Consider the following 45,266-nt stretch of genomic DNA (forward strand, 5'->3'; position numbering starts at 1 on the left):
TTTTAGATATTCAAAAACAAGGAACAACCATTTTATTGATTGAGCAAAATGCACATAAAGCTTTATCAATTGCTGATAGAGGTTATGTTTTAGAAACTGGTAGAATTGTCCTTTCAGGAACTGGTCAAGATTTATTAACATCTGATGAAGTGAAAAAAGCTTATCTAGGTGGTTAAAAAATAAAAACCTTATAGGTATTATAAGGTTTTTATTATATTCAATTTGTTCTACTCAATGTTTGAATTGTTTTTCATTTCATTGCCATCTGTTTCTAAAATTTCAGCTTGTGGGGGGTTTAACTCGCTATAACTTGGAGCATTGTAGAGGTCTTGAGTTGAAGAGTTATTGTTTTGACTGTAAAGACTTGTTGACTTTTCTCCAAGTTCTTCTTCAATTTGAGTTAGAATCTCAAAGGAATTATTGTAAGAAATGACTGAAGGATCAACAGGTGTTAGGCCACTATCATGGTAAAAACGAAGAAGATCACCTGTTTGGATACTATCACTAATATCTAGTTGTGTTTTAGCTATATATTTAATCTCATCGATGACAAGATTTGTGTTTTCATCAGGATTAGTAATCTCCTCACCAGTGACTGTATTATATAGTCTGCCACCATAACTAGTATACTGAGGCGTAATGAAATACCCAGAAGTTCTTAATGCAACAACCTGACGATTTTCTTTAGAGAGTAAATCTTGTCCAAGTTGGATATATTGCTTTGTGTCAATTCCTAGAAGGTGTAGTAGAGTTGGGAGATTATCGATTTCACCACCATAGGTATCACTGATAAATCCTTTATCTGTTCCAGGTATATGAATCATATAAGGAACTCTTTGGAGCATGGCATTGTCATATTCAGACCAAGTTTCAGAATCTTTACCTAGTAATTCTGCGAGGCTTGGATTTCTTGAGTTAGAAATACCATAATGGTCCCCATACAATAAGATGACAGAATTATCATAAAGGCCACTTGCTTTTAAATAATCAAAGAAGCTTTTAACAGCTGAATCTAGATAATTAGCAGTTGCAAAATACCCATTAATGGTTTCGTCGTCTGTTTGAGCAAGAGGGAAACCAACTTCATTTCCTGAAAGATTTTGGTAGGGGTAGTGGTTCGAAACGGTAATAAATTTGGTGTAGAAAGGTTGTTGCATCCGCTCTAAGTATTTGATGGAGTCAGAAAACATGATTTTATCATTCAATCCGTACTGGAAGGAGTTATCATCAGTAGCTTCAGACATATAAGATTGATCAAAGAAGTAATCGTAATCTAAAGCCTTATAAACATTATTTCTATTCCAAAAAGTAGCTATATTACCATGAAAAACAGCACTACTATAGTTGCCATTTTCAGCTAAAATATGAGGGGCAGCTTGTTGGGTATTATCACCGCCGTATTGAACAAAGAATGAACCTTGATTAAGACCAAATAATGATGTTTCCATCAGAGTTTCAGAATCAGAAGTTTTTCCAGCTTTAACTTGATGGAAAAAATTAGAAAAAGAAAAGGTCTGATTTGAATGGTAAAGTGAGTTGATAAAAGGTGTTACTTCGTACTCTTTGTTGTCCACTGTTAATTTGTAGTCGACTAAAAATTGTTGGAAGCTCTCTAAGTGAATAATGATAACATTACGACCCTTGGCAAGCCCAAAATAATTAGGATTTGGATTAGCGAAGTGTTGATTCACATAAGATTTGACTGTCTCAATTTCTTCTGGTTTAGCTTCAGCACGAACTTTTTGTGTCTGGTAAGTTTGATTGGCATCGTATCCTAAAAAGGCAGTGATTCCAAGAGCTCTAACTACATAAGTATTTGAAAAACCTCTTGATAATAGTTCTGGTCTATCAATTTCTGCTAGAAAAAGATTTATTGAAAAAAACAAAGTAGACAGAGCAGTTACTGCAAAGCTGGCTCTTTTATTAAAGGGGCGATTATCAATAGAGATATGTCTTTTGATCAATAAAAAAGAAATAATAAAGACATCAAAAAGATAAATTAAATCCCATGGGCGTAGGAGGTTAATGGCAGAGTCACCAAGACCTGCTGATACTTTACTAGTTGCTAACATAGTATTAATCGTAATAAAATCAGAGAATTCTCTAAAGTAAATAGCATTAGCAATTAAAAGCAAGTTAAGTAGGCTATATATAATAATGGCAACACTATAAAATAGTTTTGAATTTTTAATGTAAAGAGCCAATCCAATTAATAACAAACTAATTGGAATTGGGTTGATTAGGGTTAGAAAAAATTGATAAGGATTTTCTAAACCAAGATTAAAGTCCATAGTGTTCGCCCACATTGTTTTTAACCAGTAAAAACTAAGTAAACTAAGGATAAATCCCAATCTTGTGCTCATGATATTTAAGATAAATTTCTTTATATTTTTCACAAAATTATTTCCTCATTCTATCTATTCTTAAAAGAGTTTCATATTTAATTATAACATAAATGAGAATAGTTGAAAAAAGAAAACATCTCTTTTAAAATTGTTCTCATTTCATTGTTATTAAAAATTGTTATAGAATAGTTTGGAAAATGTTCCTACTACTATTTTAAAGGGATTCAGGGAGTAATTCACAAACTTTTTGTAGGAAAAATATTAAATTTCTGTTATAATATAGAGTATGATTAAACTTGTAGTAACCCCTTTTATTGAGAAAAAAATTAAAGAGGGTATCCAATTGTTGGATGCTAATGATTTTGAAGACTTATCAATTGATAATCAATTGGTTGAAATCTTTTCAAAAACACAACAATTTTTAGGAGTTGCTTATCTTTCTAAGCAAAATAAAGGGATTGGTTGGTTTCTTTCCCATCAGAAACTCACTCTTGATGAAAACTATTTTAAAGCACTTCTTGAAAAAGCAAAAAAAGAACGTGATTACTATTTTCAATCTGATTTGACAACTGCTTTTCGTGTCTTTAATCAAGATGGGGATGATTTTGGTGGTTTAACGATTGATTTATATGGTGATTATGCTGTCTTTTCGTGGTACAATCAATTTGTATACCAGTTAAAAGAAGTCATCATTTCAGCTTTTAAAGTGATTTTTCCTGAAATTAAGGGTGCTTATGAAAAAATTCGCTTTGCTGGAATTGATTATCAATCAGCTCATCTTTATGGTCAAGAAGCACCGGAAACGTTTACTATTTTAGAAAACGGGGTTAACTATCAAGTCTTTTTAAATAAGGGATTGATGACTGGTATTTTCTTAGACCAACATGAAGTAAGAGAAGCACTGGTTAGTCATTTCTCTAGTGGTAAAAAAATATTAAACCTCTTTTCTTATACTGCGGCTTTCTCGGTCGCTGCGAGTATGGGTGGTGCTCTTGAAACAACATCAGTTGATTTGGCTAATAGATCTAAGGAAATGTCTGCAGCTCATTTTAAAGCTAATCATTTTGAGTTAACGAACCATCGATTTATTGTGATGGATGTGTTTGACTTTTTCAAGTATGCCAAACGACATCATCTTAGCTATGATGTGATTATTATCGATCCACCTAGTTTTGCTAAAAACAAAAAAAAGATTTTTTCTGTCACTAAAGATTACCATCAATTGATTAACCAATCACTTGATATACTTGAAGATAATGGCCTAATTATCGCTTCAACCAATGCTGCTAATCTTAGTTTGACACAATTTAAAAAAGAATTAGAAAAAGGTTTTGGGAACCAAAGACATACCTATGAGTCTCTTTACCAACTTCCATCTGATTTTAAAATAAACAAAAATGATGAAAGAAGTAATTATTTAAAAGTATTTACAATAAAGGTGAACAAATGAAAACAGTAGTAACAATTACCCCAAAAGGGTTTGAAGAAGTCCAGCAAATGGACATTGAAAAATTCTCTGGAGCAGATGTTATTGAATGGCGAGCAGATTTTTTATCAAAAGACAATATTCTTAATGTTGCTCCCGCCATCTTTGAAAAATTTTCAGGTTTTGAAATTCTTTTTACCTTGCGTACACAAAAAGAAGGTGGCATGATAGCTTTATCTTCAGAAGAGTACGTTGCTATTTTAAAAGAAATCCAAGCCCTTTATTCGCCAGACTATATTGACTTTGAATATTTCTCCTATAAAAATGTTTTTGACGAGATGTTGGATTTTTCAAACCTTGTCTTATCCTATCATAACTACGAAGAAACACCTGAAAACATTATGGAATTATTCTCTGAATTAACAACTTTAGGACCACGAATGGTTAAAATTGCTGTAACTCCTAAGAGTGAGCAAGATGTTTTGGATCTCATGAATCTAACAAGAGGTTTTAAAACTTTGAATCCTGAACAAGATTATGTCACTATTTCCATGGGTAAATTAGGACAATTGACACGTTTGGGTGGCTATTTAACAGGTAGCTCATGGACATTTACTTTTATGGATGATCAAATAGCATCTGGTCAGATTTCACTTATTCATTACAAAAAAATTATGGAGATGTTAGATGCTGATTGATGGGAAAACTCGTCTAGCTGCAGTTATAGGAAATCCGATTAAACATTCACTGTCACCCTTTATCCATAACCTGAGTTTTCAAAAAACAGGTATTAATGGTATTTATCTTGCTTTTGAATTAACTTTTTCTGATATTGAATTAACATTAGAAACCATTAAACGATTAAATATGTTCGGTATTAATGTTTCTATGCCTTATAAACAAGCAGTTCTTCCTTTTTTAGATTGTCTCTCCAAAGAAGCCCAATTAATGGGGGCTGTGAATACAATTTGTCATAAAGAGGGACAACTGATTGGTTATAATACAGATGGCCTTGGCTTTTTAAAGAGTCTAGAAAATCATAATAATTTTAAAATAGCAGAAAAAACAATGGTTATAATTGGTAGCGGTAGCGCAGCTACCGCTATTATTGTGCAAGCAGCTATTGAGGATGTAAAAAAAATTATTATTTTTACCAAGGAGTCTTATCTTAAGGAAACAAAACAAAAGATGACCTTACTGGCTAAAAAGACCAGAACAGTTATTTTAACCTATGCCTTATCACAAAAAAAAATATTTGAAGCAGTTATTTTAAGTGCTGATTTATTGGTCAATACTACTCGTATAGGAATGGATGGTAAAAGCTTAGCTCTTCCTAGTCATGATGTGAGATTACCTAAAAATCTCTTAGTGGCTGATATTATTTATTATCCACTTGAGACGCCTCTAATCGCTTATGCTAAAAAACAAGGTTTGAAAACTTTGAATGGATTAGGTATGCTTTTATATCAAGCATCAATTTCTTTTGAATTGTGGACAAATGAGAAAATGCCGGTTCAAGAAATTTTACCATTGTTAGAAGAGTATTCTCAGCAGTCCTTAGGAGTCTAATGATGAAAATACATGTTAATCTTACTAGTCATCCCTACGATATTCTTATAGAAAAAGATGGCCTTTATCGTGTTGGAGAATGGGTATCATCTCTTTGGCAACCACAAAAAATCGTTATTATTTCAGATAATCTTGTGGCTACTTTATATGCAAAACATGTGAAATTGCAGTTGGAGAATCAAGGCTTTCAAGTGGCTGTTTTTGAATTTTTAGCTGGTGAACAATCAAAAAATTTAATAACAGTAGAAAAGATATATGACTTTTTGTCTTCATTTGGAATAAGTAAAACAGATGGTATTATCGCTCTTGGTGGTGGTGTTGTTGGTGATTTAGCAGGGTTTGTTGCTTCAACTTATATGAGAGGTCTTCATTTTTTACAAATTCCAACCAGTCTTATTGCTCAAGTAGATGCTTCTATTGGTGGTAAAACGGGTGTTAACACTAAAACCGCTAAAAATTTATTGGGAACCTTTCATCAACCAGATGGAGTTTTAATTGACCCAGAAGTTTTAAAAACTCTAGGTGAACGTGAATTGATTGAAGGAATGGGTGAGGTGATTAAATGTGCTTTGATTGCTGATACTAACCTTTGGCAATTATTAGAGGAGATGGCAGGAACAAGAGAGTGTATTTTGAAAAATGCTGAACGTCTTATCTATCAATCCTGTCAAGTTAAAAAAGAATTTGTTCTAGCAGATGAATATGACATTGGTTTAAGGCATTTTCTTAATTTTGGTCACACGATTGGTCATGCTATAGAGCAAACGGCTGGTTATGGTGAGATTTATCACGGTGAAGCTGTTGCGATGGGCATGATACAAGTCGCTAAAATAGCTGAAGAAAAAGGATTAATGGCTAAAGGTATTTCTAATGAAATAAAAACCATGTGTCAGAAATTTGGTCTACCTGTTGCCCCTTTAAAATGGGATAAAGAAAAGTTGTATCAAGCTATCACACATGACAAAAAAGTAAATGGTAAACAATTAAAACTGGTTCTTGTTTCAGAAAAAGGGCAAGCAAAGATGGAGTCAATTGCTTTAGAAGATGTTAGAGATTATTTGGAGAAAAAATGAGATATTTTACTGCGGGTGAATCTCACGGCCCACATTTAACAGCCATTATTGAAGGTATCCCAGCAGGTCTTTTTTTGAATGCTGATGATATTAATAAGGAATTACAAAGACGCCAAAAAGGTTATGGTAGAGGTGATAGAATGTTGATTGAATCTGATCGCATCGAGATAACATCAGGTGTTCGACATGGATTGACTTTAGGAAGTCCAATCACTTTAACTATGCCAAATAAAGATTTTAATCATTGGTCTCAGGTTATGGCTGTTCATGAGATTGAGGAGCATAAAAAGTACCTACGTCAGTTAACCAAACCTCGTCCTGGCCATGCAGACTTGGTTGGTGGAATGAAGTATGGTTTTTCTGATTTGAGAAATACGCTGGAGCGATCTAGTGCGCGTGAAACAGCTATGAGAGTAGCTATTGGTGCAGTGGCAAAAAGACTTTTGGAAGAATTATCAATCACAGTCTTTCATCATATCACTATTTTTGGTGGTATGACTATTGATCTTTCAGATGAGTTGACCTATCAAGAGATAAAGATAAAAGCTGGACAATCAGACCTTTCGATTGCTAATGAAGCTTTTGAAATGGCTATTAAAGAACAAATTGACAATATCAAAAAACAAGGAGACACACTAGGTGGTGTTATTGAAACGATTGCTCTAGGAGTTCCAGCTGGACTGGGTTCTTATGTGCAGTGGGATCGAAAACTAGACGGTAAACTAGCCCAGGCCGTTTTATCGATTAATGCCTTTAAAGGTGTCGAATTTGGACTGGGTTTTGAATCTGCTCATCTAACGGGTAGCCAGGTTATGGATGAGATTGTCTGGGAGAAAGAGACAGGTTATAGTCGAAAAACTAACCGTTTAGGAGGCTTTGAAGGTGGCATGACAAATGGCCAACCCCTGATTATTAAGGGAGTGATGAAGCCTATTCCAACGCTTTATAAACCCTTGATGACCATTGATATCAAAACTCATAAACCGTATAAGGCAAGTGTAGAACGAAGTGATATAACGGCTCTTCCTGCAGCAGGTGTTGTCATGGAAAATGTTGTTGCTACTGTTCTTGCTTCTGAGATTTTAGAAACATTTGCTTCTGATAATATGACAGCCCTTAAACAATCTTTTAACAGCTATAAGGAAAGATTAAAATTATTTTAACTTATTTTACTAATTAGAAAGTTGTTTAATATTTTTATACTATATGATAAAAGCTAAAAAATAAGGAATATGTTATAATGATAAGGATAATTAATCACTTGATTAATAAGACTTATCATAAAGGAGAAAACTATGTCAGTAAATATCTATGACCTTGCTAATTCACTTGAAAGAGGCATTCGTGGTTTAGAGGAATATAAAGCAGTTGTTGCTGCTAAAAAAGAAGTAGATGCTAATGAGGATGCTAAAGCTTTATGGCAAGAATTTTTAGAAGCACAACAAAAAATCCAATCCATGATGACAACTGGACAAATGCCTGGTCAAGAAGAACAAAAAACTTTACAGGAACTAGGAGAAAAAATTGAAAAAAATGAACTCCTTAAGCATTTCTTTGATAATCAGCAACGTTTATCCGTTTATATTCAAGATATTGAAAAAATTATCTTTAAACCATTACAAGAATTAGCAGAATAAAATCTATTAAAACATCTTAATGTTGAGTTTTCTCTCACATTTTAGGTGTTTTTGTTTATTGTCTAAATGATAAGTCATATAAAATAGTAACAAGGATTAACTATGAAATTAAGAACACATGTATCATCATTAAAGGGAAGTCTTCGTCTTCCTGGTGATAAATCTATCAGTCATAGAGCCATAATGTTTGGTAGCATTAGTCAAGGGACAACGCTTATTAATGGTCTCTTAGAAAGTGAAGATGTTTTGGCAACCATCAAAGCCTTTCAAGCTATGGGAGTGAGGATTTATCAAGAGGGACAACTTATTAAGATTATTGGTAGTGGTTTTGAAGGGCTGAAACAGCCGGATACTTCTTTAGATATGGGTAATTCAGGAACATCCATGCGACTTATTGCTGGGATTTTAGCTGGTTTTCCTTCTAAAGTTCATTTGGTTGGAGATGCAAGTTTATCGAGACGTCCAATGGATAGAATTGTAATCCCCTTAAAGAAAATGGGGGTTTCTATTTCTGGCTATGAGAAGAAACAGTTTCCTCCTTTGACTCTTAAAGGCTCAAAAAATCTCTCTCCAATAAGCTATCATTTGCCAGTAGCTTCTGCTCAAGTCAAATCTGCTTTGATTTTTGCTGCTCTTCAAGCCCAAGGTGAGAGTATGATTGTAGAAAAAGAAATAACGAGAAATCATACGGAAGAAATGTTACATCAGTTTGGTGGCAGAATTAGTTGTGAGGGGAAGACTATTCGTGTCTATGGTAAAGAGAAGTTAAAAGGACAAGAAGTAACAATACCAGGTGATATTTCAAGTGCAGCTTTTTGGTTGGTTGCGGGTTTGATTGTTCCAAATAGTCAAATCAGATTAGACAATGTTGGGATTAACCCTACAAGAACAGGTATTTTAGATGTTATTGAAGAAATGGGTGGAAAACTCCTTATCTCACATCGTGATGAGAAAAACCAATCTGCCAGCATAACAGTTTCTTCTTCATCGTTAGTAGGTACCACTATTTCTGGCACTATCATTCCACGTTTGATTGATGAATTACCTATCATTGCTTTGTTAGCAACTCAAGCTCATGGTCAAACGATTATTAAAGATGCTAAAGAACTAAAAGTCAAAGAGAGTAATCGCATAGCCCTTATTGTTTCTTCGTTGAAATCTATGGGAGCTGATATTTATGCCACTGATGACGGTATGGTAATTAATGGTCCGACAGCTTTACATGGCGCTATACTTGATAGCCATAAAGACCACCGAATTGCTATGATGATTGTGGTTGCCGCTTTGATTGTTTCATCAGGTCAGGTTCATTTAACTGGGGAAGAGGCTATTAAAACCAGCTATCCTAATTTTTTCAATGATTTGGAGGACTTAATTGATGGCTAAGTTTTTAATTGGTTTTATGGGTTCTGGCAAGACAACTCTAGCTAAAGCTTGGTCAAAAGATGCGATTGATATGGATGATTATTTGGAACAAAAATATAGACGTCCTATTTATGATTACTTTGATCAAGGAGAAGAAGATTTACTTAGACAAAGAGAATCAGAAATCTTACAAGAATTGTTAGCAACTGATCAGATCATTGCTACTGGTGGTGGGATTGTTGAAAAAGCCATTAATAGAGAACTGTTCAAACAGGCAGAAGCTGTTATTTTTCTACGATTAGATTTTGAAGCTCTTTATGAACGTTTAAAACAAGATAGCATGGCCAATCGTCCGTTGTTTTTGTCGCTGAAAAAAGAAGACCTCTTTCATCTTTTTCTAAAAAGACAAAGCTTATATGAAGAGGTAGCAACTTTGATTATTGAGGTGGGAAGTAGAACTCCTAGTGAACTAATCAAGATTTTATTGCTCAGTGAATGACACTAAAAAAGAAAAAACAGCCAATAACCTTGTAGTAATAGCTTGTTTTACTGTGAATAGTTGACAGTTCCTTAAAATCAGTATAAAATTTTAAATGATTGTGGGACAATTGAAAAAAATTCATCGTGTCACAGAAAAAAAAGTACAGATAGGAAAAAGCAATGGCAAGAAAAAGAGATATAGGCTTGACTCACCATGAAGAACTGCGCTATCAGTACCTCTTAAAAAATATTCATTATTTAAATCAGAGAGAAGAAGAGGAATTTAATTATTTACATAGTAAATTCCAAACTTATAGGGCACAAAGTGGGAGTTCTAATTACTTTACACAAGATCGTCAAGCACCACAACCAACACTAAGAAGACAAAATACATATAGACCTTCTGATTATGATAGGAGTTCTCAATATACTAGACAAAGATATAACGAGCAGGATGATTATAACCAATATGATGATTATGATAATTATAATCATTATGACAATTATGAGGATATTGAAGAAGATAACTACGTGATTGATGGGTTACCCAAGTATCGTGCAAGTGAAAAGAGACGCTCAAGAAAACAAAAACGACTTGTGCGACGTGATATGGTAGAACCTGATGCACCTTTTGTTAAGAAAAAACCAAGGAAACGTCGTTTTCGTTTTAAGACCTTTCTTAAGCTCTTTTTAGCCCTCATTGTTTTAACCTTTATTGGTATGCTTATCATGTTTTTCAAAGGAATGCATGATGTTTCATCTGATAGTGCCAACTTCAGCCCAGCAATTGAAGAAGTTTTCAATGGAGAAGACACGAGTGATGGTACTAATATCTTAGTATTAGGTAGTGATAGACGTGTTAGTCAAGGATCTGATGAAGCAAGAACTGACACAATTATGGTGGTTAATATTGGCAATGAATCAGGTCAGGTTAAGATGGTCAGCTTCATGCGTGATATTTTAGTCAATATTGAAGGCGTAAGCTATGATGACTATAGTTATGATAGCAAGCTCAATTCAGCTTTTGCGATTGGTGAACAAAATGATAATCAGGGGGCTGAGTTTATGCGTCAAACCCTTAAACGTAATTTTGATATTGACATCAAATATTATGTTATGATTGATTTTGAAACATTTGCAGAAGCGATTGATACCCTTTTTCCAAACGGGGTTGCTATTGATGCTCAATTTTCTACTATTGATGGCGAAGTAGTTGAGTCAGTTGATGTGCCCGATGATTTAAGGATGGAAAATGGTATTGTACCTGATCAAACTATTCGTATTGGAAGACAGCGAATGGATGGTAGAACACTTCTCAACTATGCTCGTTTTCGCAAAGATGATGAAGGGGACTATGGTAGAACAAAGCGTCAGCAACAAGTGATGGCTGCTGTAATAAATCAAATCAAAGATCCGATGAAACTATTTACAGGTTCTGCAGCGATTGGAAAAATTTATGCGCTTACCTCAACTAATGTTTCTTATCCATTTTTGATTAGTAATGGTTTATCTGTAGTGAGCAGTGGCAAGGAAGGTATTCATCAAGAGACTATTCCTGAGATGGGTGATTGGATTGACGACTATGATATGTACGGTGGCCTAGGTCTTACTATTGATTTTGACAAGTACCAAAACCGTCTTTCTGAATTAGGTATACGATAATATGATATAATAGAGTGGCTTGCCACTCTTTTTTGTGGAATGAAAGAAATGTATAAAAGAAAGTAGTCTTTATGATGTTGAAAAAAAATGATTTAGTAGAAGTGGAAATAGTTGACCTAAGTCATCAAGGTGAAGGCATTGCTAAACATAATGGTCTTGTTTTCTTTATTGAAAATGCTTTACCTGGTGAAAAAATCACCATGCGGGTCTTAAAAGTGAGCAAAAAGATGGGATTTGGTAAAGTTGAAAGTTACCAAACTTACTCACCTTACCGAGAAAAAAATGTTCATGTTGATTATTTAAGAACTGGAATTGCTGATTTAGCGCATCTGTCTTATGAAAAGCAATTAAAATTTAAGCAAAAACAGGTGGCAGATAATCTTTACAAGATAGCTAAACTTACTGATATTCCTGTTTTAGAAACCATAGGTATGACCAACCCGAAACACTATCGCAATAAGGCACAGATTCCTGTCCGTCGTATTGATGGTCAAATCGAGACAGGTTTTTTTAGGAAACATTCTCACGATCTAGTACCGATTTCTGATTATTTCATCCAAGAGCCAGAAATTGACAAGCTTATCAATTATTTGCGAAACTTGTTTAGACGTTTTGAATTGACTCCATATGATGAAACGAGTCAAACAGGATTGATTCGTCATATCCTTATTCGTCGCGGACACTATACGGGTGAAATGATGTTAGTTCTTATTACCACACGTCCGAAGATTTTTAGGATTGAGCAAGTCATTGAAGCAGTTGTATCAGAATTTCCTCAAGTCAAATCCATTCTTCAAAATATTAATGACCAAAAAGGCAATGCTATTCTTGGCAAAACTTATAAAACACTTTATGGTAAGGACACTATAACAGATACCATGTTAGGCTATGAGTTTTCAATATCAGCACCAGCCTTTTATCAGGTAAACACACAAATGGCTGAAAAACTCTATCAGATAGCCATTGATTTTTCCGAATTAACAGCTGATGATGTGGTGATTGACGCCTACTCAGGTATTGGGACAATTGGTTTGTCTGTGGCTAACCAAGTCAAACACGTTTATGGCGTTGAAGTGATCAAAGAAGCAGTCAAAGATGCGCAACACAACGCCAGCCAAAATAGCATTACAAACGCTACCTATGTCTGTGATAGTGCAGAAAATGCCATGGCTAAATGGGTGGAAGAAGGTATCAAACCAGATGTGATTATGGTCGATCCACCAAGAAAAGGCTTGGCAGAGAGCTTTATCGAAGCCAGTACCAAAACAAAGGCCCGTAAAATCACCTATATCTCATGTAACCCGAGTACCATGGCGCGTGATGTCAAACGCTATCAAGAGCTAGGCTACCACCTTGAAAAAGTACAACCCGTGGACTTGTTCCCACAAACGCACCACGTGGAGTGTGTTGGAGTATTGGTGAGAGAAGAATAAAGCCCACCGTTTCAGAGTTTAGAAAAGGCTTGATTTCTAGGCTCTTTTAGTATGGTGCGGAAGTATTAAAGTAAAAGTAAAATTTGAGTTAGTACAAATGCTGATAGATCTTTATGAAATATATTCCCATAGACGGTTAGGGGGCAAAAAGGTAATTTTAATAGGGAGTATGTGGAAATGAAATTGCACTCCAACGTCAATCTATTTATTGTAAGTTAGATCCTATGAAATTTCATCGTTCATTTTCCCGTGAGTGGTTATAAATTTTTTTCAAAATAACATAGTAAGAAAAATAGTTGGTATATTTGTGTGATATAATTTATGTTGTAAGAAATTGTGGCAGATTTGTAACAAGCTTACAACTTTAATTATTTTAGACTTATAGATAATATTAGCGTATTGTAAAATACAAGTGGAGGTTAGTTTGAAAAAGAAAGATCAATTTGATTGGGTAGATTTTTATAAGGAATTCTCGTCAAAACTATTAGATTATAAAGACAGAAGAGATGAACTCGTAGAAAAGGTGAAAGCGATCTATACTATGACAGGTATGAATATGCCTACTTTGGAAAGGGATAATAATCTCATTGACATTGACCCTTTTACTGTGTTTGGCCTCTTCAACAAGAAACTGAAGGATGAAAATCGCATCAAGATTTTAGCAGCAGTTGCTGAACAATTTGATGTTAAAGCAGCAGTACCTACATCGTTTGACAGTCTGCCAGTGCTTAATCCTCAGAATGCCACTTTCTATTATTTTATTGATGAACGTGGACAGAGTGACATTGATGATTTATGGCAGCTATTTGCATCCGCTTTGGCTTATGCTCAGGAGCCCACTGTTGACTGTAGAGAGAAAGTTGCACACTATTTTGACTTGGCTATCAATAAAAAAGGTAATGGAAATAGCAAGATTACAATGGCTTTGTACTGGATTTCACCGAATTCGTTTCTGAACTTGGATAGTCGAAATGAATGGTATATTTATGAATCTGGAAAGGTTCCAGCTGATATTGTCAGTGGGTTACCAGAGATTGAAGCTAAGATTTCTTCATCTAAATATTTCCAAATAGCAGAGTCTTTGCGCAGTTATTTGCAAAGCTCCAGGTGTGAATTGAAAGACTTCAAGGAATTGTCCTTCGATGCATGGAAGTATTCAGAACAGATTAATCAGGAGAAGGCTATAGAGAAGAAAGCTACCACAAAGGTAAGTGATACGCTTGCGGATGATGTTGCTACTGTCCACTATTGGATTTATGCACCTGGTGAAGGATCATGTATGTGGGATGAATTCTATAATGTCGGTATTATGGCAATTGGTTGGGGTGAGATTGGTGACCTTCGAGAGTTTAATTCAAAGGATGCAATGAAGGTGAAAATGAAGGAAACCTTCGACGAAAAACTTTCCTATAAAAACGCTGCCCATGCTACATGGCAGTTTGCGAATGAGATGAAAGTTGGAGATATTATCTTTGTAAAGAAAGGTATGCATCAACTGGTAGGCCGAGGTGTTGTTACATCGAATTATGAATTTGATGAAGAGCGTTCTGACGAATACAGAAATACCCGTCAGGTTAATTGGACTCATAAAGGAGAGTGGCCCCATCCGGGTCAGGCAGCCATGAAAACACTCACAGATATTACTGCTTATACAGATTATGTTGAAAAGCTTAATGCTTTATTTGAAGATGAGTCTGAAGAGGATGTTGAAGAGGTTGAAAAATCTTATCCAGTATATACAAAGGAAGATTTCTTGTCCGAGGTCTTTATGCCAGAAGAAGAGTACGACAAATTAGCTAGTATTCTTCGTATCAAGAAAAATATTAATCTTCAGGGTGCTCCCGGTGTCGGTAAGACTTTTGCAGCTAAAAGGCTCGCATTTTCTATGATGGGAGTAAAGGATGTAGAAAGAGTCATGATGGTTCAGTTCCATCAGAGTTATTCGTATGAAGACTTCATCATGGGCTTTAGACCTTCGACGGATGAATTTGAACTGAAACGAGGTGCTTTCTATAACTTCTGTAAGAAGGCAGAAATTGATGGAGACAATGATTACTTCTTTATTATCGATGAAATCAACAGAGGTAACCTAAGTAAAATATTTGGTGAGCTGTTTATGCTTATTGAGAATGACAAGAGAGGCGTTTCGTTACAGCTTTTATATTCTGATGAGAAATTCTCTGTTCCTAAGAATATTTATATTATTGGCACGATGAATACTGCTGATCGTAGCTTGGCTATGTTGGATTATGCACTTAGAAGAAGATTCGCTTTCTTTGAAATAAAGCCAGGTTTTACAACGGACGGATTCAGAGAATATAGAATGAGCTTAGAAAATGAAAAATTTGATAAGTTGATTGACTGTGTGGAGAGCTTGAATCATGTGATATCTAACGATGAATCATTAGGCGATGGCTTCTATATAGGTCATAGCTATTTCTGCAATCTGTCACCGGACACGATTGATGACCGAGTATTGTCTGGAATTGTTGAGTATGAATTGATTCCGCTTTTGAAGGAATACTGGTTTGATGAGCCAACAAAGGTGAAAGATTGGAGTAGTAATTTAAGGAGTGCTATTAAGTGATACCCATTCAAAATGTCTACTATATGCTGTCGTATGCCTTCAAAGTTCTGAATGAACAGGGGTACAAAAGAATAGCTACTGAAGAATTTAATAATACCGCAGAGCTGATGGCAGCAATATTGGCAAAAGGTATCGTTACCCAGCTGAAGCGTGGACTTGGGAAAGAGTATATATCTCAGACGGAGGAATTATCATCACTCCGAGGCAAAATTGATATTGCCGAATCCATAAAGATACAGAGTATGATTAGAAAAAAGTTGATTTGTACATATGATGATTTTTCTGTAAATAGTACTATGAATCGAATCATCAAATCAACCGTGGAGTTTCTTCTGAAGGCGGATATTGCAAAAAACAGAAAAAAGGAACTTCGTAAGCTAATGGTATTCTTTGTGGATGTAACACCAATTGATTTATACTCTGTGAACTGGAATATGCAATATAACAGGAACAATCAGTCATACCAGATGCTGATTTCTATATGTTATTTGGTAGTAAAAGGGTTGCTCCAGACAAACACTGATGGAACAACAAAGCTAATGGATTTTCTTGATGAGCAGAGAATGTTCCGGCTGTATGAGAAATTTATCCTCGAATATTATAAAAAGCACTATCCGGAGCTATCCGTGAGTGCTTCTCAGATACCGTGGTCATTAGATGACGGAATTGGAGATATGCTTCCAATTATGCAGAGTGATATTCACTTACAAAGAGGAAATACGGTATTGATTATTGATGCAAAGTATTATACGAGTATGACACAAGTCCAGTTCGATAAGCATACTCTTCACTCGAATAACTTATACCAGATATTCACCTATGTAAAAAACCGTGAGTATCAGTTTGGTGACATTGATAATACGGTTTCAGGAATGTTGCTATATGCGAAGACGGACGCTGAGATTCAGCCAGATAATGTGTATCAAATGCATGGAAATCAGATTAGTGTACAAACCTTAGATTTAAATTTATCATTTAAGGATATTGCTGAGGAATTAGATAAAATTGTAATATCTCATTTTGAAGATATTAATAAGGTATGTTGATAAATTATAAAGTGAGAACATTTAAAAAATGTCCTCACTTTTTTATTTTTAGGAGAAATATGAAGAAAGGAAAAACCTTGAAAACTGAACTGCACCCCAAAAGTTAGATACAAAATCAAAGCATTTATTTCATATGATAAGGGAAATTTTTGAACTTCTAAAAGTGAAATTGACAGAAGTTTTATTTCGGTAGTTTTTGATAGTATGATAGCGAGTTTCAAGAGTATGTAGTAAATAACGAATATTTTTGTAATATACGAGTCATCAGCATATTTTTTGTGTAGTTGCTTGGTTTTTATTATATCAAGGTTTCTTATTTTTCTGATTTTCTCTCATCAAGTGTAATAGTGCATTTTATACAAAACTATTAATCAAACCAACGATTTTCTTCTGATATTTATGATAGAATAGTAGATAATATTATTTTTTTGGAGGCCATATGAAAGCACCTTTTAACCGTGAGAAAAGACAGAAATTTTCCTTTCGTAAATTATCGATTGGATTTTTGTCTGTTGCAATAGCCAGCCTATTTGTGGGATTTTCTGATGGACCAGCACAAATTGTTTCAGCTAATCAGTCAACATCTAGTACAAAAGCTCTCAAAACAATATCCTACCACTATGTTATTGATTCCGAATTGACAAAGAAAGAGTATGATCAAATCATAAAAGGATTTCCTTCACAAATTGAAGAGAATGATACCGCCTATTATTTTGTCTATAAGCCTCAAGAAAAAATAGTATCAGATTCTCAAAATAAAACTCTACCTAAAACTGGTCAACAAACATCAGATATTATATTAATGGCATCTGGTCTCATACTTATAACTATTGTTATTACAAAAAGGAAGCATAAAAAAGAGGTTATAGTTAGTCTTTTGTTATTGACAGCTAGTGGAATAACAATGAGTTCACAAGAGGTTTTAGCGCTAAAAAATGATGTTTTATCTCAATTTAACCAAACATTCCAGATTGAATCCACTCAACCTTTACCAAAGCCAGTCACTATAAATGGCTATGATTATATTGGTTATTTTAAAATCCCTAAAGATAATATCAAAGATGTTGAGACAGACAGTTCGACATCATCTAATATCGTAAAAGTTCCTGAAACAGCACCTAGACAAGCAGAACCAGAAGAGGCAAGAGTTGAGAGTCGACTAGAAACCACAACATCTATTATTCCATTTACTGAAGAAACGCAAGACAGTGATGAACTTTTTGTTGGCGAATCAAAAGTCATTCAGGAGGGAGTCACAGGACTTCGCACCATCACTACCAAAATTGATACCATTGATGGTAGTGTGATCAGTAGCGAAGAAATCTCAAACGAAGTCAGTAAAGCTCCAGTCAATCGAATTGTTGTCATAGGCACAAAGGTTGAAGAGAGTAAGGTTCCTGAAACAGCACCTAGACAAGCAGATCCAGAAGAGGCAAGAGTTGAGAGTCGACTAGAAACCACAACATCTATTATTCCATTTACTGAAGAAACGCAAGACAGTGATGAACTTTTTGTTGGTGAATCAAAAGTCATTCAGGAGGGAGTCACAGGACTNCGCACCATCACTACNAAAATTGATACNATTGATGGNAGTGTGATNAGTAGCGAAGAAATCTCAAACGAAGTCAGTAAAGCTCCAGTCAATCAAATTGTTGCTATAGGCACAAAGGTTAAAGAGAGCAAGGTTCCTGAAACAGCACCTAGACAAGCAGANCNAGAAGAGGCAAGAGTTGAGAGTCGACTAGAAACCACAACATCTATTATTCCATTTACTGAAGAAACGCAAGACAGTGATGAACTTTTTGTTGGTGAATCAAAAGTCATTCAGGAGGGAGTCACAGGACTACGCACCATCACTACTAAAATTGATACTATTGATGGCAGTGTGATTAGTAGCGAAGAAATCTCAAACGAAGTCAGTAAAGCTCCAGTCAATCAAATTGTTGCTATAGGTACAAAGGTTAAAGAGAGTAAGGTTCCTGAAACAGCACCTAGACAAGCAGACAATGTAGCTGAAGTTATTTATAAAATTGAGACAGAAATTGAGGACATTGATTTTAATCATGTAGTGGTTAATGATGCTGATAAATACGAAGATGAAGAGGCTGAGATACGTCCTGGAGTCAAAGGTAAACGTGAAATCGTTAGGCGTATCCATCTTATTGATGGTCAAACTATTAAAACAGAAGAAATATCGTCTACACAAACGTTAGCTCCTGTTGATCAAATTACCACCATTGGTATAAAAGTAGATAAACGACAACTTCAAGCTGAATATGATGATAAAGACATTGTAAAACAGGATTTGTTATATCGATTAGCAGAAAATTTTAAAAAGAATGCATATGATCAAGCGCTTTCCAATGCTTATGCTGTATTAAATGATAAAGAAGCCAATAAAACAAATGTTAAAAAAGCACTAGATGATTTAAAATCTGCACGTCAAGCTTTAGATGGTCAATTAAAAAGTGTCCCAACGTTGGCTATTAAAGCAATCACTAAAAATGAAGAACGTAAAGAAGCTACGGTAACATTTACTTTGAATGATCAAGATCAAGCCGCTCTTTCGTCTAAGCTTTATCTTTATCAAGATTCTAATCTTCTTAGAGAAATAGAAATTGCTAATATAAATGATTCTGTAACCTTATCAAATCTTGATTATTATACTGACTATACTCTTAAAACTGAACTTCAGTATAATATTGGTAATGGCAATATCACTAAGCTTTCAGACAATACTGAAATATTCCGACTTGACTATAAGAAAATTGAATTCAAAGATGTAGATGAGATAGAAATTTATGAAAAAGAAGAGCAAACCTTTAAACGCTTAATGTCATTTGCTGAAAAACCAACGCAGTTAGATAATTTCTTCATCAAGATTAAATCAGATCGATTCAAAGAGAAATTATTGCCTATTTCAGATATTTCAGAAGATCCAAGTCATCTAAACGCTTATAAAGTATCAGTGATGTTTGATGAATTAGTCCAAGATAAACAGATGGCAGAAGATACACAATATCAATCAGGTTTCCACTTTTTTGTTGCTAAATCTCAAAGGGATGATGCTGTCTATACAAATTTTAAGGATTTGATAGCAGCCATCAAGAATAATCCATCTGGTTCTTACACAATAGGTGCGAATTTAACCGCTAGTGGTATTAACGTTTCACAAAATGATATCTCATATGTTGATGAATTTAGTGGTACTTTAACAGCAGAATATAATGGCAATAAGTATGCCGTCTATGATTTAAGAAAACCATTATTTAACACCCTTAAAAAAGCTACTATAACGCATCTTGATCTCAAAAATGTCTCCATTGAGGCAGAAACATCAGAGCTTGGGACCTTAGCCAATACTGTTAGCAACAGTCACTTAGAAGATATTGCTGCGATGGGTCATATCACAGGCTCTAATGTTGTAGGTGGTATCATAGGTGCTGGGATTGAAAATAGTACTATTCAAAATGTTAGCTTCGAAGGAACGATTAATAGTTCTGCCAACAGGCAAACTGGATACATGGTTGGAGGGATTGCTGGTCGATTAAATAAAGCCAGTCTAAGCTCTGCTTCAACTAATGTGACATTGAATTTACCAAACACTGGTCAAACACATCGTGGTGGTGGACTAGTTGGTTTGATGGACAATAATGCCCATTTATCAAACGCCATTGCTAGAGGAAAAATTAACTATTCTGGAAATAATCAAGTTGGTGGAATTGTTGGTTCAACATGGTTTAACGGTCAAGTTAATGATGTTATTAGTGATATTGACATTCAAAATGGTAATCTTATCCACGGAGATACTGCTCATAAAAATGCTAATATCCGTCAAGCATATGCTGTCACAACAGACAACAAAGGACGAGTTGACAAATGGACAACACAGATTTCACCTGATGATATTACTAATAAACTGACTAATTATCATATTACGGCAACGATTACTGATAGTAAAAATCTATTAGAACGTCATGAAGATTTAGATTATACAGTTCTTAAAAATGCTGTTTCTGAACGTTCTACTGCTTATTATAATGTGGAAAAACTCGTTCCATTTTATAATAAAGAATGGATTATCTATCAAGGGAATAAAATATCTATTAGCGATAAACTGTATCAGACTAAGCTTCTTGATGTTGTTCCAATGAAAGACTCTGAAGCTATCATTGATATTGCTAATCAAAAGAATGCTATCAATAAACTAATGTTACATTATGTAGATGGGACTATCGACTATCTGCCATTAAACGTTATTGGTCAGTTTAAAAATACAGATATCTTTGAATATCAAATAGCTGGTACAGATCTTATCTATACACCTGAGGAATTTATTTCAGATTATACCGATGTTATCAACCAAGTGCTACCTGAACTAAATACTGTTGTTTTTTCTGAGGAAAGTTTGAAAACTACTCTTAAAATGACAGATAATGATAAGTTATACGAATTGTTCCTTGAAGAAAGTTTTGCGGACGTTAAAAGCAATCTAGCTAATCAAATCAGAAAAGTATTAACCATGAACCAGTCTATCAACACAAAAGGTAAGAGTGTGAAAGACTATCTGATTAGTACTATTAAAGAAAATAAAGAGGCTATTTTATTAGGTCTAGCTTATATGAATCGTTGGTACGACATTAATTATGATGACCTAAATACAAAAGATTTAACAGCATTCAAGCATGACTTCTTTGGTTCTCAAGATAGTAATAGTTTAGATGTCATCATAAATATTGGTAAATCTGGTTTTGAACAATTAAAAGGTAAAAATACCGTTCAGACCTATAGTAAACTATTGGCATATCCTAAACATCAAAATACGCTCTTTAACTTATTGGAAACCTACCGTCAACTCTTTTTACCAAACAAATCAAATAGTCGTTGGTTCAAAGATAATAGCAAAGCATACATTGTTGAAACATTGTCTGATATTCCTGAGGTTAGGTCTAAACAAGAAACTGCTACACGTGATGATCAATTTGCTATTGGATTGTATGATAAACTAACACAAAATAGTTGGTTATTTAAAAATATGATTCTTCCTTTATTAACTATGAAAGAAGAAAGTCTTTATATTATTTCAACCCTTTCAACTATTTCCTTTGGTGGTTATGAAAGATATCTCTATAATAATGAAACGCCAAATGGTGAAGATTATAAGACGTACATGCACCAATTAGTTGATACAACAGCTAAATGGCATCGTGATCATTTTGACTTTTGGTATAAAATATTAAGTCCAGAATCACGTGAAAAATTAGCAAAAAGTATTCTCAATTATGATGGATTTAACTATCGAAATAATGCTACCCAATCAAGTTGGAGAACTTTAGAATCCAAGGACGCCTCTATTAGAGATTTCTTTGGTCCAGTTGGTAAATGGTATGCAAATAATGGTGCTGGGGCCTATGCCACTGGCCATGATGTTAGTTTTGTCTATTATCGTATTTTAGATAGAGTTGGTGGCTCTACCATGACTCATGAAATGGTTCATAATTTTGATGGTAATATTTATTTTGAAGGAAATGGTAGACGAACAGGACTTGGGGCAGAACTATTTGCCTTAGGCTTACTACAGTCTCCTGATAATATTGATGAGGCAACGATAACGATTAATCACCTCTTTAATGATTATCCTGACTCTGATACGAGAATGCATACTATTTCACCTAAAACTAGGTTTAATAATGCTGATGATTTACAACAATATATCAGAGGGATGTTTGATGTTGTCTATAGCTTAGAATATTTAGAAGCACAAAGTGTTTTAAAAGCAACTCCAGAAGTTAAAAAAGAATGGTATCGCACGATTGAAAATTATTATGTTACTGATGAAAAAACAGGTAAAAAAACACATGCTGGAAATAGTGTACGAGCATTAACTGATGAAGAGGTTGCAAAAATAACTGATTTTAATAGTCTTATTGATAATAATATTCTTAATAGACGTGATTATAGAGAAGGAAGACGTGGTCGTAATGGTTATTATACGACTAGCTTACACTCTCCTATTTATGCTGCTTTAGATAATAAAAATGGTGCACCAGGAGATGTCATGTTCAAGCGTATCGCTTTTGAATTACTGGCAGAAAAAGGTTACCATAACGGTTTCATTCCTTATGCATCCAATCAATTAGGAGATGTTGCTATTGCAGATAACTCATTAACGTGGTCTAGCTGGTTTAATAAAAATGTACCATTGATTACAGACCAACATGTCCTAGAACATATCTTTAATGGAAAATATGAAAGCTGGGCAGCCTTTAAAAAAGCAATGTATCAAGAAAGAATTGATAAGTTGCCAACTCTTAAACCAATCACTATACAATATGAATTAGGAAATCCTCAAAGTACTACAACTATTACTATCAGTAGTCTTAGTCAATTACAAGAACTTATGGATGCTGCTGCTCAGAAAGATTTTGACAACTTACCACGCTCTACTAATCATACTGCTGCAAGCTGGGTTAACTTGTTGAAAAAGAAAATCTATAATGCTTATCTACGTGAAACTGATGAGTTTAGACAATCAATTTTTAATTGATAAAAATTTTCTATCATTTCAGTTCAACTCTATTTTAAGGCACATTGTCAACTGTAGTAGGTGACTAGTCATCTAATTCGAGAGAGAATCATTTGATTCTCTCTTTTTATGTGCAAAGCAATGATCATTTTTGTTTTAAAATTGCCAAATCCAAAGCCTGTTCTTTGATAGCTTTGATGAGTTTATTAGTCATTTTTAGTTTTGCGTTTAAATAAGGAGATTTAATTGCATCTGAGATTTATTTTTTAAATATTCTTAGGATAGTTGAGAAAAATATGATTAACTAAGAGGGAGTTGCTTTTTTGTATCGATGAGAAAATAATGAGATCTTATTTTATAAAGATCTCATTATTTTCCAAAATTCATAGTATAATAGAAACAACAATAAGAGTTAATACATTTAATCAAAATTGTTATTGTAAATGGTAAAAAAATAAAAATGTTTTATATAAAAATGATATAAAGTTGACACAACGATTAGAATCAGATGAACAATTGACATTAATAGATATTGATTGGATTTCTTAAGTAAAGGTGAACAATAAGAGAGATACAATCAAGTTTAACATTAATACTGGAGAGTTTTACGGGCAGTACAGGAAAGGTTTATTAGTTATGCTTAAGCAATTCATTTTAAAAAAGCATCTATTTTTATATAGTCTATTCATCGCTGTGACTTGGTTAGAGGCTGTTATTATTCCCGGCCTTATTTCTATGATTGTCTCAAGTTTTGAAGAAAAGACTCTTGATGTTCTTTGGCAAGCGCTATTTTTAGGTGTTATTGGTAACCTCATTATTTTAGTTGGTTTGGCAGGGAAACGGTATTACTATGCTAGGCTAGTGGCAGATTTTACATTAGCCATGAAACGTCGGCTATTCAAACATTTCCTTTACGATAAAAGTATTGGACAAGGTGATATTTTGTCTAGTCTTGAAAATGATGTTAAGCAATTGGAAGTCTCATACCTTGAACCTGCTGTCATCATCATGTCATCGCTTGGTTTTACCAGTGTTTCAATTATATATGCCTTAGTCACCAATTTTTGGTTGGGCTTGATTTTTGTCTTTTTTTACTCTATTCCAACTCTTTGTAGTGGTATTGGTAGTAAAAAACTAGATCACTTTCTAAAGAAAAATCGACAGTTAATCAAGATTATCTGTCTCAAGTAACCAATATTATTGATGGTGAAAGAGTTATTAAAAATTATGGCGCCAGAGATTTCTTTTTCAAACGTTTTTTAAAGTATTTGAAGGTAAGGATTAATCAGGATATTCATTACGAGCAGCAACGAACAGTTAATAATGTGATTATCAATAGCATTGATGCTTTTTGTTCAGTTGTTCCCATCATTATTGGAGGGGTGATGATTTATTATGACTATTTATCTGGCGCTAGCTTTGTAGGGATTTATCTCGTTTCTCACAATATTAGCTATCAGTTTAATGAATTGTCTTATTTCATCAACACCTACAAATCAACAAAGAAACTAAGAGAACAGTATGCTTTCTTACTTCAAGACAATAAGTCTGAAAATATTGAGCTGACTTCTAAATCTTTGTTTCCTATCGTATTTAATCATGTTAGTTTAAAACTTGGTGATAAAAACATCTTTCAAAACTTATCTTTTACTATTCAACAAGGTGAAAAAGTTGCTATCATCGGTCCAAGTGGAAGTGGAAAGACAACACTTTTAAACATGATTTATGGAATGATTGTGCCAGATTCTGGGGAAATTAGCTTTTCTGGTCAGTTTTTAGAAAAAAGGCAGTATCCTATGTTGATGAGCTATGTTTTACAAGATTCCTTTGTTTTTGATGGGTTGAGTCTTGAAGAAAATATTGCTCTAGGAAAGTCTATCAATAGTCATAAAATCCATCAGATTTTAACCTCGATTAATCTTTTGTCATTGAAAAATCATCAGCTAATTTATGCTAATGAGCTCTCTGGAGGAGAGAAGCAGCGCTTAGAAATCGCACGTAGTTTGTATCATGATAGCCAACTGATTTTGGCAGATGAGATTAAATCAAATCTTGATAAAGCAAATGCTAGTCAAATTTCAGATATTTTGATGACATTACCTCAGACTCTGGTGGAGGTAATCCATCATTATGATGATGAGACACTAGCAAGATATGATAAGATTATTGATTTATCACAGTAGAGAAAATCTAATTTCTAATGGATAAAAATAATATTGAATTGTTTATAAAATTGTCATTCACGAGGTGGATGGCTTTTTGTGATATTTATTTCAAGGAACTCTTGTTATGATAGTGCTATCTTAATGAAAAAGGAGATGGCAACAACGATGTTAAATAAAATGAAAGTCAGGCTTTTGATTAGTTTGGGAAGTTTTGCTATTATCAGCTTTATTGTGATGATTGGGTATACTATCGGTTATCAGTCGGTATCAACTCAAACAAATAAGCAAATCAAGGCTGAAGCTCATAAATTGTTTACTAAGGAGAAACAAAAAGAAAAGGAAACGGTCTTATCGGATGAACTTGTTAATGAATTTTTAATCCAGTATTATACAAAGAAAAAACTAGGGGAGAATAATATCTGTATTGCCCCTTATATGACAGATTCAGCTTATAAAGAAGAAGTTACTCGTCAAGAAGACTCTATCAATCAGGTTTATAAGGATTATATCTTGGATTATCGTTTTGATAAGGCTAATATTTATATTAATACTAAAACCAATGAAGCAATTGTGGAAGTGTCTTACCGAGTTACTTATGTATCGGATATTAGTGAAAAAGCTCAGAAAACCAATCAAACAGAAACAAAGTCTTTGAAAATATCATACACAAAATTTTCAGATAAACTCCTTGTCAACCAATTAACCATTTGGAATGGAAAACTAGACGACCTCAAAGAATCCTCTACGGATGGTAACTCAAGCATCCCAGAATTACAAGGAAGTATAACAAGGGAGTCAAACTAGCAGGAGAAAATCTTCTGCTTTTTTGATAGGGAGATGAGATGACAAAAATTGAATCTGTTAAACAAAAAGCTATCTTAGATGTGGCAGCAAGTCTAGGTTATTCCTTTAGACAATTATCAGGGCAAGTGTACGAACACCCAGAACATGATTCCTTTCGTATTTTTGCTGATACCAATACTTTTAAGTGGTTTTCACGTAATATACAAGGGGATGTGATTGACTTCGTTCAATTGGTTGCGAACGTTTCTTTTAAAGAAGCATTGTCTTTTCTTGAAACGGGTGACTTTAAACAAGCCAAGGTTACTGAGAATACTTACCGCCCATTTCATTATTATTTATCTGAAGAGCCCTTTGTTCAAGCTAGAACCTACTTAAATCAAGTTAGAGGATTAAGTGATGAGACAATCAATGCTTTTGGTAGGCAAGGATTGCTAGCCCAAGCAAATTACAAGACAAAATCATTCAAGGAATCTGTGCTTGTCTTTAAGAGTTTTAATCATAAAGGACAATTAGAAGGAGCAAGTCTTCAGGGAATTAAAAAAAATAAAAGCAGATATGAACGAGAGTATTTAAAGAAAATCATGAAAGGTTCTCATGGTTATGTTGGCATGAGTTTTGATATTGGCAAGCCCAACCGACTTATCTTTTGTGAGTCTGTTATTGATATGATGAGTTACTACCAATTACATCAGAACAATCTATCAGATGTTCGTTTAGTTTCTATGGAAGGCTTAAAACTTTCTGTGATTGCCTATCAAACGTTACGTTTAGCTGCAGAAGAAAGAAACAAGATAAATTTTATGGATACTGTAAAATTAAATAAGTTGACACAATATCTTCAGATCATACAAGATACAACAACCTTTTTTAAGACTCATCCAAACATTGTGACTTTAGCTGTTGATAATGACGAAGCTGGGCGGGAGTTTTGCAAGAAACTATTAGAGAAAGGCCTACCTGTTAAACAAGATTTGCCAGTTTTACAGGAAAAGGAAACAAAATCTGATTGGAATGATGTGGTTAAAAATTATCAGAATCCTTCCCTAACTAAAATTATCCACTCAGCACAAACACAACTCATTAGAAATAAATCATTTTCTCATTCAAAGGCGGTCTTAGAGTTGTGATAACAAAATCAAGACGGTTCACATAAGATAGAAAATGATAAGGAGGACTACTTTATGAGTGTGATTGATCGCCTGACTGATAAGGTTGCTAGGCAAGAAGAAAAAGTTTTTAAGGAGACTGAAAAGTTAGAGGTCTATCGTGAACAACTGCAAAGTGCTATGTATAGTACTTTTATCAAACGTCAAAAACTGAGTCGATTAAGTTTTGATGAAGCCTTAAATCAAGCCTTTGGTCAGAACACTATTGTTTCAAACCAAACTATTAATAGAAACGAGGAAACTAACACATGACAAAAGATTGGACTTTTGACCAACCACTAGACGAAAAAACAGCAACATCTTTAACAGAAGAACGTGCTAAAATCGCTGCGCTATTTAATAAGGAAAAGCAAGAAGAAAATGAAGAAGTAGACTATGTGACAGACTTTAAAAAATCACAAATACAATCCAAGGAAAAAGTAGAATCAGAATCAGAAACACAAAATCAATCAGTTCCTAACAAAACTTCTACTTCAACAATTACTAATGATTATAAACAACACTTAGCTGATGTAATGGCTCAAAACAAGGAAGATATGATACAAAGTCAGAAAAAAATTGAAGAGTTACACCAGTTAATTGATGATAAAAATAAGCAAAATAAAAAATTGCAAGCTATATCAGTTGCAATCTATGATTTATAAACGAAAGCAGTCTTAGTCAGACTGCTTTTTATGAGGAGGAAAATGATGCAATTATTTAAAAAGAAATCTCACCATCAGGATAGTTTTAAACGTCTTATTCATCGCTTGTCGATAATGTCTGAAAGTGAATTGAGCAAAGTTAATCAATTGCTTGATGTGGTTTTTGATTCAAAAAGCCAAAATATAAGTTTAGAAGAAGTTGTCAAAACACCAGTAGCAAAAGAACTGATCTTGGATGATTCGATTACTGAAGCAAAGAATAAATTAAATACAGAACAATTAGAAAGACGGATAGAGCAATTTAAGCAAATGAAGAAACCGAAATAATAGCATGGACTAGGATAATTTTAAAAAAATCCACATTATTTCTTCTTTTTAGGAGTTTTTATATAATATTAGAAAATTCTTCAAATATTTAATGTATAAATACTTGACATATGCCTATTTTAATATTAAAATATACTTATAAATATAATTTTTGAATTATTATTGATATTTTGAACAGTATTAAAATGAAGTTCTGCTTGTTTTCAGTTCTCAAAAAATGGTAAATATTATAAATAGGTGTTGGTTTTTAGATTGGAAAGGAGAAATAATAGAAAAATATAATGAGTTTAAATACCTAATGTAGATTGTAGTCAGTTTGGTTTTTTGTTTATATAATAAAGGAGATATGTTATGTTAAAAATTAGAACAGTAATTGGAACAACTCCTGCTATCTTATTATTTTCTGTGACACTTCTTGTTTTAGCTGTTTCTTATCGTGGTGGTGAGTGGACTTATGGCGGTTACCATGATCCAAATAATTGGGGAGCAATTTCAAATTATTATCACCCTTCAAGATACCATAGGTCTTATGTCGGAAGTACAACACGAAATAGACAAAAAACTGCTTATGCTGGTGCGTCCAGAACATCTTATGCTTTTATTAATACAGATTTTGGTGAAAATGTTGTATTTGATGCAGGATGGTAAAATTCTAGTAAGTTATCATGATACTATTAAATAAAGAAAAGTATATATAAGATATGGGCGGGCTTAGTCCCGCCCTCTTTTAGAATGAGAGGACTTTATGAAAAGAGTTTTTATCCTTTTATCTAATTTACTTGTTAGTCTCTTTTTGGTATGGGTCATTACCATCTGGTCAGATACTTATGTCTCTTATTATTATCCTAGTGTTGCGGTAATGGATGCTTCCTCTGATGTTAGTTTTGATGAGGTTGCTGAACGTTTGGAAAGATTAGCACAAGAAACGGATAGTGTCATTGCCATTCAGCATCAAGAAACTGGACCAGAAGGCAAAGCAGTCTTTTCTTATACAACATTTGGGACTGGAAAATTACCAGAAGGGCTTACTGAAAGATCACTGGAAGCTTCTAAAAATAGTAGTACTTTGACTAACTATTTTATCTTTAATGGTCATTTGGACTTGGATTTGTTGAGAACAGCATTAAATGAAGTAGGATTGACGAGAATTTATTTGGTTAATCCCACCTTTTTCACTAGGTTAGCTTCTGTATTTGGCAATGGTTTTCAACTCATCGGATTATTAATTTTCTTCTTAACCTTTGGAGCACTTAGTTTAATTAGTCAAATTCGTGCCTTAAGAACAGCTGGTATTCGCTTAATTTCTGGTGAAAGTCGCTGGCGAATTTTTGTGAGACCACTTACTCAAGACTTGATTAATGCTTCTATAGGTCTAGTAGCTAGTTTAATTTTAGTCATTAGCTTAAAAACAGTGGTTTCAGTTCCTTTAATTGTTTTTTATAGTATTTGCGCTAGTCTAGTTCTCTATAATCTATTATTACTGGCTATTTCCTTGTTTTTCACCAGTTTATTTGCTATTGGGATTAAAAAAGTCCACTTGATGCAGGTTATCAAGGGACAAATTCCAGTCAGAGGGATCATAAGCCTGATTTTAATCGGTCAACTTTTAGCGGTCATCATTGTTGCCATTGGTGTCAGTCGAACACTGATATATTCACAAGCTTTTCAACAACAAGATCAAGGGCATGAGTTTTGGCAAAAAGAAAATCAGCTAGTTGCCTTGAGTTTTGGGCGTGAGGCCGCTTCAATAAGCTATGACGAAGAAACAATCGAAAAACAGAAAACGTGGTATCAAGTGATTGATCAAGCAGTTGAAGAACAAAATGCCATTCTTTCCAGACACTATCTCGTTGAACAAGGAATGCAAAGTAGTCAAGCCATCTCATCCTTTCATGAGAATTACGAGCCTGAAGGCAATGTTGTGATTGTTACTCCTGACTATCTAAAACGGCAAAAAATCACAGTGGCGCCTGAAATTGAAGAAAAAATCAATCAATTAGATGTTGGTGAGTTTGTCCTCTTATTACCTGACAAACTTCATTCAGATGAAACTCACTATAAAACCGTTTTTGAAGACTATATCACTAATATCATGGCTAGTGAGGATAGCCGTCAAGAAATGCGAGCAATAGTTTCTTACGTGGAAACTGGGTATCAGCGATTTGTCTATAACACAACTCCTCTATCGTACCAACAATTTCTTAGTGATCCTATTATCATTGTCTTAACACCCCATTCAACTGGACAACAATCTTATTCTTTCTGGGAGGCTTCACTACAATCCTATTTCTTTTTTGATAATTTAGAAGACACCCAGTCTCTGATTGCAAAACACGGACTTGGCAACTGGATTTCGGAACTTCAGACAGGTTATCATATCCATCAAACCTTACTAGATAATATAGAAAGGGAGGTTTGGGTAATGACTGCTGGCGCAATATTAGGCATTTTGACATCTATTTTGCTCTTTCATACAATGAATCAACTGTATTTTGAAGAATTTAGACGAGATATTTTGATTAAACGTATAGCAGGTCTTCGTTTCTTAGAAATTCATAGAAACTATCTGCTAGCACAAATAGCTGTTTTCTTTCTTGGTTGTCTTGGAAGTGTTTTTCTCGCGACGGATATCATGATTGCTTTCTTGGTACTATTATTGTTTATTGGCATTTCTGTGATGCAACTCTCTCTACAAATGAAGAAGGAAAATCAAATGTCAATGCTTATTTTGAAAGGAGCCTAAGATGATTCGATTAGAAAAAGTTGGCAAACAGTTTGGTGAACGTGTTTTATTTTCAGATATTTCCATGACTTTTGAAGCTGGCAAGGTCTATGCCTTGATAGGTTCAAGTGGTAGTGGTAAAACAACACTCATGAACATGATGGGTAAACTTGAAAGTTATGATGGCACGATCTTCTTTCGTGATAAGGATTTGAGCAAATATAAACCGAGTGATTTTTTCCGTCATGAGTCGGGTTATTTATTTCAAAATTTTGGACTGATGGAAAGTCATACCATAGAGGAAAATCTGAAGCTAGGTCTCATTGGTCACAAACTAAGTAAGGCTGAACAACACAAGAAAGAAAAAGATGCCCTAGAGCGTGTTGGTTTGTCTTATCTCAGTCTGAACAAGAAAATTTTTGAGCTATCTGGTGGTGAATCACAACGTGTGGCCTTGGCTAAGGTGATTCTAAAGAATCCTCCGTTCATCTTAGCAGACGAACCAACAGCCTCAATTGACCCTGAAACAGCTAAAGTGATTATGGACATTCTTCTGTCATTGAGAGATGAGAATAGAGTCATTATTATTGCCACTCATAATCCATCCATTTGGGCAATGGCAGATGAGATTATTTCCATGGATAACTTGTGAGAGAATAGTAGATACTATTAAATATTTAACAATGACCATATGACTATTGTTGAATTAGTGAAAGGATTTTAAAAAGTTTCAACTGTTCACGACTTACCGTGGGCAGTTTTTAGCTTTTCAGGTTTATTGTCAACTGTAGTGAGTAATAATGTTGTAAGAAAAATAGACAAAGAAACTTAAAAATTTAATTTTTATGAGTTTTTAAAAATCACAAGTTGTTAAATTTTGAAGAATTTAATAGCGATTTAAATAGAATTGAATGTAACTTAGTGGTAAATATCAGATAGTTTTACGCTTTCTAAAATACACTTTAGTTGATAAACAAAATCATAGAGATATGACACCCTTCACAGAATTGAACAAAGGAAATTTCAAGAAAATAGCAATATTGTTGATGCTTAGAAAAGGAATAGAAAACATGAGTCTAAAAAATGATATCTTAGGATCTTGGATTATGGTAGAACATATTTCAGAAGGTAATATCAATGTAAATGATAAAAAAATAATATCTTTTACAGAACTTGAGAATGATAACTATTATCAATTATTTAATAATGAAATAAAAAAATGTGAGCACTAAGAGTGAAACGATTATACTTCAAAAGGATATGCCTGTAGAAGCTCGTATTGTTTATGATAATGAAACTTATCTTGATTGGATTTTAGAAATGTTGAGTTTTAAACAATAATTTGGGTTTATCCTAAGACAATCTATAAATTACAATAAGACTGAGAAAGGATGTCTTATCTAGGTGTTTAAGGAAATATAAACTAAGTTGTCTATCACTTGTTAGGAGTGATCCTAACCATGCTTAATTACGAAAGGAGAATTCTTATGGAATTAGTATTACCAAATAATTATGTAGTTCTTAATCAAGAAGAGATGACGTATCTTGATGGAGGAGCATTCTACGTACCTAAGTGGGCAATCACAGGAGCAATTACAGGAGCGGCATATACAGCGTTAGCAGCAGCAGGTGGCGGCGGACTTCAATTAGTTCTTGGATCTTACGGAATGCGTTCTGCCTTATTGGCTGGTATTGTCAAGGGATTAGGTGTACTAGGAATTCATATCGGAAATGCTTTTGCAAATACAATCATTAGAACCATTGCATCAGCTGGAATTGGTGCAGGAGCAGATTGGATATTTACTAATGTTATTGACGGCTGGGATGGAAAACGTGATAATCGATTAAGAATAGGATAGTCTTATGAAGATTATTCTAATCTCGATTGTTCTTGCATTTATCTATCATAAACTTTCAGAACGCATTAGGAATAGCTATTTTCATTTTGCTGTGTTCCTATTATTGATTGCTACTCATTTTATCTGGAACTATTACTTTTTGCCAATTGAAATATTAATTGCGTTAAGTGGTGTAAATGTGATATCAATCTTTTTAAAGAAACTACAAAAAAAAATAGCAATTTATAATGAGACTGACATAAAGATATTTCTTTATATACTAATCTACCCGTTGTGCTAGTTAATTAAACAAAGGATTATATCTTTGATTATCGTTTTAATAAGTCTAAGATTACAATCGCCTGAATCAAATAGAAATTCAACTGAGTTTGTAGGTCAATTGAGATTCTAACAGCTTGTTATAGATTTCTTAAAAAAATCAGAAGATGGTGAAGTGTATTATAAAATTGAAGAGACGACTATCGAAAAAAAATTTGGTCGTCGCATCTTTATCAAGTTCTTAGACACTATTAAGGAGGACATTCATGTTTTTATTCCAGAAGAAAGATAATCTTTTTACAAAATAAAGATTTGACTTAAGCAACTGAGATAGTGTGGTGTTTATGTTTCTGGATATCATTAATGTCTGAATATAAATAATTTCAGAGATAAAAGGTTCTAGTAAAGTTAGTAAAATAGTAATTATTGGGATAGTCATAAAAATTACATAATGAAACAAATGCAGAGGTTGTAAGAAATATTTTTTGCTTTTCCTTGTTGGTGTGGAAATACATAGGGTTGCCCACTTCTTAATCGTTAAAAGAGTAATGGCAGCTAACAAGCTAAAATTAATATCATTATCCATAATAGTATTAGGCATTTGATAAAAGACATGATACAATAGTCGTAATGGGCACAAGTCTATATAATATAAGGATCAATGATGATAATGCCTGTTTCAAGTTATTATTTCATATGAAGGAGAAATTATGCATCACATTTTGACGGTTATCATTCCATACGTTACGCATTTTTTGGAATTGTTTGGTGTACTCATTATTGTTATAGGGACAGGGAAGGCTATTTATGACCTATTTAAAGCACGGTTAGATTTTGGAGATATAGCAGTGAAAATCAACTTTGCCAAAGCTTTAGCACTTGCCTTGGAATTTAAGTTGGCAGCAGAGATTTTAAATACTGTTCTTATACATACAACAAAGGAACTTTATATTTTATCGGTTATTGTTATTCTAAGGGTGGTCATGACATTTGTTATCCATTGGGAAATAAAAAATAGTGAGCGTGACATGATAGAATAGATTGTTTATACAATTGTTATCCCCATGATAAAAGAGAATGTGGGGATTTTTAAGTCCATCTACATCATGTCTTTTTATTTAACGAACTTTATAAATTATTATGACTAGATTATTTATGTGATTAGAGTAAAGGAGTGAAGCCAATTTGATAAAAGAAGATATTAAAAAGCAAGTATTGGAAGCTTATGATTGATTGTGTGAATATGGTTAGAATTTGAAAAAGGTGATAGCAATGAGGCAAGATTTTCAAGAGTTATTGATGCTTTAGTACCTCTTATTAATCATTTGACAGTTTCAGACAATAATTATAATCCTGACAATATTTCTGCTGAAACAGTCTTTGAGAAGAAAAAGTTTATAGCCGATGAATCTGAGGAGTTATGGAATTTAGCACAGGAATTAATTGAATTAAGTGTAGATAAGGGACTATATCTGTAAGAAGTAAAATATGATGGAGTTAGGTATTATACATGGCAAACTATGTTTATCAGCAAATTATTTGTTCAAAGGATTTTCTTGAGAAATATTTAGTAGATTATTTTCCATTTTGCAAGGAAGAGAAAATGGAACCACCTTATATTAGTTTTAATAAATTGCTTGGTGTCTCTAATCTTAATGATTACAGGGAAAAATATGGGCAATACATTTATTATGGTGATGGTTTTTCCTACAAGAAGCAAGAAAATGGAACCTATTTAGTGAAATTTACGACAAGATGGGATTATCCAATTGCTGCCATTCGACAGGCTATTTTACTTGACCATACGGTTGAATGGTATGCTATAGAAGAAAATTGTATTTATGTTTCGCATTTTTATTGGTCTCATGGTGTCCAAGAATCAGTTAATGTTCTTGATGATACCTTTGGAGAGTGGTCATGGGATAGGTATGAGTTTGAAGAAACTCTTGATAGTTGCGATCATCTTATCTGGTATTACTTACTGGAACACAAAAATAAATGGCAAGCTTGGTCAAGTGAGTTAGAGTTACCAAGATTTTTTAGTGAATAATTTTTATATGATGATTGTTACTCACTGGCATTTATTAAAAAAGTGGAATATTATATAAAAAAACTTTCAAAAATAAATGTGTTACACTATTATTATGAGATTAGACAAATTATTGGGTGAATTGGGTTACGGATCCAGAAATCAGGTTAAGAAAATGATCAAAATGAAGCAAGTCACGGTTGATAATGAAATCGTGCTTGATGCTAGTCGCAACGTTGACCCGAGTATTCAGGAGGTTAGGGTAGGGAGTGAGCCAATCGCTTATCACCAAACGGTTTATTATCTGATGAACAAACCTCAGGGTGTCGTCACGGCAAAAAAAGATAAAAAAATCCAAACGGTGCTCGACCTTCTAAAAGAGTCGGATAAACGAGCAGATATTTATCCCATTGGTCGTTTGGATCGTGATACCGAAGGATTAATCCTCCTCACCAATAATGGGCCGCTAGGCTATCGGATGCTTCATCCTAGCCATCATGTTGACAAAACCTATCGAGTTATTGTTAATGGTTTTCTTGATGAAGATGCCATTTCCTTCTTCCAAGCTGGTGTCGTCTTTTTGGATGGTACTGTTTGTCAACCTGCTGACTTAACGATTTTATCCTCATCAGAAAAGGAAAGTGAGGCTTTAGTAACGATTAGAGAAGGGCGTTTCCACCAAATCAAAAAAATGTTTTTAAGTTATGGGGTCAAAGTCATTTCACTTAAACGAATTTCCTTTGGACCATTTACTATTGAAGAGTCTCTTTTACCAGGTGAGTATCGTCTATTGACCGCAGAGGAAAAAGAGAAATTGAAACAGTTTTTGGATTAGCTTAATATTTCCAATAATTAGTTTTGTACATTTATTGGTTGAAATAATAATTTATACCTCAAATAATATCATAGAAGAAAGAGGAATTTTCATAATATATATATTCTTGATGAACAATTTAGCTATGATTAGCCTACTAGTTATTTACTTTAAAGTTAGAGAAAAAATGGACAAGTTTGCCAAAAAACTGAAATAATAAATGAAGATTGGTCGAGAAACCTTAATTATTTTGTTTCAAAAATATAGTTCTAAAATAGGATAGAAAACATAAAGTCCATAACTATTTAATAAAGAAAAAGCATTCACTGAAAATTAGTGAATGCTTTTTCTTTAGACTATAATTTTAAGTCAATAGTTTTGATAAATTTTAAAATATCATTACATGAAGTTATGCGTATTATTAAATAAACAATTACTCTTAAGTCATTTGGTTTTTTAAATCATTATATTATACTGAAACGAAATATATAACAACAGCAAAACAAATATTATGGATAGTATCCAAATTAAGCCCCATTGTCTTTTTGTAAATTTACTTTTTTTAGTGCTTTCCACAGACTTGACAATATCTATGATATAAATTTTTATCCAAAAATAAATAGTTGTAATAAAAAATAAGACTAACAATAGGACAACAAACCATACTTCTAGCAATGTTTTAGCTCCCTTCTACCAATTCTTTTCTTCAATAATAACTCTTTATATTTTTTGGAAAGAGTTACGCCAAAAATAGAAATCATCTAATCTGTCTTTAGTTGAGAGAGGTTTATGTTTTGCCTTATCTCTTTTATAGATATGTGTTTATTTTACCATTTTTTAAAGAAATTCAGCAAGCAGATTTCTAATTATTTTAATCTTTTCTACTAAATCAAAAGTTTCATTTTATTCAATTTTTTTGTATTATAATCAGTTGACAAAAAGTTGCTTTAAGTGAGAAAATAGTCTTAGAAATGAATAAAAAAGTAATGTGATAACATTTTGTTTTTAGGTATAACAGATATTAATTTAACCTTTTTGTGGGTTATTTATTTCTAAATTTTGGGCAATGGTTGATGAGGTTATTTCCATGGATAACATGTGAATGGTACTTGTTGAAAATAATAAAAATTTATTTTATCTCTAATAAATAAAGTATTTAAGAATTACAAAAGTTATTCAACATTTATATTACAAGTGAATCAGTTTTAGCAAATAATTACTATTAAATTAAGGAGGATATGGTGGAAGTTAAGTTTTTAAAAAAGAATATTGATGAGATATTAGTTGACAATCGCCTTCGTATTCCATCTTATCAACGACCATACAAGTGGAAAAGGAAACAGATTCGTAATCTTTTTTATGACGTTAAAGAAGTTATGAAAAATAATAAAAGAACTTCCTATCATATTGGAACTTTAATTTTGTATCATAATAAAGATGGTAAATTAGATGTCGTTGATGGACAACAACGACTATTATCTATTTCTCTATTATTATTTGCTAGTGGTAATATTCAAAAATATAATGGTGCAAAAAATCTTTTAAATCAAAAATTTGGTACAGAAAGTTGTCAGCATGCTAAAGAAAATTTTAATGAATGGCAAAATTTGATTGACTTAGTTGGTAAGAAAGAATCCTTTGAAATCATTTATTTTCTATTAAATCAATGTTATCTATCAGTTATTGAATTGCCCAAAGAAGGATTATCGGAAGCTTTTCAACTTTTTGATTCACAAAATAATCGTGGGAAATCTCTTGAACCTTATGATTTATTAAAAGCCTTTCATTTGAGAAGTATTAGTACTGAACATCAGACAGAAAAGACTGTTTCTGGGTGGGAAAGTATTGTTAATAACGAAGTGTTAAATTTAAAAGATTTATTTGATAAACATTTGTTTAGAATTAGACGTTGGTCCAATGGTGAGACAGGTTTAACACGAAAACGCTATGGCTCTCTTTTAAGATTTACAGAAGACTTTATAGATGATTTTAAAGGAGTTGATCTTTCTCAAAAAAATTATCCTTATCTAGAAATTTACCGATTATTAAAAGCAAATCATCAAAAATTTCCTATTGCCTTAACGATGCCTATAATCAATGGTCAAAACTTTTTTGAGTATATTGAAACATCACATCGTCAATTAATTAACATTCAACACATTTTTGAACCATTTAATCAAGGTAATGTTAAAGTTGTGATTGGCCAAAAAGCTAATAAGTATCAGCGCAATAATAATTTATTTTTTAATACCCTGGCTTTGTTTATCGATCGATTTGGAGAAAGTTCTCTGAATCATGAAGTTGTAGAAGTTATACTTATTTGGGCTTACTATCCAAGGAAAGCAACACGAATTATGGACTCTACACTGGCAAAATATGCTGCAGGTGGACATTTTCAAAATCAGGAAACACAAAAACTATTAAAGTTGTTAAATGAATCTTTAACGCCTGAAGAATTTTTATTAAAAATTGATAGAGATAAATTTGACAATTGGAATATAGAAAGGTTAATTAAGGAGATTATCAAATGATAGAGTCTCATCAAAAACTAACTGTCACTGAATTATTTAACAATAGCTATCAAATTCCCATATATCAAAGAAATTTTTCTTGGACTTACAATGAAATTGAGCAACTAATACAAGATATTGATGATGCCTGTATTGAACAAAAAGAGCGTTACTATATCGGTACCTTGGTCGTTGATTCTAATTATAATATCATTGATGGTCAACAAAGAGCCACAGCACTAGTCATGATTGCTTTAGCTTTACAAAATGAGTATTCACAAACAATACTGAATCAAATACCGATTTTATTTAATGGTAGAAAAGTATCAAATCATACATTAAATATATTGCTTGAAAGAAAGCTTGTAGAAGAGAGTAATGAAATCAGTAAAGGTTTTAATAATGTTAAATCTATTTTGAGATTAGTGGATGATAAAATAGCTTTTACAGACTATTTTCTTAATCGTGTGATTATATTTCAATCTATTTTACCTAAGCATCTTGATCTTAATCTATACTTTGAACGCTTTAATTCAAGAGGAAAACAGCTAGAAGCTCATGAAGTTATTAAAGCACAGATGATGTCCAAATTAGATGTGATGACAAGCTTAAAATTTGCTAAAATTTGGGATGCCTGTTCAGAATTTGATAAACCAGTTGTTCTTTATTTTAAAAAGAAAAACAAATATACTGATACTAATTGTGAAAGAGAGAAAATTTTTCCATCTGAAAATGTCGGGTACTATTCATTTCGAAATATTTTTAGAATCGGTCTAAGTCAAAATTTTGATGAGATTGAGATTAATTCTGAAAACAAGCAAACCCTTATTGAATATATAGAAACTAACCATGATTCTGCTAAAACAGCAACAGATATTAATTATGAAGAAGAGATCAATTATCGAACAATCATTAATTTTGAAACATTTTTATATTATGTCTATTATTTAACTACTGGAACGACCAATCTTAAAGAGATACAACTAGATGATAAAAAATTACTTGCAACCTTTGAGGAAAAGTTACAAGCCAATAATGCTAAGGAATTTGTGATGTCATTTGCATACAATATGTTACAAATGAAATTTATTTTTGATAATTTTATTATTAGGAGTTCTCTTGAGACTAGAAGCGATGGCCGTAGACAAGAAGGGGAATGGTTTTTACAAAAAGTCTATCGTGAAGATGTTAATCAAAAACATAGAGGACATCGATACGTACAGTATCGTTTTGATAAGAATACTTTTAGCCAGTATAATAAAGACATTTTGATGCTTCAGTCTATGTTTGCTGTGACCTTTACTTCAAATAGAGATAGTCGCTGGTTGTTTGAAATAGCACAGTTTCTCTATCATCATATTGATGATTTACACCAAGATGATTTTGCAAAAGTATTTTTTGAGATGTTAGAAACAATGGCTATTTCATATGCTAAATCTCGAGTATTTACTGATGATTCTTTTTCAAAAATAAAATCTTATCAAGAAGGAATTTCTGTCTATGCCTTTAATTTGATTGATTATATTTTTTGGAAAAATAGAGAAAGATTAAAAGAACATTTTTTTGATACGAGTCATTTTAATTTTTCCTATCGTAGGTCCATTGAACATTGGTATCCACAGCACCCAACTGAGAATTTAGGAAAAATAAGATTAGAAGATGAATTTCTTCATTCTATTGGTAATTTAGCAATTATAACAGATGGACAAAATTCCAAATTTAGTAATCTTTCGCCACAATCTAAATATAATGAGTGGCAAAAAATTTTTAGTAGACAAAGTTTAAAATTGCAATGGATGGCAAAAGTAACAGAACAACGAATGAAAGAAGGACACGATTGGAATAAAAAAGATATTTCTGATTTCTCTTCAATTATTGAAAAAGAAATGATTGAATTCATAAATTCAAAAAAATAAGAAAGATACCTTTTTAGGCAATGCCATGCCAATTGGTAAAGCAAGTACAAACCCTGGAATAATCGAACAACGTTTGAAACTACGAATTATGGCAGCCATGATGTGAAAAAATAATAACCAATGGACTGAAGACTTGCAAAAGAACATCAAGCTAAAATGTTTGATATTCTTAGCAAGAATATTTGAAAAGGGATGCGTTTCTAACCAACTAAACTCACAACTCTATTTCATTAAGGAGGCGATCATGCTTATTTCTGAAATTATTGCAAAAACAAAAGCATTATACAAGGGTGGAAGCTATCTGGGTGTCACTTTTGATGAGAAAACGACACGTGACAAGGTGTTATACGGACAAGAATGGCTTAACAGACCTTGTACTGGTATTATAACGACTTGTTGGGCTAGTGTGGATGTTATCAAAGAAGCAATTCATCAGGGGGCGAATCTGATTATTACTCACGAGGCTATTTTTTGGAATCATGGTGACCACAGAGAGTGGTTAATTGATAATCAAACTTACCATGCTAAAAAAGAATTACTTGATAAACATGAGATTGTTGTTTGGCGAAATCATGACTATGTGCATTCAGGCATGAGGCAGTCAGATGGGACTTATGTAGATGGTATTCTCCACGGCTTTGTTAAGAAAATGAATTGGGAAAATGCCATTAGTGACCTCACTAAGTATCCGATTGTGTTTCGTTTTTCGGAACCAAAAACTCTCAATCAGTTAACCAGAGAAATGTTTGAAAAATTGGGAATTGAAGGCTTACGCTATGCTGGTAATCCGAATCAAGTAATAAAAACACTAGCCATAGGACTACATGCACTTGGAAAAGACAATGAGTTGATTACACTACTAAATCAAGAGGGCATTGATGCTATGTTACTAATGGAAATGGTTGAATTTACCATTTTAGAGTTTGTTCATGATTGCTTAAGCGTTGGACGGCAAAAAGCTATCATTAGCCCAGGACATTTCAGCGTAGAAGACCCAGGAATGAAACACATGGTAGCATATCTTAAAGAAAACCTCGGTTTTAAAGGCAATATTCAACATGTCCCATCAGGTAGAATGGTGAGTTATCAAGTGGTAGAGTAGAGAATGCTTATCCTATCATTTTTATTAACATTTTATTTAATTTTTTACTTTAGATACTAAGATTTAAAAACCTTGGTCTCTTTGTTATATTATAGAACATCATGAGTATTAAAAATAATGGTAAGAATATGTATAAGTAATAGTTTCTTTATTATCTTTATGATATTGAGTTAGTCGAAAATTCATTAGAAAAAAACTATGGTTCTCTTCCACAAAATCGTTTTACCATAAAAACAATGATGATTGATAAAGAGGGTGAGCTCGCTTTATTATTTGATGATAAAGAAGATTCCGATGAAGGAATTGCAGTACAAATTATTCCAGAATTGCTGATTAGTGATCAATCAAATTATTTATAAATTAGTATCTAAAAAAACATCTAGAGCTAGATGTTTTTTTATTTAAGAAAGTATTATCATTCAGCTATTGTTTGAATTAAAAAAAAACATAGCTATTCAATGTTATTATTTATGAAATAATCCACCTTTAAATACCAAATTATCTGTTATAATAAAAACAACAACCAAACACTCAAGCTTAGAATCCCAATCACCAATTTTCAACCAAATCAACTTTGTAGCATTAACAGGAGACTTCAGATGAATTTAAAAAAAAAAATTAAACAGTAGTGAAAAGCTTACTATCTCTGACGCCGAGTTAGCCTATATGTTGGAAAACATTGGCCATCCTGATGCTGAACTGCGAGATGAGACGATTTACGCTTTATTTGGAGAAGCTTTCTATCAAAACGTCTTTTCTTTAGAGCAGGTGACAAGTCTTTATCAGGAGGTGATGAAGCGTCAATTGCTCTTTTATCACAGCAATCAAGAGGAAATGTCATATGAGTTGGTGCGTAGCTTCTCATCCTTGCTTTTAGCTTTGATTGTTTTTTATGATAATAATGACGACTCAATCTATAAAGGGGTTTTGGATGATGAAACGAGAAACCAGATTTTTAGAGATGCCATCAAGCACATCAGTCAAGAACCTAATTCCCATGGCTATCTTAAGGAGTTTGGCTGGGTTCACTCCATTGCCCATGCGGCTGAGTTATTGCTAAGAGTTGTTCAGCACTCGATGTATCCGAAATCCTTGAACAAAGATTTGTTAGAAGCCTTGACAAGTTGTTTTACCAAACAAAAACGCTTGTTTTCAGATGCTGAAGAAAAAAGGATTGGTCTCGTTTTAACTTCTATGATTAAGCACAACAAATTATCCTTAAAAGCATTTGAAGAATGGCTTGATGCACTAAAAGGTCACTACAATACGTTAGATACCTTGTCCGTTATCACTTTTAGAAGCCAAGAAAACCTTGTGAATATGCTTAATGATATGAATGTATATCTTGATGATGAAAACTTCACCAGCATTATTAAAACATTTCGTACGATTTATGATGTTTAGGATGGTTTGCTGACAGAAGATTAAAGCTGGAAAGAGTGGAAAGTGAGTAGCTGCTCAGAAAAAACATCACTTTTTATGGAGAATAACTAAAATGAGATTTAAAAAAATATTACTGCCAATTCTAGCAATTTTGAGTATTACCATTATTCTAAGTGGATGCAGCACGACAAGTCACGAAGAAACAGTGACAAAAGAGCAACAAGATAACATCGTGAAAAGAATTGCTAGAAATTATAATATTAATAAAATTGAATTTTTGAATTTTGAACAAGATCTTTCAACGGGAACTTATGATATATTGTATCGAATCAATGATAAAAAAAATGCTGCAATGGTACAAATAGAAAAATTAGAAACACTGGACACATCACAGGGAGCCATAGGTTTAGATCCCATTGAAGACTATGAGGATATCAAAAAGAGCAATAACTATGATGAAGAGTCTCCAGTTGACATTAGTGACATCACCATCATTTATTTAGAGGAATAAGAAGATGATAAGTCAAGAACAAAACAGATGGCTGTCAACAGACTATTAAAAATTCAATTTTCTAATAATTTTATAAACAATTGTGAAAGAATATTTTTTTATTAATAAGAGTTTTAAGAATAATATGGTATACTAATATCAACTAAGGGGGCTAGTCTAATGAAAAAGATTTTAAGAATTTGTTTAGGGCTATTGTTTGCCATTGTTATTTTAGGAGGATGCAGTATGACAAGTCAGGAAGAAACCTTGACAAAAGAGCAACAAGATAATGTCGTGAAAATGGTTGCGAGAAATTATAATATTAATAAAATTGAGTTTGTGCATTTTGAAAAAGATCTTTCAACAGGAACTTATGATTTATATTTTCGTGTCAATGACAAACAAGATGGTCCCATGCTTCCAATAGAAAAATTAGAAGAGCTTGACACGGATCAAGGAGCAATTGGACTAGATCCGATTGTTGATTATGAAGATATCATAAAGAACGAGGACTTTGACAAAGAGTCTCCAGTTGACATTAGTGACATCACCATCATTTATTTAAAGGAATAAGAAGATGATAAGTCAAGAACAATACAGATGGCTGTCAACAGACTATTAAAAATTCTATTTTCTAATAATTTTATAAGCAATTGTGAAAGAATATTTTTTCCCCAATTGTCAAGTCAAGTGCAACAAAGTATTCATCTGACTAAGTCAATAATTTTTATACTGTTTGAGCTAGCTCAAACAGTTTTTTGGCAGACTGATAGTTGTGTATTCTTCTTAGTCTGTCATTGATAGCTTGTGTATAGGTAGCTAATTCTTCTTGAGTTAGCTCCTTTAGCGATATCCCTTTAGGCACAAACTCTCTAAGTAAGCCGTTAAAATTCTCGTTGGTTCCACGTTCGTGAGATGTGTAAGCATGAGCGAAATAGATAGCGACACCCTCTAATTCACTTANTAAAGCGAACTCACTCCCATTATCAGCGGTTATAGACTTGATAGGATAGTCTTTCATANAGTCTAAAACAGCCTGATTAACGTACTCAGCTTTCTTTTCAGGAAGTTTGATCGTCAGGGCATATCTGGTTTGGCGCTCAACTAAAGTCATGACAGAAGGTTCACCAGNAGTTTTCAAACCAAGGACAGAGTCAATCTCCCAGTGTCCAAAAGTTGAACGATCATTGATGTGAGCAGGTCGCTTGTCAATGGAGATTCCAAGATGTTTCTTAGTGGATTGGCGGAGCTTTTTTCGCTTACGAATGCGAACAGCTTTAGGAAGGTCAATTGGTTTGATGTCTAGTAANCCTTNATGAATGTAGGTGTATAGTGTCTTGGTACTTGGAACGATTTCTTTAGGATTCTCAAGCTTGTAGGAATGAATAAAGGTATCGACACTGTGAATTCTAGGTTTAGCTGTCATCGCTTCAGTAAAAGCTGTTAAAAAGGACTTTGAGACCTTTTTCAGCTTCAAATAGTAACTTCCTTTTCTAGATTCAGTATAACGATTTTGTGCTNTATCTGCGAAATACTGTCGGAAGTAAACTTTCTTTGCATTGACCTGTTTGACTTGTTTAACAGTCCCGCGTTTGAGCTCACGAGAAATGGTAGAGCGATTTCTTCCAAGACGTCTTGCAATTTCAGCGGGTTTCAAACCTTCTGAGAGATAAGCTTCAATTTTACCTCGTTCAGCTTCTGAAAGGTGGCGATAGGACTGTTTTGTGGTAGAATAGTGAGTGGACATGTTCATCTTTCCTTTATACTTTGTTCGCAACTTTAGTATATCAGATGAACATGTCTTTTTTGTTGCACCTCATTTTACAACGGGGCAAGAATATTTTTTTATTAATAAAAGTTTTAAGAATAATATGGTATACTAATGTCAACTAAGGAGGCTAGTCTAATGAAAAAGATTTTAAGAATTT

The 45,266-nt window shown here is 33.3% G+C and carries 36 protein-coding genes and 4 pseudogenes (1 of these 40 running past the window's edge); 37 read left to right on the plus strand and 3 right to left on the minus strand.

The genetic code is table 11. The annotated features are described in order from the left end of the window. Positions 1-176 carry the end of an ABC transporter ATP-binding protein gene (locus A3I1_RS0100870; RefSeq protein WP_026216715.1) on the plus strand. 535 nt of this gene lie to the left of the window's left edge, so the window shows 176 of its 711 coding nt (coding positions 536-711); its start codon lies beyond the left edge, outside the window; its stop codon occupies positions 174-176. 51 nt (positions 177-227) lie between these two features. On the opposite strand, the gene A3I1_RS0100875 is transcribed toward A3I1_RS0100870, so the two are convergent. Continuing rightward, positions 228-2,396, minus strand: coding sequence for an LTA synthase family protein (locus tag A3I1_RS0100875; protein WP_026216716.1), 2,169 nt, complete (start codon positions 2,394-2,396; stop codon positions 228-230). A 235-nt stretch (positions 2,397-2,631) separates the two neighbouring features. Between A3I1_RS0100875 and A3I1_RS0100880 the strand changes: the two genes are divergently transcribed. The 13 genes from A3I1_RS0100880 (at position 2,632) to A3I1_RS07665 (ending at position 23,170) form a co-directional block, all read left to right on the plus strand. After that, positions 2,632-3,795: a class I SAM-dependent rRNA methyltransferase gene (locus tag A3I1_RS0100880; protein ID WP_018369433.1), complete on the plus strand. Its 1,164-nt coding sequence runs from the start codon at positions 2,632-2,634 to the stop codon at positions 3,793-3,795. Further along, the gene (aroD, locus tag A3I1_RS0100885) at positions 3,792-4,469 is read left to right on the plus strand and encodes a type I 3-dehydroquinate dehydratase (protein WP_018369434.1); all 678 of its coding nucleotides are present in this window, start codon (positions 3,792-3,794) and stop codon (positions 4,467-4,469) included. Before A3I1_RS0100880 ends, aroD begins: the two co-directional genes overlap by 4 nt. Further along, complete coding sequence (aroE, locus tag A3I1_RS0100890) at positions 4,459-5,340, plus strand: shikimate dehydrogenase (RefSeq protein ID WP_018369435.1); 882 nt, start codon at positions 4,459-4,461, stop codon at positions 5,338-5,340. The genes aroD and aroE overlap by 11 nt, the downstream gene beginning before the upstream one ends. A gap of 2 nt (positions 5,341-5,342) precedes the next feature. Then, positions 5,343-6,413 carry a 3-dehydroquinate synthase gene (gene aroB / locus A3I1_RS0100895; RefSeq protein WP_026216717.1) on the plus strand — a complete coding sequence of 357 codons (1,071 nt, stop codon included), beginning with the start codon at positions 5,343-5,345 and terminating at the stop codon, positions 6,411-6,413. Beyond that, positions 6,410-7,576, plus strand: a complete 1,167-nt coding sequence (aroC, locus tag A3I1_RS0100900) for a chorismate synthase (RefSeq protein WP_018369437.1) — start codon at positions 6,410-6,412, stop codon at positions 7,574-7,576. Before aroB ends, aroC begins: the two co-directional genes overlap by 4 nt. Before the next feature lie 132 nt (positions 7,577-7,708). After that, positions 7,709-8,050, plus strand: a complete 342-nt coding sequence (locus A3I1_RS0100905) for a YlbF/YmcA family competence regulator (protein WP_018369438.1) — start codon at positions 7,709-7,711, stop codon at positions 8,048-8,050. A 102-nt stretch (positions 8,051-8,152) separates the two neighbouring features. After that, positions 8,153-9,436: a 3-phosphoshikimate 1-carboxyvinyltransferase gene (gene aroA, locus A3I1_RS0100910; protein ID WP_018369439.1), complete on the plus strand. Its 1,284-nt coding sequence runs from the start codon at positions 8,153-8,155 to the stop codon at positions 9,434-9,436. Then, positions 9,429-9,914: a shikimate kinase gene (locus tag A3I1_RS0100915; protein WP_018369440.1), complete on the plus strand. Its 486-nt coding sequence runs from the start codon at positions 9,429-9,431 to the stop codon at positions 9,912-9,914. The genes aroA and A3I1_RS0100915 overlap by 8 nt, the downstream gene beginning before the upstream one ends. A 161-nt stretch (positions 9,915-10,075) precedes the next feature. Beyond that, the gene (locus A3I1_RS0100920; RefSeq protein WP_018369441.1) at positions 10,076-11,557 is read left to right on the plus strand and encodes an LCP family protein; all 1,482 of its coding nucleotides are present in this window, start codon (positions 10,076-10,078) and stop codon (positions 11,555-11,557) included. A gap of 74 nt (positions 11,558-11,631) precedes the next feature. Beyond that, positions 11,632-12,990 carry a 23S rRNA (uracil(1939)-C(5))-methyltransferase RlmD gene (gene rlmD / locus A3I1_RS0100925; RefSeq protein WP_026216718.1) on the plus strand — a complete coding sequence of 453 codons (1,359 nt, stop codon included), beginning with the start codon at positions 11,632-11,634 and terminating at the stop codon, positions 12,988-12,990. Positions 12,991-13,414: 424 nt separating this feature from the next. Continuing rightward, on the plus strand, positions 13,415-15,577 hold the full coding sequence (locus tag A3I1_RS0100930; protein ID WP_018369443.1) for an AAA family ATPase: 2,163 nt from the start codon (positions 13,415-13,417) through the stop codon (positions 15,575-15,577). Further along, positions 15,574-16,623, plus strand: a complete 1,050-nt coding sequence (mcrC, locus tag A3I1_RS0100935) for a 5-methylcytosine-specific restriction endonuclease system specificity protein McrC (protein ID WP_018369444.1) — start codon at positions 15,574-15,576, stop codon at positions 16,621-16,623. Before A3I1_RS0100930 ends, mcrC begins: the two co-directional genes overlap by 4 nt. Before the next feature lie 439 nt (positions 16,624-17,062). After that, entirely contained in the window at positions 17,063-23,170 is a 6,108-nt protein-coding gene (locus tag A3I1_RS07665; protein ID WP_018369445.1) for a ZmpA/ZmpB/ZmpC family metallo-endopeptidase, read from the plus strand. Positions 23,171-23,238: 68 nt separating this feature from the next. Here the strand turns inward: A3I1_RS07665 and A3I1_RS08660 are convergent. Further along, positions 23,239-23,408: pseudogene (locus tag A3I1_RS08660) on the minus strand (ISL3 family transposase); the annotation flags it as partial. A 377-nt stretch (positions 23,409-23,785) separates the two neighbouring features. Here A3I1_RS08660 and gggC point away from each other — a divergent pair. From gggC to A3I1_RS0101055, 23 genes and pseudogenes are all read left to right on the plus strand, one after another. After that, positions 23,786-25,332: pseudogene (gggC, locus tag A3I1_RS08085) on the plus strand (streptosactin export ABC transporter GggC). Between the two features lie 147 nt (positions 25,333-25,479). After that, positions 25,480-26,118 (plus strand): hypothetical protein, encoded by a 639-nt coding sequence (locus tag A3I1_RS0100950; RefSeq protein WP_018369446.1) that lies wholly within the window; start codon positions 25,480-25,482, stop codon positions 26,116-26,118. Between the two features lie 38 nt (positions 26,119-26,156). Beyond that, positions 26,157-27,245: a toprim domain-containing protein gene (locus A3I1_RS0100955; RefSeq protein WP_018369447.1), complete on the plus strand. Its 1,089-nt coding sequence runs from the start codon at positions 26,157-26,159 to the stop codon at positions 27,243-27,245. Positions 27,246-27,299: 54 nt separating this feature from the next. Next, positions 27,300-27,536 (plus strand): DUF5965 family protein, encoded by a 237-nt coding sequence (locus A3I1_RS0100960; protein ID WP_018369448.1) that lies wholly within the window; start codon positions 27,300-27,302, stop codon positions 27,534-27,536. Then, the gene (locus A3I1_RS0100965) at positions 27,533-27,928 is read left to right on the plus strand and encodes a DUF5945 family protein (RefSeq protein WP_018369449.1); all 396 of its coding nucleotides are present in this window, start codon (positions 27,533-27,535) and stop codon (positions 27,926-27,928) included. The genes A3I1_RS0100960 and A3I1_RS0100965 overlap by 4 nt, the downstream gene beginning before the upstream one ends. A gap of 45 nt (positions 27,929-27,973) precedes the next feature. Further along, positions 27,974-28,255: a hypothetical protein gene (locus A3I1_RS0100970; RefSeq protein WP_018369450.1), complete on the plus strand. Its 282-nt coding sequence runs from the start codon at positions 27,974-27,976 to the stop codon at positions 28,253-28,255. A gap of 351 nt (positions 28,256-28,606) precedes the next feature. Further along, positions 28,607-28,903, plus strand: a complete 297-nt coding sequence (locus A3I1_RS0100975) for a lactococcin 972 family bacteriocin (RefSeq protein ID WP_018369451.1) — start codon at positions 28,607-28,609, stop codon at positions 28,901-28,903. Positions 28,904-29,000: 97 nt separating this feature from the next. Further along, the gene (locus A3I1_RS0100980; protein ID WP_018369452.1) at positions 29,001-30,998 is read left to right on the plus strand and encodes a bacteriocin-associated integral membrane family protein; all 1,998 of its coding nucleotides are present in this window, start codon (positions 29,001-29,003) and stop codon (positions 30,996-30,998) included. Between the two features lies 1 nt (position 30,999). After that, complete coding sequence (locus tag A3I1_RS0100985) at positions 31,000-31,629, plus strand: ABC transporter ATP-binding protein (protein WP_018369453.1); 630 nt, start codon at positions 31,000-31,002, stop codon at positions 31,627-31,629. Between the two features lie 337 nt (positions 31,630-31,966). Further along, entirely contained in the window at positions 31,967-32,209 is a 243-nt protein-coding gene (locus A3I1_RS0100990) for a hypothetical protein (protein ID WP_018369454.1), read from the plus strand. Positions 32,210-32,464: 255 nt separating this feature from the next. Further along, positions 32,465-32,836: a hypothetical protein gene (locus A3I1_RS0101000; RefSeq protein ID WP_018369455.1), complete on the plus strand. Its 372-nt coding sequence runs from the start codon at positions 32,465-32,467 to the stop codon at positions 32,834-32,836. Positions 32,837-32,840: 4 nt separating this feature from the next. Then, positions 32,841-33,050: pseudogene (locus A3I1_RS08575) on the plus strand (hypothetical protein); the annotation flags it as partial. Positions 33,051-33,804: 754 nt separating this feature from the next. Then, on the plus strand, positions 33,805-34,134 hold the full coding sequence (locus A3I1_RS0101005) for a DUF1622 domain-containing protein (protein WP_018369457.1): 330 nt from the start codon (positions 33,805-33,807) through the stop codon (positions 34,132-34,134). Between the two features lie 201 nt (positions 34,135-34,335). Then, positions 34,336-34,572, plus strand: a pseudogene (locus A3I1_RS07675) (HD domain-containing protein); the annotation flags it as partial. A 125-nt stretch (positions 34,573-34,697) separates the two neighbouring features. Continuing rightward, entirely contained in the window at positions 34,698-35,144 is a 447-nt protein-coding gene (locus A3I1_RS0101010; protein ID WP_018369459.1) for a hypothetical protein, read from the plus strand. Positions 35,145-35,238: 94 nt separating this feature from the next. After that, positions 35,239-35,958 carry a pseudouridine synthase gene (locus tag A3I1_RS0101015; RefSeq protein WP_026216720.1) on the plus strand — a complete coding sequence of 240 codons (720 nt, stop codon included), beginning with the start codon at positions 35,239-35,241 and terminating at the stop codon, positions 35,956-35,958. Positions 35,959-37,175: 1,217 nt separating this feature from the next. Then, on the plus strand, positions 37,176-38,468 hold the full coding sequence (locus A3I1_RS0101025; RefSeq protein WP_033376130.1) for a DUF262 domain-containing protein: 1,293 nt from the start codon (positions 37,176-37,178) through the stop codon (positions 38,466-38,468). Then, a complete protein-coding gene (locus A3I1_RS0101030) occupies positions 38,465-40,363 on the plus strand; it encodes a DUF262 domain-containing protein (protein WP_018369462.1) in 1,899 nt (632 codons plus the stop codon). The genes A3I1_RS0101025 and A3I1_RS0101030 overlap by 4 nt, the downstream gene beginning before the upstream one ends. A gap of 244 nt (positions 40,364-40,607) precedes the next feature. Next, complete coding sequence (locus tag A3I1_RS0101035) at positions 40,608-41,465, plus strand: Nif3-like dinuclear metal center hexameric protein (protein WP_018369463.1); 858 nt, start codon at positions 40,608-40,610, stop codon at positions 41,463-41,465. A gap of 236 nt (positions 41,466-41,701) precedes the next feature. Then, positions 41,702-41,824: a hypothetical protein gene (locus A3I1_RS08640; protein WP_272912582.1), complete on the plus strand. Its 123-nt coding sequence runs from the start codon at positions 41,702-41,704 to the stop codon at positions 41,822-41,824. 307 nt (positions 41,825-42,131) lie between these two features. Continuing rightward, positions 42,132-42,869 carry a DUF2785 domain-containing protein gene (locus A3I1_RS0101045; RefSeq protein ID WP_018369465.1) on the plus strand — a complete coding sequence of 246 codons (738 nt, stop codon included), beginning with the start codon at positions 42,132-42,134 and terminating at the stop codon, positions 42,867-42,869. 91 nt (positions 42,870-42,960) lie between these two features. Beyond that, positions 42,961-43,359: a hypothetical protein gene (locus A3I1_RS0101050; protein WP_018369466.1), complete on the plus strand. Its 399-nt coding sequence runs from the start codon at positions 42,961-42,963 to the stop codon at positions 43,357-43,359. Positions 43,360-43,518: 159 nt separating this feature from the next. Then, positions 43,519-43,911 (plus strand): hypothetical protein, encoded by a 393-nt coding sequence (locus A3I1_RS0101055; RefSeq protein WP_026216722.1) that lies wholly within the window; start codon positions 43,519-43,521, stop codon positions 43,909-43,911. A gap of 154 nt (positions 43,912-44,065) precedes the next feature. On the opposite strand, the gene A3I1_RS0101060 is transcribed toward A3I1_RS0101055, so the two are convergent. After that, the gene (locus A3I1_RS0101060; protein WP_018369468.1) at positions 44,066-45,085 is read right to left on the minus strand and encodes an IS30 family transposase; all 1,020 of its coding nucleotides are present in this window, start codon (positions 45,083-45,085) and stop codon (positions 44,066-44,068) included. Positions 45,086-45,266: the final 181 nt, after the last annotated feature.

The sequence above is a fragment of the Streptococcus marimammalium DSM 18627 genome, from assembly GCF_000380045.1.
Taxonomy (GTDB): domain Bacteria; phylum Bacillota; class Bacilli; order Lactobacillales; family Streptococcaceae; genus Streptococcus; species Streptococcus marimammalium.

Coding starts and splice junctions, on each gene's coding strand:
- A3I1_RS0100880 (WP_018369433.1), top strand. CDS start 2,632: ATGATTAAACTTGTAGTAACCCCTTTTATTGAGAAAAAAATTAAAGAG.
- aroD (WP_018369434.1), top strand. CDS start 3,792: ATGAAAACAGTAGTAACAATTACCCCAAAAGGGTTTGAAGAAGTCCAG.
- aroE (WP_018369435.1), top strand. CDS start 4,459: ATGCTGATTGATGGGAAAACTCGTCTAGCTGCAGTTATAGGAAATCCG.
- aroB (WP_026216717.1), top strand. CDS start 5,343: ATGAAAATACATGTTAATCTTACTAGTCATCCCTACGATATTCTTATA.
- aroC (WP_018369437.1), top strand. CDS start 6,410: ATGAGATATTTTACTGCGGGTGAATCTCACGGCCCACATTTAACAGCC.
- A3I1_RS0100905 (WP_018369438.1), top strand. CDS start 7,709: ATGTCAGTAAATATCTATGACCTTGCTAATTCACTTGAAAGAGGCATT.
- aroA (WP_018369439.1), top strand. CDS start 8,153: ATGAAATTAAGAACACATGTATCATCATTAAAGGGAAGTCTTCGTCTT.
- A3I1_RS0100915 (WP_018369440.1), top strand. CDS start 9,429: ATGGCTAAGTTTTTAATTGGTTTTATGGGTTCTGGCAAGACAACTCTA.
- A3I1_RS0100920 (WP_018369441.1), top strand. CDS start 10,076: ATGGCAAGAAAAAGAGATATAGGCTTGACTCACCATGAAGAACTGCGC.
- rlmD (WP_026216718.1), top strand. CDS start 11,632: ATGTTGAAAAAAAATGATTTAGTAGAAGTGGAAATAGTTGACCTAAGT.
- A3I1_RS0100950 (WP_018369446.1), top strand. CDS start 25,480: ATGTTAAATAAAATGAAAGTCAGGCTTTTGATTAGTTTGGGAAGTTTT.
- A3I1_RS0100955 (WP_018369447.1), top strand. CDS start 26,157: ATGACAAAAATTGAATCTGTTAAACAAAAAGCTATCTTAGATGTGGCA.
- A3I1_RS0100960 (WP_018369448.1), top strand. CDS start 27,300: ATGAGTGTGATTGATCGCCTGACTGATAAGGTTGCTAGGCAAGAAGAA.
- A3I1_RS0100965 (WP_018369449.1), top strand. CDS start 27,533: ATGACAAAAGATTGGACTTTTGACCAACCACTAGACGAAAAAACAGCA.
- A3I1_RS0100970 (WP_018369450.1), top strand. CDS start 27,974: ATGCAATTATTTAAAAAGAAATCTCACCATCAGGATAGTTTTAAACGT.
- A3I1_RS0100975 (WP_018369451.1), top strand. CDS start 28,607: ATGTTAAAAATTAGAACAGTAATTGGAACAACTCCTGCTATCTTATTA.
- A3I1_RS0100980 (WP_018369452.1), top strand. CDS start 29,001: ATGAAAAGAGTTTTTATCCTTTTATCTAATTTACTTGTTAGTCTCTTT.
- A3I1_RS0100985 (WP_018369453.1), top strand. CDS start 31,000: ATGATTCGATTAGAAAAAGTTGGCAAACAGTTTGGTGAACGTGTTTTA.
- A3I1_RS0100990 (WP_018369454.1), top strand. CDS start 31,967: ATGACACCCTTCACAGAATTGAACAAAGGAAATTTCAAGAAAATAGCA.
- A3I1_RS0101000 (WP_018369455.1), top strand. CDS start 32,465: ATGGAATTAGTATTACCAAATAATTATGTAGTTCTTAATCAAGAAGAG.
- A3I1_RS0101005 (WP_018369457.1), top strand. CDS start 33,805: ATGCATCACATTTTGACGGTTATCATTCCATACGTTACGCATTTTTTG.
- A3I1_RS0101010 (WP_018369459.1), top strand. CDS start 34,698: ATGGAACCACCTTATATTAGTTTTAATAAATTGCTTGGTGTCTCTAAT.
- A3I1_RS0101015 (WP_026216720.1), top strand. CDS start 35,239: ATGAGATTAGACAAATTATTGGGTGAATTGGGTTACGGATCCAGAAAT.
- A3I1_RS0101025 (WP_033376130.1), top strand. CDS start 37,176: ATGGTGGAAGTTAAGTTTTTAAAAAAGAATATTGATGAGATATTAGTT.
- A3I1_RS0101030 (WP_018369462.1), top strand. CDS start 38,465: ATGATAGAGTCTCATCAAAAACTAACTGTCACTGAATTATTTAACAAT.
- A3I1_RS0101035 (WP_018369463.1), top strand. CDS start 40,608: ATGCTTATTTCTGAAATTATTGCAAAAACAAAAGCATTATACAAGGGT.
- A3I1_RS08640 (WP_272912582.1), top strand. CDS start 41,702: ATGATGATTGATAAAGAGGGTGAGCTCGCTTTATTATTTGATGATAAA.
- A3I1_RS0101045 (WP_018369465.1), top strand. CDS start 42,132: ATGTTGGAAAACATTGGCCATCCTGATGCTGAACTGCGAGATGAGACG.
- A3I1_RS0101050 (WP_018369466.1), top strand. CDS start 42,961: ATGAGATTTAAAAAAATATTACTGCCAATTCTAGCAATTTTGAGTATT.
- A3I1_RS0101055 (WP_026216722.1), top strand. CDS start 43,519: ATGAAAAAGATTTTAAGAATTTGTTTAGGGCTATTGTTTGCCATTGTT.